General features: G+C 51.2%; 55 protein-coding genes and 1 tRNA gene. 35 read left to right on the top strand and 21 right to left on the bottom strand.

What is annotated here, in order from left to right:
* Nucleotides 1-20 precede the first annotated feature (20 nt).
* From LCS67_RS13840 to hpaR, 3 genes are all read right to left on the bottom strand, one after another.
* A complete protein-coding gene (locus LCS67_RS13840; RefSeq protein ID WP_001195556.1) occupies nucleotides 21-533 on the bottom strand; it encodes a 4-hydroxyphenylacetate 3-monooxygenase reductase subunit in 513 nt (170 codons plus the stop codon).
* A gap of 17 nt (nucleotides 534-550) precedes the next feature.
* Nucleotides 551-2113 carry a 4-hydroxyphenylacetate 3-monooxygenase, oxygenase component gene (gene hpaB / locus LCS67_RS13835; RefSeq protein ID WP_000801496.1) on the bottom strand — a complete coding sequence of 521 codons (1563 nt, stop codon included), beginning with the start codon at nucleotides 2111-2113 and terminating at the stop codon, nucleotides 551-553.
* Between the two features lie 217 nt (nucleotides 2114-2330).
* A complete protein-coding gene (gene hpaR, locus LCS67_RS13830) occupies nucleotides 2331-2771 on the bottom strand; it encodes a homoprotocatechuate degradation operon regulator HpaR (RefSeq protein WP_080183925.1) in 441 nt (146 codons plus the stop codon).
* 274 nt (nucleotides 2772-3045) lie between these two features.
* On the opposite strand from hpaR, the gene hpaG reads away from it, so the two are divergent.
* The 9 genes from hpaG (at nucleotide 3046) to LCS67_RS13785 (ending at nucleotide 12097) form a co-directional block, all read left to right on the top strand.
* Nucleotides 3046-4335: a 4-hydroxyphenylacetate degradation bifunctional isomerase/decarboxylase gene (hpaG, locus tag LCS67_RS13825; protein ID WP_000679210.1), complete on the top strand. Its 1290-nt coding sequence runs from the start codon at nucleotides 3046-3048 to the stop codon at nucleotides 4333-4335.
* Nucleotides 4332-5798: a 5-carboxymethyl-2-hydroxymuconate semialdehyde dehydrogenase gene (gene hpaE, locus LCS67_RS13820; RefSeq protein ID WP_000723524.1), complete on the top strand. Its 1467-nt coding sequence runs from the start codon at nucleotides 4332-4334 to the stop codon at nucleotides 5796-5798. The genes hpaG and hpaE overlap by 4 nt, the downstream gene beginning before the upstream one ends.
* A gap of 1 nt (nucleotide 5799) precedes the next feature.
* On the top strand, nucleotides 5800-6651 hold the full coding sequence (hpaD, locus tag LCS67_RS13815; protein WP_000516978.1) for a 3,4-dihydroxyphenylacetate 2,3-dioxygenase: 852 nt from the start codon (nucleotides 5800-5802) through the stop codon (nucleotides 6649-6651).
* A gap of 9 nt (nucleotides 6652-6660) precedes the next feature.
* Nucleotides 6661-7041: a 5-carboxymethyl-2-hydroxymuconate Delta-isomerase gene (locus LCS67_RS13810; RefSeq protein ID WP_001119849.1), complete on the top strand. Its 381-nt coding sequence runs from the start codon at nucleotides 6661-6663 to the stop codon at nucleotides 7039-7041.
* A gap of 143 nt (nucleotides 7042-7184) precedes the next feature.
* Entirely contained in the window at nucleotides 7185-7988 is an 804-nt protein-coding gene (gene hpaH, locus LCS67_RS13805) for a 2-oxo-hept-4-ene-1,7-dioate hydratase (RefSeq protein ID WP_000884795.1), read from the top strand.
* Between the two features lie 10 nt (nucleotides 7989-7998).
* Nucleotides 7999-8790, top strand: coding sequence for a 4-hydroxy-2-oxoheptanedioate aldolase (gene hpaI, locus LCS67_RS13800; RefSeq protein ID WP_000785062.1), 792 nt, complete (start codon nucleotides 7999-8001; stop codon nucleotides 8788-8790).
* A gap of 72 nt (nucleotides 8791-8862) precedes the next feature.
* Nucleotides 8863-10239 carry a 4-hydroxyphenylacetate permease gene (hpaX, locus tag LCS67_RS13795; RefSeq protein WP_001285795.1) on the top strand — a complete coding sequence of 459 codons (1377 nt, stop codon included), beginning with the start codon at nucleotides 8863-8865 and terminating at the stop codon, nucleotides 10237-10239.
* 9 nt (nucleotides 10240-10248) lie between these two features.
* Nucleotides 10249-11145 carry a 4-hydroxyphenylacetate catabolism regulatory protein HpaA gene (gene hpaA / locus LCS67_RS13790; protein WP_000336602.1) on the top strand — a complete coding sequence of 299 codons (897 nt, stop codon included), beginning with the start codon at nucleotides 10249-10251 and terminating at the stop codon, nucleotides 11143-11145.
* Nucleotides 11146-11158: 13 nt separating this feature from the next.
* The gene (locus LCS67_RS13785; protein ID WP_000976564.1) at nucleotides 11159-12097 is read left to right on the top strand and encodes an MBL fold metallo-hydrolase; all 939 of its coding nucleotides are present in this window, start codon (nucleotides 11159-11161) and stop codon (nucleotides 12095-12097) included.
* 407 nt (nucleotides 12098-12504) lie between these two features.
* On the opposite strand, the gene LCS67_RS13780 is transcribed toward LCS67_RS13785, so the two are convergent.
* The 3 genes from LCS67_RS13780 to cbpA form a co-directional block, all read right to left on the bottom strand.
* Nucleotides 12505-12867, bottom strand: a complete 363-nt coding sequence (locus tag LCS67_RS13780; protein WP_001537781.1) for an anti-adapter protein IraM — start codon at nucleotides 12865-12867, stop codon at nucleotides 12505-12507.
* Nucleotides 12868-13520: 653 nt separating this feature from the next.
* On the bottom strand, nucleotides 13521-13826 hold the full coding sequence (gene cbpM, locus LCS67_RS13775) for a chaperone modulator CbpM (RefSeq protein WP_001284251.1): 306 nt from the start codon (nucleotides 13824-13826) through the stop codon (nucleotides 13521-13523).
* The gene (cbpA, locus tag LCS67_RS13770) at nucleotides 13826-14746 is read right to left on the bottom strand and encodes a curved DNA-binding protein (protein WP_000420603.1); all 921 of its coding nucleotides are present in this window, start codon (nucleotides 14744-14746) and stop codon (nucleotides 13826-13828) included. Before cbpA ends, cbpM begins: the two co-directional genes overlap by 1 nt.
* 235 nt (nucleotides 14747-14981) lie before the next feature.
* Here cbpA and LCS67_RS13765 point away from each other — a divergent pair, with 235 nt between their 5' ends.
* The 5 genes from LCS67_RS13765 (at nucleotide 14982) to agp (ending at nucleotide 19769) form a co-directional block, all read left to right on the top strand.
* Nucleotides 14982-15344, top strand: coding sequence for a copper resistance protein (locus LCS67_RS13765; RefSeq protein WP_001118902.1), 363 nt, complete (start codon nucleotides 14982-14984; stop codon nucleotides 15342-15344).
* Between the two features lie 48 nt (nucleotides 15345-15392).
* Nucleotides 15393-17279 (top strand): protein-disulfide reductase DsbD family protein, encoded by a 1887-nt coding sequence (locus LCS67_RS13760; protein WP_023213186.1) that lies wholly within the window; start codon nucleotides 15393-15395, stop codon nucleotides 17277-17279.
* Nucleotides 17276-17899: a DsbA family protein gene (locus LCS67_RS13755; RefSeq protein ID WP_000876686.1), complete on the top strand. Its 624-nt coding sequence runs from the start codon at nucleotides 17276-17278 to the stop codon at nucleotides 17897-17899. The genes LCS67_RS13760 and LCS67_RS13755 overlap by 4 nt, the downstream gene beginning before the upstream one ends.
* Nucleotides 17889-18395 carry a protein disulfide oxidoreductase gene (locus tag LCS67_RS13750; protein ID WP_024797598.1) on the top strand — a complete coding sequence of 169 codons (507 nt, stop codon included), beginning with the start codon at nucleotides 17889-17891 and terminating at the stop codon, nucleotides 18393-18395. Before LCS67_RS13755 ends, LCS67_RS13750 begins: the two co-directional genes overlap by 11 nt.
* A 132-nt stretch (nucleotides 18396-18527) precedes the next feature.
* Entirely contained in the window at nucleotides 18528-19769 is a 1242-nt protein-coding gene (agp, locus tag LCS67_RS13745; protein ID WP_000749199.1) for a bifunctional glucose-1-phosphatase/inositol phosphatase, read from the top strand.
* Between the two features lie 33 nt (nucleotides 19770-19802).
* On the opposite strand, the gene LCS67_RS13740 is transcribed toward agp, so the two are convergent.
* Together LCS67_RS13740 and wrbA are read right to left on the bottom strand one after the other, a co-directional pair.
* Complete coding sequence (locus LCS67_RS13740; RefSeq protein WP_100521867.1) at nucleotides 19803-20030, bottom strand: YccJ family protein; 228 nt, start codon at nucleotides 20028-20030, stop codon at nucleotides 19803-19805.
* Nucleotides 20031-20050: 20 nt separating this feature from the next.
* Nucleotides 20051-20647 carry an NAD(P)H:quinone oxidoreductase gene (gene wrbA / locus LCS67_RS13735; RefSeq protein ID WP_001062898.1) on the bottom strand — a complete coding sequence of 199 codons (597 nt, stop codon included), beginning with the start codon at nucleotides 20645-20647 and terminating at the stop codon, nucleotides 20051-20053.
* A 384-nt stretch (nucleotides 20648-21031) separates the two neighbouring features.
* Between wrbA and LCS67_RS13730 the strand changes: the two genes are divergently transcribed.
* Nucleotides 21032-21199: a general stress protein gene (locus LCS67_RS13730; RefSeq protein WP_001273663.1), complete on the top strand. Its 168-nt coding sequence runs from the start codon at nucleotides 21032-21034 to the stop codon at nucleotides 21197-21199.
* Between the two features lie 136 nt (nucleotides 21200-21335).
* Entirely contained in the window at nucleotides 21336-21974 is a 639-nt protein-coding gene (gene rutR / locus LCS67_RS13725) for an HTH-type transcriptional regulator RutR (RefSeq protein WP_000083128.1), read from the top strand.
* Here rutR and LCS67_RS13720 read toward each other — a convergent pair.
* Nucleotides 21971-22366 (bottom strand): lysozyme inhibitor LprI family protein, encoded by a 396-nt coding sequence (locus LCS67_RS13720; RefSeq protein WP_000821064.1) that lies wholly within the window; start codon nucleotides 22364-22366, stop codon nucleotides 21971-21973. The two genes, rutR and LCS67_RS13720, sit on opposite strands and share 4 nt — an antisense overlap.
* Nucleotides 22367-22424: 58 nt before the next feature.
* Entirely contained in the window at nucleotides 22425-26387 is a 3963-nt protein-coding gene (putA, locus tag LCS67_RS13715; RefSeq protein ID WP_100521868.1) for a trifunctional transcriptional regulator/proline dehydrogenase/L-glutamate gamma-semialdehyde dehydrogenase, read from the bottom strand.
* 421 nt (nucleotides 26388-26808) lie between these two features.
* Here putA and putP point away from each other — a divergent pair, with 421 nt between their 5' ends.
* On the top strand, nucleotides 26809-28317 hold the full coding sequence (putP, locus tag LCS67_RS13710; protein ID WP_001018463.1) for a sodium/proline symporter PutP: 1509 nt from the start codon (nucleotides 26809-26811) through the stop codon (nucleotides 28315-28317).
* Between the two features lie 892 nt (nucleotides 28318-29209).
* Complete coding sequence (gene phoH, locus LCS67_RS13705) at nucleotides 29210-29998, top strand: phosphate starvation-inducible protein PhoH (protein ID WP_000533527.1); 789 nt, start codon at nucleotides 29210-29212, stop codon at nucleotides 29996-29998.
* 105 nt (nucleotides 29999-30103) lie between these two features.
* On the opposite strand, the gene LCS67_RS13700 is transcribed toward phoH, so the two are convergent.
* The 3 genes from LCS67_RS13700 to LCS67_RS13690 form a co-directional block, all read right to left on the bottom strand.
* A complete protein-coding gene (locus tag LCS67_RS13700) occupies nucleotides 30104-30985 on the bottom strand; it encodes a MurR/RpiR family transcriptional regulator (RefSeq protein WP_000433674.1) in 882 nt (293 codons plus the stop codon).
* A 285-nt stretch (nucleotides 30986-31270) separates the two neighbouring features.
* Nucleotides 31271-32767, bottom strand: coding sequence for a sodium:solute symporter (locus tag LCS67_RS13695; protein ID WP_000628085.1), 1497 nt, complete (start codon nucleotides 32765-32767; stop codon nucleotides 31271-31273).
* Nucleotides 32768-33103: 336 nt separating this feature from the next.
* Nucleotides 33104-33784, bottom strand: coding sequence for an N-acetylmannosamine-6-phosphate 2-epimerase (locus tag LCS67_RS13690; RefSeq protein ID WP_000054242.1), 681 nt, complete (start codon nucleotides 33782-33784; stop codon nucleotides 33104-33106).
* 505 nt (nucleotides 33785-34289) lie between these two features.
* Between LCS67_RS13690 and LCS67_RS13685 the strand changes: the two genes are divergently transcribed.
* The 4 genes from LCS67_RS13685 to LCS67_RS13670 all read left to right on the top strand — a co-directional run bounded on the left by LCS67_RS13685 (nucleotide 34290) and on the right by LCS67_RS13670 (nucleotide 38861).
* Nucleotides 34290-35444 carry an N-acetylneuraminate epimerase gene (locus LCS67_RS13685; protein ID WP_001643958.1) on the top strand — a complete coding sequence of 385 codons (1155 nt, stop codon included), beginning with the start codon at nucleotides 34290-34292 and terminating at the stop codon, nucleotides 35442-35444.
* Nucleotides 35445-35488: 44 nt separating this feature from the next.
* Nucleotides 35489-36181 (top strand): oligogalacturonate-specific porin KdgM family protein, encoded by a 693-nt coding sequence (locus LCS67_RS13680; protein WP_000700859.1) that lies wholly within the window; start codon nucleotides 35489-35491, stop codon nucleotides 36179-36181.
* A 282-nt stretch (nucleotides 36182-36463) separates the two neighbouring features.
* Nucleotides 36464-37744, top strand: coding sequence for an MFS transporter (locus LCS67_RS13675; RefSeq protein ID WP_000560755.1), 1281 nt, complete (start codon nucleotides 36464-36466; stop codon nucleotides 37742-37744).
* Nucleotides 37745-37754: 10 nt separating this feature from the next.
* Nucleotides 37755-38861: a Gfo/Idh/MocA family protein gene (locus tag LCS67_RS13670; protein ID WP_000988594.1), complete on the top strand. Its 1107-nt coding sequence runs from the start codon at nucleotides 37755-37757 to the stop codon at nucleotides 38859-38861.
* Nucleotides 38862-39268: 407 nt separating this feature from the next.
* Here LCS67_RS13670 and LCS67_RS13665 read toward each other — a convergent pair.
* A tRNA-Ser gene (locus LCS67_RS13665) sits at nucleotides 39269-39356 on the bottom strand.
* A 235-nt stretch (nucleotides 39357-39591) separates the two neighbouring features.
* Between LCS67_RS13665 and ghrA the strand changes: the two genes are divergently transcribed.
* The 4 genes from ghrA (at nucleotide 39592) to LCS67_RS13645 (ending at nucleotide 42513) form a co-directional block, all read left to right on the top strand.
* The gene (gene ghrA / locus LCS67_RS13660) at nucleotides 39592-40530 is read left to right on the top strand and encodes a glyoxylate/hydroxypyruvate reductase GhrA (RefSeq protein ID WP_000402553.1); all 939 of its coding nucleotides are present in this window, start codon (nucleotides 39592-39594) and stop codon (nucleotides 40528-40530) included.
* Nucleotides 40531-40614: 84 nt separating this feature from the next.
* Nucleotides 40615-41352 (top strand): phosphatase, encoded by a 738-nt coding sequence (locus tag LCS67_RS13655; RefSeq protein ID WP_100521869.1) that lies wholly within the window; start codon nucleotides 40615-40617, stop codon nucleotides 41350-41352.
* Between the two features lie 23 nt (nucleotides 41353-41375).
* Entirely contained in the window at nucleotides 41376-41930 is a 555-nt protein-coding gene (locus LCS67_RS13650; protein ID WP_001001890.1) for a molecular chaperone, read from the top strand.
* A 100-nt stretch (nucleotides 41931-42030) separates the two neighbouring features.
* Complete coding sequence (locus LCS67_RS13645; RefSeq protein ID WP_001546652.1) at nucleotides 42031-42513, top strand: DUF1097 domain-containing protein; 483 nt, start codon at nucleotides 42031-42033, stop codon at nucleotides 42511-42513.
* A gap of 38 nt (nucleotides 42514-42551) precedes the next feature.
* Here LCS67_RS13645 and csgG read toward each other — a convergent pair whose 3' ends face one another.
* The 4 genes from csgG to csgD are packed head-to-tail and all read right to left on the bottom strand — an operon-like array spanning nucleotide 42552 to nucleotide 44905.
* Nucleotides 42552-43385: a curli production assembly/transport protein CsgG gene (csgG, locus tag LCS67_RS13640; RefSeq protein WP_001137620.1), complete on the bottom strand. Its 834-nt coding sequence runs from the start codon at nucleotides 43383-43385 to the stop codon at nucleotides 42552-42554.
* A 26-nt stretch (nucleotides 43386-43411) separates the two neighbouring features.
* A complete protein-coding gene (csgF, locus tag LCS67_RS13635; RefSeq protein WP_001264072.1) occupies nucleotides 43412-43828 on the bottom strand; it encodes a curli production assembly/transport protein CsgF in 417 nt (138 codons plus the stop codon).
* Nucleotides 43829-43854: 26 nt separating this feature from the next.
* On the bottom strand, nucleotides 43855-44250 hold the full coding sequence (gene csgE, locus LCS67_RS13630) for a curli production assembly/transport protein CsgE (protein ID WP_000833305.1): 396 nt from the start codon (nucleotides 44248-44250) through the stop codon (nucleotides 43855-43857).
* A 4-nt stretch (nucleotides 44251-44254) separates the two neighbouring features.
* Complete coding sequence (gene csgD, locus LCS67_RS13625; protein WP_000481517.1) at nucleotides 44255-44905, bottom strand: biofilm master transcriptional regulator CsgD; 651 nt, start codon at nucleotides 44903-44905, stop codon at nucleotides 44255-44257.
* 754 nt (nucleotides 44906-45659) lie between these two features.
* Here csgD and csgB point away from each other — a divergent pair.
* The 6 genes from csgB (at nucleotide 45660) to LCS67_RS13595 (ending at nucleotide 49500) form a co-directional block, all read left to right on the top strand.
* Nucleotides 45660-46115 carry a curli minor subunit CsgB gene (csgB, locus tag LCS67_RS13620; RefSeq protein WP_000791656.1) on the top strand — a complete coding sequence of 152 codons (456 nt, stop codon included), beginning with the start codon at nucleotides 45660-45662 and terminating at the stop codon, nucleotides 46113-46115.
* 41 nt (nucleotides 46116-46156) lie between these two features.
* Nucleotides 46157-46612 carry a curli major subunit CsgA gene (gene csgA / locus LCS67_RS13615; protein WP_000771416.1) on the top strand — a complete coding sequence of 152 codons (456 nt, stop codon included), beginning with the start codon at nucleotides 46157-46159 and terminating at the stop codon, nucleotides 46610-46612.
* A 61-nt stretch (nucleotides 46613-46673) separates the two neighbouring features.
* Nucleotides 46674-47000: a curli assembly chaperone CsgC gene (gene csgC / locus LCS67_RS13610; protein WP_000557256.1), complete on the top strand. Its 327-nt coding sequence runs from the start codon at nucleotides 46674-46676 to the stop codon at nucleotides 46998-47000.
* Between the two features lie 130 nt (nucleotides 47001-47130).
* Nucleotides 47131-47451: a type 1 fimbrial protein gene (locus LCS67_RS13605; protein WP_000111254.1), complete on the top strand. Its 321-nt coding sequence runs from the start codon at nucleotides 47131-47133 to the stop codon at nucleotides 47449-47451.
* An 86-nt stretch (nucleotides 47452-47537) separates the two neighbouring features.
* Entirely contained in the window at nucleotides 47538-48077 is a 540-nt protein-coding gene (ymdB, locus tag LCS67_RS13600; protein ID WP_000203939.1) for an O-acetyl-ADP-ribose deacetylase, read from the top strand.
* The gene (locus LCS67_RS13595) at nucleotides 48013-49500 is read left to right on the top strand and encodes a phospholipase D family protein (RefSeq protein ID WP_000976323.1); all 1488 of its coding nucleotides are present in this window, start codon (nucleotides 48013-48015) and stop codon (nucleotides 49498-49500) included. Before ymdB ends, LCS67_RS13595 begins: the two co-directional genes overlap by 65 nt.
* 16 nt (nucleotides 49501-49516) lie before the next feature.
* Here the strand turns inward: LCS67_RS13595 and mdoC are convergent, their stop codons facing one another.
* Nucleotides 49517-50671: a glucans biosynthesis protein MdoC gene (mdoC, locus tag LCS67_RS13590; protein ID WP_000100058.1), complete on the bottom strand. Its 1155-nt coding sequence runs from the start codon at nucleotides 50669-50671 to the stop codon at nucleotides 49517-49519.
* Nucleotides 50672-50942: 271 nt separating this feature from the next.
* On the opposite strand from mdoC, the gene mdoG reads away from it, so the two are divergent.
* From mdoG to LCS67_RS13575, 3 genes are all read left to right on the top strand, one after another.
* Nucleotides 50943-52478, top strand: coding sequence for a glucans biosynthesis protein MdoG (mdoG, locus tag LCS67_RS13585; protein WP_001562609.1), 1536 nt, complete (start codon nucleotides 50943-50945; stop codon nucleotides 52476-52478).
* The gene (mdoH, locus tag LCS67_RS13580) at nucleotides 52471-55014 is read left to right on the top strand and encodes a glucans biosynthesis glucosyltransferase MdoH (RefSeq protein ID WP_001044608.1); all 2544 of its coding nucleotides are present in this window, start codon (nucleotides 52471-52473) and stop codon (nucleotides 55012-55014) included. The genes mdoG and mdoH overlap by 8 nt, the downstream gene beginning before the upstream one ends.
* Nucleotides 55015-55087: 73 nt before the next feature.
* On the top strand, nucleotides 55088-55315 hold the full coding sequence (locus LCS67_RS13575; RefSeq protein WP_001217832.1) for a YceK/YidQ family lipoprotein: 228 nt from the start codon (nucleotides 55088-55090) through the stop codon (nucleotides 55313-55315).
* On the opposite strand, the gene LCS67_RS13570 is transcribed toward LCS67_RS13575, so the two are convergent.
* Both LCS67_RS13570 and mdtG read right to left on the bottom strand, forming a co-directional pair.
* Nucleotides 55316-55690: a MysB family protein gene (locus tag LCS67_RS13570; protein ID WP_000180050.1), complete on the bottom strand. Its 375-nt coding sequence runs from the start codon at nucleotides 55688-55690 to the stop codon at nucleotides 55316-55318. It abuts the gene before it with no gap.
* 81 nt (nucleotides 55691-55771) lie between these two features.
* A complete protein-coding gene (mdtG, locus tag LCS67_RS13565) occupies nucleotides 55772-56986 on the bottom strand; it encodes a multidrug efflux MFS transporter MdtG (RefSeq protein WP_000075053.1) in 1215 nt (404 codons plus the stop codon).
* Nucleotides 56987-57032: the final 46 nt, after the last annotated feature.

Below are 57032 nucleotides of genomic sequence, written 5' to 3'. Positions count from 1 at the left end.
CTTGTGGGCATGAGTGACGGTTAAACAGGCGCTTCCATCTCAAGTCTGACCGGATGAAAACGGCGTTTGAAATAAATCAGGCCATGCCCATCCTGGCTAAGGATGATATTTTTGATCGCCACCAGATACACCAGATGCGTGCCAATGGTTTGTACCTCGCTGATCTCGCCTTCAAGACCGGCCAGCGCGCCGTTAAGTACCGGCTGGCCCAACGGTCCGTTTTGCCAACATGGCTGGTGAAAACGCTCCTCCATCGCCATCCCCGTCATACCGGCAAAGTGGCGCGCCATCAGCTCCTGCTCATGGTTAAGTACATTAATGCACAGCCTGCCGTTGCCCTGAAAGACGGGGTTCATGGCGCTATTGGCATTAATACATACCATCACGGAGGGCGGCGTATCGGTGACGGAACAGACCGCTGTTGCGGTGATACCGCAGCGTCCGGCGTGACCCGCCGTGGTTACGATATTGACCGCTGCCGCCAGACTTGCCATCGCATCGCGAAAACGCAGACGTTGTTCATCTACTTGCATGAGAACCTCCTGCCGCGTTATTTCAGCAGCTTATCCAGTTGATTGATGTCGTCGTTATTGTGCAAATGCGAAACCGTCCAGCCATTCTGATCGTATTCGGAGAGGCAGCGATCGACCATTGCCATCATCTTATCCATATTGCCGGAGCTCTGGGCCTGACGCAGGCACTGCAGACGAATTTCATCCTGGCTGCCCGAGTAGTTAATCTCGTACAGCTCATGGCGACCGCCAAACTCGCTGCCGATGGCATCCCACATCAATTTAAGAATTTTGATACGTTCAACATGGTCCATTCCGTTAGAGCCACGTACGTATTTCGCCAGGTACTGGTCGATTTGCGGATTATTCAGATCGCGGGCGCTGGAAGGCAGGTAAATCAGGCCGCTGGTAACGTTACGTTCAATAATATTTTTAATTTTCGCGTAGGCCATTGGGGCCATCACACGATAGGTTTGCAGCGCAGCGTGGTCCGGTAGCCAGGCGCCGTTTACCCACGGGGTTGCTTCAGAACACATAGAATCGCTCAATGCCCAGAACATATTGCGCCAGGCCACGACTTCGCCGAGATCGGCCTGCACGCCCCGGAACTCTACGGTACCCGTACATTCGAGCGATTTTTTCAGCAGCGCGGTAATGAAATCAAGTTTAACCGCCAGACGAACACAGGCTTGCAGTGGATACATACGGGCAAAGCCGCCTTCCATCGTCCAGCGACGGCAACGATCGAAATCACGGTAAATCAACACGTTTTCCCACGGGATCAGCACCTTATCCATCACCAGAATGGCATCGTTTTCATCAAAGCGGCTGGAGAGTGGATAATCAAACGGCGAGCCCGTCGCGCCCGCGACCATTTCATACGAGGCGCGCGAAATAAGTTTTACGCCTTCGGCATCCATTGGCGCGACAAACATCAGCGCAAAATCCGGGTTTTCGCCCATCACCTGGGCTGAGCCGAAACCAATCATGTTGTAGTGAGTCAGGGCGGAGTTAGTGGCGACGACTTTCGCCCCGCTGACAATAATCCCGGCGTCCGTCTCTTTCTCCAGCTTGATATAGACGTCTTTCACTTCGTCGGCAGGTTTGTGGCGGTCGATAGGCGGGTTGACGATAGCATGGTTAAAGTACAGGCCGGTCTCCTGAATACGGGTGTACCAGTTGCGGGCGTTCTGCTCAAACTGGCCGTAGAAGGCTGGGTTAGCGCCCAGAGCGCAGCCAAAGGCGGCTTTGTAATCCGGTGTGCGTCCCATCCAGCCGTAACTCAGGCGTGACCACTCGGCGATAGCATCACGCTGTTGGCGCAGATCGTCTGCGCTTTTCGCCACGCGGAAAAATTTATGCGTATAACCGCCGCTGCCGGTATCGGTATTCCAGCACAGGGTATCTTGCATCGACGGTTTATGTAATGCGTCATACAGTTGTGCGACAGAGGCTGCGGCATTGCGGAATGCCGGATGTGTCGTAACATCTTTAACGCGTTCGCCGTAAATATAAATTTCCCGCCCGTCCTGCAGGCTTTTTAAATACTCTTCGCCCGTTAACGGACGCTTGTTATCAGTACGAAAATCTTCAGGTTTCATTGCGGCCTCTTCCTCGTTAATCGGAATGTTTTGTTAATAATATGTTTCTTATTTGTTGTTTAATTGAATAGGCAGAAGCGTAAACTGTGAAGAGACTTTCAGGACAACGGCGGGTACTTTTCAGATGAACGTCGAAGAAGAAGAGTAAAATGCGATCGCCGTCAACGTTGTAAGCGGGAGGGGATTCCCGTGTCGGCGGCGTGGGAAGGTAATAATACTATGCTTCCGCTTCGCTATCAGGATGCTGGCGCCCCAGGGCAATAAGATCGTCCAGCAGCAGCATCAATTGCTGTGTTTTTTCGGACGTGAAATCGGCCTCAATTTTTCGATAAGCCTCTTCTACCTGGCTCCGGGCACGGGCGTACAACGTTTGTCCCTGCTCCGTCAACATGACATATAACTTACGCTGATCGTTAACCGGCTTGAGTCGCAACACCAGTCCGTCTCGCTCCATGCGCGTCAATATTCCGGTCAGACTTGGACGCAAAATGCAGGTACGAAAGGCCAGCTCGTGAAAATCCATAGAGGGGCTATCGGCCAGGATTCGCACAATGCGCCATTGCTGGTCGGTCAGATTGTGGCTTTTAACGATGGGGCGGAAATAGGTCATTGCCGCTTCGCGCGCCTGAAGCAATGCGATGGTTAATGAATCATGCATAAGCGTTTCTCTTTTGCAGAATTATTAATACCTGAATAATCGTGTTTACCGATGTGAGCTATGACATCTGTTTTATGTCCAAAGTTTAACAGAAACAAGGGGTTTTATTTAACTATTTGATATATTTGTATTTAATTATTATTTTGTGAAAATATTGTTAATCACATCACAAATACTTTACTTCAGCTTGCTAAATGTACAGCGAAAGCATAAATCTAATCATTAATATATTAATGAAATCACAGCCCGTTAAATCGGCCTGAGGAGTTTATGTATGAAGGGTACTGTTTTCGCCGTTGCGTTAAACCATCGCAGCCAGCTTGATGCCTGGCAAGAGGCTTTCTCTCAGCCTCCCTATAATGCGCCGCCTAAAACCGCAGTGTGGTTCATCAAGCCGCGTAATACGGTGATTCGTCACGGCGAACCCATTCCTTATCCGCAGGGAGAAAAGGTACTGAGCGGCGCGACAGTGGCGCTCATTGTGGGGAAAACCGCCAGCCGGATACGCCCTGAAGCGGCGGCGGACTATATCGCCGGGTATGCGTTGGCTAACGAGGTCAGCCTGCCGGAAGAGAGCTTTTATCGCCCGGCGATTAAAGCGAAATGTCGCGATGGCTTTTGCCCTCTGGGTGAAATGGCGCCGCTGAGTGATGTGGATAACCTCACCATTATCACTGAAATCAACGGACGAGAAGCGGACCACTGGAATACTGCCGATTTACAGCGTAGCGCCGCACAGCTGCTTAGCGCGTTAAGTGAGTTCGCTACGCTTAACCCTGGCGATGCGATCTTACTCGGTACGCCGCAGAATCGCGTTGCGCTGCGTCCCGGCGATCGGGTGCGTATTCTGGCGAAAGGTTTACCCGCTCTGGAAAATCCGGTTGTCGCAGAAGATGAATTCGCCCGCCACCAGACGTTTACGTGGCCGTTGTCAGCAACGGGAACGCTATTTGCGCTGGGGTTGAACTACGCCGATCATGCCAGCGAGCTGGCATTTACGCCGCCGAAAGAGCCGCTGGTATTTATCAAAGCGCCAAACACCTTTACCGAACATCATCAAACGTCGGTGCGCCCGAACAACGTCGAATATATGCACTATGAAGCCGAACTGGTCGTGGTAATTGGCAAAACGGCGCGTAAGGTGAGCGAAGCCGAAGCCATGGAGTATGTGGCCGGTTACACCGTCTGTAACGACTACGCGATCCGCGACTATCTGGAAAACTACTACCGTCCAAATCTGCGGGTAAAAAGCCGCGACGGCCTGACGCCGATAGGCCCGTGGATTGTGGATAAAGAGGCGGTTTCTGATCCGCATAACCTGACGTTACGCACCTTTGTCAACGGTGAGCTGCGGCAGGAAGGGACGACCGCCGATCTGATCTTCAGCATCCCGTTCCTGATTTCTTATCTGAGCGAATTTATGACGTTGCAACCGGGCGACATGATTGCCACCGGTACGCCGAAAGGGTTGTCTGATGTGGTGCCGGGGGATGAGGTTGTCGTGGAAGTAGAAGGCGTGGGTCGCCTGGTTAACCGAATCGTCAGTGAGGAGAGCGCAAAATGAAGAAAATAAATCATTGGATTAACGGCAAAAATGTTGCAGGTAACGACTACTTCCAAACCACTAACCCGGCGACTGGTGACGTGCTGGCGGAAGTGGCCTCCGGCGGTGAAGCAGAAGTGAACCAGGCTGTCGCGGCGGCCAAAGAGGCGTTCCCGAAATGGGCCAACCTGCCGATGAAAGAGCGTGCGCGCCTGATGCGCCGCCTTGGCGACCTGATTGACCAGCATGTGCCGGAAATCGCGGCGATGGAAACCGCCGACACAGGCCTGCCTATTCACCAGACTAAAAACGTGCTGATTCCGCGCGCCTCGCATAACTTCGAATTCTTCGCCGAAGTGTGCCAGCAGATGAACGGCAAGACCTATCCGGTTGACGATAAAATGCTCAATTATACGCTGGTGCAGCCCGTCGGCGTCTGCGCGCTGGTGTCGCCGTGGAACGTGCCGTTTATGACCGCGACCTGGAAAGTCGCGCCGTGCCTGGCGCTGGGTAACACCGCGGTGCTCAAAATGTCCGAGCTGTCGCCGTTGACTGCCGACAGGCTGGGCGAGCTGGCGCTGGAGGCAGGAATTCCGGCAGGCGTGCTGAACGTGGTGCAGGGCTATGGCGCGACGGCGGGCGATGCGCTGGTACGCCACCATGACGTGCGTGCGGTGTCGTTTACCGGCGGGACCGCCACCGGTCGCAATATCATGAAAAATGCTGGCCTGAAAAAATACTCGATGGAGCTGGGCGGCAAATCGCCGGTGCTGATTTTTGAAGATGCCGACATTGAGCGCGCGCTGGACGCCGCGCTGTTCACCATCTTCTCGATCAACGGCGAACGCTGCACCGCCGGGTCGCGCATCTTTATCCAGCAGAGCATTTACCCTGAGTTCGTGAAGCGCTTTGCCGAACGCGCGAATCGCCTGCGTGTCGGCGATCCGACCGACCCGAATACCCAGGTCGGCGCGCTGATTAGCCAACAGCACTGGGAAAAAGTCTCCGGTTATATTCGCCTCGGCATTGAAGAGGGCGCAACGCTGCTGGCGGGCGGTGCGGAAAAACCCACTGACCTGCCTGCGCATCTGAAAGGCGGTAACTTCCTGCGCCCAACCGTGCTGGCCGATGTCGACAACCGTATGCGCGTCGCGCAGGAAGAGATCTTTGGGCCGGTCGCCTGCCTGCTGCCATTCAAAGACGAAGCGGAAGGGTTACGTTTGGCGAACGACGTGGAATACGGTCTGGCCTCTTATATCTGGACCCAGGACGTGAGCAAAGTGTTGCGCCTGGCGCGTGGGATTGAAGCCGGCATGGTCTTCGTCAACACCCAGAACGTCCGCGACCTGCGCCAGCCGTTCGGCGGCGTGAAAGCCTCCGGTACCGGGCGCGAAGGCGGCGAATATAGCTTCGAAGTGTTTGCGGAAATGAAAAACGTCTGCATCTCAATGGGCGACCATCCTATCCCAAAATGGGGAGTTTGATATGGGCAAGTTAGCGTTAGCAGCAAAAATTACCCACGTGCCGTCTATGTATCTTTCTGAACTGCCGGGAAAAAATCACGGTTGTCGTCAGGCAGCCATTGATGGTCATATTGAAATTGGCAAGCGTTGCCGCGAAATGGGCGTTGACACCATTATCGTATTCGACACCCACTGGCTGGTGAATAGCGCTTACCACATTAATTGTGCCGACCATTTCCAGGGCGTCTATACCAGCAACGAATTGCCACACTTTATTCGCGACATGACCTATGACTATGACGGTAATCCGGAGCTCGGCCATCTGATCGCCGACGAGGCAGTCAAACTGGGCGTGCGCGCTAAAGCGCATAACATCCCGAGCCTGAAGCTGGAGTATGGCACGCTGGTGCCGATGCGCTACATGAACAGCGACAAGCACTTCAAAGTGGTCTCCATCTCGGCGTTCTGCACTGTGCATGATTTTGCCGACAGCCGCAGACTGGGTGAAGCCATTCTCAAGGCGATTGAGAAATATGACGGTACCGTAGCGGTATTCGCCAGTGGTTCTCTGTCGCACCGTTTTATTGACGACCAACGGGCGGAAGAGGGGATGAACAGCTACACCCGCGAGTTCGATCACCAGATGGACGAGCGCGTGGTCAAGCTGTGGCGCGAAGGCAAATTCAAGGAGTTTTGCACCATGTTGCCGGAGTACGCCGACTACTGCTACGGCGAAGGCAACATGCACGACACGGTCATGCTGCTGGGAATGCTGGGTTGGGACAAATACGACGGCAAGGTGGAGTTCATCACCGATCTGTTCGCCAGCTCCGGTACCGGCCAGGTGAACGCTGTTTTCCCGCTGCCTGCGTAAGGGGTGTTTATGCCGCACTTTATTGCTGAATGTACTGAAAATATTCGCGAGCAGGCTGATTTACCCGGCCTGTTCAGCAAGGTAAACGAGGCGCTGGCCGCCAGCGGGATTTTCCCCATCGGCGGTATCCGCAGTCGCGCCCACTGGCTGGATACCTGGCAGATGGCTGACGGTAAGCATGATTACGCGTTTGTGCATATGACGCTGAAAATCGGTGCCGGGCGCAGCCTGGAGAGCCGTCAGGAAGTCGGCGAAATGCTGTTTGGGCTGATTAAAGCCCACTTCGCCGACCTGATGGAGAACCGCTATCTGGCGCTGTCGTTTGAGATTGCCGAGCTACATCCGACGCTCAATTACAAACAAAACAACGTACACGCGTTATTTAAATAGCACACTGTTTCGCCCGGTGGCGCTGCGCTGACCGGGCCTACAAAAAAACGATGCGCGAAGCAATACCGAACCGTAGGCCGGGTAAGACGCACCCGCGTCGCCACCCGGCGCAGCAGCACCGCATGACGTAACAGGAAGCAACTATGCTCGATAAACAGACCCATACCCTGATCGCCCAGCGACTTAATCAGGCTGAAAAACAGCGTGAACAGATTCGCGCAGTGTCGCTGGATTATCCCAACATCACTATTGAAGATGCCTATGCCGTACAGCGTGAATGGGTCAATATCAAAATTGCCGAAGGGCGCACGCTCAAAGGCCACAAAATCGGCCTGACCTCAAAAGCGATGCAGGCCAGCTCGCAAATCAGCGAACCGGATTACGGCGCGCTGCTTGACGATATGTTCTTCCATGACGGCGGCGATATCCCCACCGACCGTTTTATCGTCCCGCGTATTGAAGTGGAGCTGGCGTTCGTGCTGGCGAAACCGCTGCGCGGCCCTCACTGCACGCTGTTCGACGTCTACAATGCCACGGATTATGTGATTCCGGCGCTGGAACTGATTGACGCCCGCAGCCACAACATCGACCCGGAAACCCAGCGCCCGCGCAAAGTGTTCGACACCATTTCCGACAACGCCGCCAACGCCGGGGTGATCCTCGGTGGTCGTCCCATCAAACCAGACGAGCTGGATCTGCGCTGGATCTCCGCGCTGCTCTATCGCAACGGCGTGATCGAAGAAACCGGCGTCGCCGCAGGCGTGCTGAATCATCCGGCCAACGGCGTGGCGTGGCTGGCGAACAAGCTTGCCCCCTACGATGTCCAGCTTGAAGCCGGGCAGATCATCCTCGGCGGCTCGTTCACCCGCCCGGTGCCGGCGCGCAAGGGCGACACCTTCCATGTCGATTACGGCAACATGGGCGCGATCAGTTGCCGGTTTGTGTAAGGAAAAAACGATGAAAAATGCTTTCAAAGACGCGTTAAAAGCGGGGCGCCCGCAAATCGGTTTGTGGCTGGGGCTTGCCAACAGTTACAGCGCTGAACTGTTAGCGGGCGCCGGCTTCGACTGGCTACTGATTGACGGTGAACACGCGCCAAACAACGTGCAGACGGTGTTGACCCAGTTGCAGGCGATTGCGCCTTATCCCAGCCAGCCGGTGGTGCGTCCGTCATGGAACGATCCGGTACAGATTAAGCAACTGCTCGACGTCGGCGCGCAAACGCTGCTGATACCGATGGTGCAGAATGCCGATGAAGCGCGAAACGCCGTGGCGGCTACGCGTTATCCGCCTGCCGGTATTCGCGGCGTGGGCAGCGCGTTGGCGCGGGCATCGCGCTGGAACCGCATTCCGGACTATCTCCACCAGGCCAACGACGCCATGTGCGTACTGGTGCAGATTGAAACGCGTGAGGCGATGAGCAATCTGGCGTCAATTCTCGACGTGGATGGCATTGACGGCGTGTTTATCGGCCCGGCGGACCTCAGCGCCGATATGGGCTTTGCCGGCAATCCGCAGCACCCGGAAGTGCAGGCGGCGATTGAGAACGCCATCGTGCAGATACGCGCGGCGGGGAAAGCGCCGGGGATTCTGATGGCCAATGAAGCACTGGCGAAACGTTATCTGGAACTGGGGGCGCTATTTGTCGCCGTCGGCGTTGACACCACGCTGCTGGCGCGCGGAGCGGAGGCGCTGGCGGCGCGCTTTGGCGCAGAAAAAAACCTGTCCGGTGCGTCCGGCGTCTATTAAGCCTGGCCCGGTAAGCGTAGCGCTACCGGGCAACCGTAGTACCCTACAAAAATTCCCATCAGAGGAAAAAAAATGAGCGACACATCATCTGCACTTCCGGAAAGCCCCGAGTCTGTCCGTTCGCACAACGCGCTCAGCACGGGTCAACAAACCGTCATAAATAAACTGTTCCGCCGACTGATCGTATTTTTATTCGTGTTGTTTATCTTCTCGTTTTTAGACCGTATCAACATCGGTTTTGCCGGGTTGACGATGGGGCAGGATCTGGGGTTAAGCGCCACCATGTTTGGCCTTGCCACGACGCTGTTTTACGCCACCTACGTCATTTTCGGCATTCCCAGCAACGTGATGTTGAGCATCGTCGGCGCCCGCCGCTGGATTGCGACCATTATGGTGCTATGGGGCATTGCATCTACCGCCACGATGTTCGCGGTGGGACCGAAAAGCCTGTATGTGCTGCGAATGCTGGTGGGCATTACCGAAGCGGGCTTTTTGCCAGGAATATTGCTCTATTTAACCTACTGGTTCCCGGCATTTTTCCGCGCCCGCGCCAATGCATTATTTATGATTGCCATGCCAGCCACTACCGCGTTGGGGTCGATTGTCTCCGGCTATATTTTATCGCTGGACGGCATATTCAATCTGCATGGATGGCAGTGGTTATTCCTGCTGGAGGGATTTCCGTCAGTTTTGTTAGGCATTATGGTCTGGTTTTACCTGGATGATACCCCGGCAAAAGCCAAATGGCTGACGGCAGAGGATAAAAAATGTTTGCAGGAGATGATGGATAATGACCGCCTGACGCTGGTTCAGCCGGAGGGGGCCATCAGCCATAACGCCATGCAGCAGCGTAGTCTGTGGCGCGAAGTATTCACGCCAATTGTACTGATGTATACGCTGGCCTATTTTTGCCTTACCAATACGCTTAGCGCCATTAGTATCTGGACGCCGCAAATCCTGAAAAGTTTTAATGAAGGCAGTAGCAATATCACCATCGGCCTGCTGGCGGCGATCCCGCAGATTTGTACTATTCTGGGCATGATTTACTGGAGCCGCCATTCAGACAAACATCAGGAACGTAAACATCACACGGCGTTGCCATTCCTGTTTGCCGCCGCGGGCTGGCTGCTGGCGTCGGCGACCGACCATAACCTGATCCAGCTCCTGGGGATCGTGATGGCGTCCACGGGTTCCTTTAGCGCGATGGCGATCTTCTGGACCACGCCGGATCAGTCGATCAGTTTACGCGCCAGGGCGATAGGCATTGCGGTCATCAATGCCACCGGCAATATTGGCTCCGCGCTTAGCCCGTTTATGATTGGCTGGCTAAAAGATATCACCGGTAGCTTCAATAGCGGACTCTGGTTTGTCGCTTCTCTGTTAGTCGTCGGCGCCGCCATTATCTGGCTCATTCCCATGAAAGCATCGCGTCCGCGCGCCACCCCTTGAGGAGAAACTATGTGCCAACGTGCGATCGCCAATATTGATATCAGCAAAGAGTATGACGAAAGCATGGGCAGTAACGATGTGCATTATCAGTCGTTTGCTCGTATGGCGGATTTCTTTGGTCGTGATATGCAGGCGCATCGCCACGACCAGTTTTTTCAAATGCACTTTCTTGATACCGGGCAGATTGAGCTACAGCTCGACGATCATCGCTATTCGGTGCAGGCGCCGCTATTTGTGCTTACGCCGCCCTCGGTGCCGCATGCTTTTATTACCGAATCGGATAGCGATGGCCATGTTCTGACGGTACGCGAAGAGCTGGTTTGGCCGCTGCTGGAAGTGCTTTATCCCGGCACCAGAGAGGCCTTCGGCTTGCCGGGGATCTGTCTGTCGCTGGCGGATAAACCCAACGAGCTGGCGGCGCTCAAACATTACTGGCAGCTAATTGAGCGGGAGTCCACGGAACAACTGGCTGGCTGCGAACATACCCTGGTGCTACTGGCGCAGGCGGTATTTACCTTGCTGTTGCGTAATGCGAAGCTGGACGATCACGCCGCAACCGGGATGCGCGGTGAACTGAAACTTTTTCAGCGCTTTACCCTGTTAATTGACAACCACTTCCATCAGCACTGGACGGTGCCCGATTATGCCTGCGAGTTGCATATTACCGAATCTCGTTTGACCGATATTTGCCGACGTTTTGCTAATCGCCCGCCTAAACGCCTGATTTTTGATCGGCAATTACGCGAGGCGAAACGACTGCTGCTTTTTTCCGACAATGCTGTCAACGAGATCGCCTGGCAATTAGGTTTTAAAGATCCGGCTTATTTCGCCCGTTTCTTTAATCGCCTTGCTGGCTGTTCTCCTTCGCAGTTTCGCCAACGTGAAGTTCCCTCTTTTCTCAACTAAGAAGAGTAAAAACATGATGAAAAAAAGCGTCGCTATGCTGGCGGTTTGTATGCTGGCGCAAAGCCACCTTGCCATTGCTGCCGGTACTCCTGCGCCTCAAGAGATCAACATTGTTTTACTGGGCACCAAAGGCGGGCCTTCTTTGCTCAATACAGCCAGACTACCGCAAGCGACGGCGCTCACTATCGGCGATAAAATATGGCTGATAGATGCCGGCTACGGCGCCAGTCTGCAACTGGTGAAAAACGGCATTCCACTGCGCAACATCAATACTATTTTGCTCACCCATCTGCACAGCGACCACATACTGGATTATCCTTCCTTGCTGATGAATGCCTGGGCAAGTGGTCTGAAAGACCATACCATACAGGTGTATGGCCCGCCGGGAACCCAGGCGATGACGAAGGCTAGCTGGAAGGTCTTTGACAGGGATATCACGCTACGCATGGAAGAAGAGGGGAAACCCGATCCGCGCAACCTGGTTAAGGCGACCGATATTAGCCAGGGCGTCATCTATAAAGATGAACTGGTTACAATAAGCGCGCTGAAAGTGCCTCATTCCCCTTTCCCGGACGGTGAAGCGTTTGCTTACCGTTTTGATACCCAGGGTAAGCGAATCGTCTTCTCTGGCGATACGTCCTGGTTTCCGCCGCTTGCAACGTTTGCCCAAGGGGCGGATATCCTGGTACATGAGGCGGTACATGTCCCTTCGGTAGCAAAACTGGCTAATAGTATTGGCAACGGAAAAACGCTGGCTGAAGCGATTGCGTCGCATCACACCACGATTGAAGATGTCGGTAAGATTGCTCGCGAGGCCCACGTGAAAAAACTGGTGTTAAGTCATCTGGTGCCTGCGACGGTTGCGGATGACGTCTGGCAACAGGAAGCCATGAAAAATTACCCGGGCCCTGTCATTGTCGGTCATGACAATATGACGATAAGCGTACCGTAAGTATCAGGGCAGGGGTAAACCCACGGGCTGACATGATGTCAGCCCGTTATGCTTTTGGCGATCAGCATGACGCGCAGAGCTTTTGTCTAAAACATTATTTTTTCTAAACACTACTTGCTGATTTTTATGCACAATAAAGGTAAGATGATTGCTCTGGTGAAATATTACTAAATAAGAATGTCACGGATGGAATTTATACAGTGTTAAAAGCAATGCGTTTCTTTGTCTGCCGGCCATCAGTAATATCCTCTGTACCGGCTCCTCGTTACCAAAGTGAAGGTTAGATTAAACGAATCAAAAAATATCCGAACTGTACAATTTTTATATCAAACATATTTAACTGCAAAATACTGCAAACGTGCGCGAATACACTTAATCAGTAGTATGGCTAATGCATACTTTATTTCCTAAACTTTCTTATTATCTATTTGAATATTTCTGGTTAAACCAAATGGACAAACGGATACCAGACACTCGAAAGGATAACTGCAGGCTTCTGGTTTAGGATTGCAGTTACCAGGACAGTGGCTATTTTCTTTAAGCGATTTCCATAGAACAGGATTAAACCTGGTAACGTTGTAAACAGTAACGGGATAAAGTTTATCGTTTATTAAGACCCCCTTATTAAAGGGGATGATAATGCTACCTGGAGGCATGTAAACATCTGCCTGATACCATAAGGTCAATCTAAGATTTTTTAGGCTATGTATGCATGAGAACGATACTCCGGTAGAGGGACTTATAACTGTATCAACGACCTTCCATTCCATTACAGAAACCTTTTAAGTGAAATAGTCAATGGTGTAAATTACATTTTCCGCAAGCCTATTCAGGATAGATGAAAATCTGAGAAACATAACTCGTTGAAAACGATCGTTTTTTATTGACCACTCTATTTATATTGATTTTTTAATAAGTTATTTATTTTATGCTCTTATTTTGTTTACATTCTATTACATTTTTGTATTTTATACGTGGTGTAAATATTGGGCGGCAGTGGATGTTATAACGCTCAATTATTAAACTGTAAGTGACTGTTGTATTTCTTATTTATAAATACTGCAACCTGTAAGCGCAGCGGTACATTTTACCCGGCATTGACAGGGAGAAGGTACGTATCAACCAGAGAGTACAAAACAGTGAAAGAATATATTCTTCAGGCAATAAATGATCGCTAACGTGTAAAAATAACCGACGTATCTAAAAAATGTGAACTTGTGGCTGGTCTTTATTTAAACGATGATCTTCGCAATGGCGCATTAATGGCTGACATTGGCGGTTCGTTGATCGGGTTGTGCGCGGTGAAAGGCTATATTTCTTCCGTTGGGGGAAGTATGTCAGAGGCATTCTGGTATTATACCGGGTGCATGTAAATCCGGGGTGGGCAGAAAGCCCACCCTCGGTTTATTGCCTTTATCGTAGATTAGGGATGCGAGATAAAGCGAGAAAGGCGTTGCAGCAGTAACCGGTTTTCTTCGCGCAGCCGTGAATTCTCTTCCAGCAGCGTTAACGCGACCGCGATCCCAGGCCAGTCGAGCGCCAGCTCCTCGCGTAAGCGTAGCGCGCGTTGTACCACGCTCGCTGCGCGATCGTCGAATTGCCAGTCGGCGTTATCGTCTTCGTAAGGCTCAATTACGCCAAGTCCGACGATTTCGTTTAGCTCTTCTTCCGTCACTCCGGTGTGCAAACAAAATTCGGTGATGGTAAAGGTGACAGTGATATTAGCCATTATGCTTTCCCCCATTGCTGGCGTGGGTCAAAGGACGACTGCGCGTCCGCCAGTTGTTGCCACAGGGCAGCTGTTTTCTCGTCAGGTTTCGGCGGCATAACGATTTTGATGATGGCATAGAGATCGCCAGTGTGCTTTTTACTGGCTAATCCTTTTCCTTTGATACGCAGCCGCTGACCTGCCTGGCTGCCGGGGGGAATGGTCAGCAAAATACGCTCTTTAAGCGTTGGCACAGACACCTTAGCGCCGAGCGCCGCCTCCCATGGGGCAAGCGGAAGGACGACTTCCAGATCCTGATTGACGATATCAAAGAGCGGATGCGGGGCAATATGGATAACGAGCCATAAATCGCCATTAGGTCCGCCGTTTTCCCCCGGCGTGCCCTGGCCTTTCAGTCTGATTCGTTGCCCGTTGCTGACGCCAGCCGGGATTTTCACATTCAATGTTTTGGGAATTTCCCGCTCCACCAGACCGAACGCGTTATAAACGGGGACGGAATAGCTAATCGTACGCTGGTGCTCTTCCAGCGTTTCTTCCAGGAATACCGCCACTTCAATTTCGATATCATGACCGCGTGCGGCGTGGCGGTGGTGCGAATGGCGACCGTGCTGACCAAAAATAGACGAGAAAATATCATCAAAATCTTCGGCGTTATACGGTTGGCCTTCGTGTTGCTGGAACTGGCGATTAAATTGTGGATCGTTACGGTGTTGCCATAACTGGTCATACTCGGCGCGCCGTTGCTCATCACTCAGCACTTCCCATGCTTCAGCAACCTCTTTGAAACGGGCTTCGGCATCGGGTTCTTTGCTGACATCTGGATGGTACTTGCGGGCCAGTCGGCGATAGGCGGTCTTAATCGTCTTGAGATCGTCCGTCGGTTTCACGCCCATAATGGCGTAATAATCCTTAAGTTCCATAGCATCATCTCGCTAAATCAATACATACAGAAGGGACCCCAAAAAGGTTTCTCCACTAAGTGTAGGGTAAACCTGAAAAGTGCGTATGAAAACACCAGTTATATCATTAGTAAGAATAAATTACGTTGTTCGACTATCAGAAGGTTGCGCAGCGCGCCGACATAACTTTACAGGGGAAAGGTTGCCAAAACCGCGCCAGTGGCTAAGATAACTCGCGTTAAACAGTGAGGGCGCAATGGCGAAACAACAACGGATGGGCTGGTGGTTTCTTTGCCTTGCATGTGTCGTGGTAATGGTTTGTACCGCGCAACGCATGGCGGGCCTGCACGCCTTGCAGATGCAGGCGACGGCCTCTGCTGCGGTGGTCAGCGCTCCCTCTTCGACAGATGACGGCTCGCCGGTCACTCCCTGTGAATTAAGCGCCAAGTCGCTGCTGGCGGCGCCTCCGGTACTCTTTGAAGGCGCTATCCTTGCGCTTTGTCTACTGCTTTCCTTACTGGCGCCTGTCCGGGTCATGCGCCTGCCGTTTTCGCCTCCACGGGCTATTTCGCCGCCCACATTACGGGTACATCTACGATTTTGTGTCTTCCGTGAATGACAGACCGGTTATTGCTAACGGTTACTTACTCATTCACGGAGAAAAAATATGATGATTTTGTTCAGGCGGATACTGTTCTGCCTGTTATGGCTTTGGCTGCCCGTCTCCTGGGCGGCGGAAAGCGGCTGGCTGCGTTCGCCCGATAACGACCATGCCAGCATACGGCTACGTGCCGATACGTCCGCTAACGGTGAGACCCGGCTGTTGCTGGATGTCAAACTGGAAAACGGCTGGAAAACCTACTGGCGCGCGCCGGGGGAAGGGGGCGTGGCGCCCTCTATCGCCTGGAAAGCCGACATGCCTGAGGTAAGCTGGTTCTGGCCAACCCCCTCGCGCTTTGATGTGGCGAATATCACCACCCAGGGATATCACGACGAGGTGACCTTTCCGATGATCGTGCGCGGTACGCCGCCGGCGACCTTGAGCGGCGTGTTGACGTTATCAACCTGCAGCAATGTTTGTCTGTTGACCGATTACCCCTTTTCCGTGACGCCCACTGTGCAGAATGCCGATTTTGCCCATGACTATGCGCGGGCGATGGGTAAAGTTCCACTCCGCAGTGGGCTAACGGACTCGCTTGAAGTCGGCTATCGCCCGGGAGAACTGGTGGTCACTGCTACGCGAGCGGCGGGCTGGTCATCGCCCGGGCTCTATCTTGACACCATAGATGACGTCGATTTTGCGAAGCCTCGCCTGCGCGTAGAGGGCGACAGGTTACAGGCGACGGTGCCGGTGACGGACAGTTGGGGCGAAAAGGCGCCCGATTTGCGCAACAAATCGCTGACCCTCGTGTTAGCCGATGGCGCTATCGCCCAGGAGAGCACGCAAACCATTGGCGCTGCGCCAGCGCAAACGCCGGACAATGCGGCGCTACCTTTCTGGCAAGTTGTAATGATGGCGCTGATCGGCGGACTGATTCTTAATTTAATGCCCTGCGTGCTGCCGGTTCTGGGCATGAAACTTGGCTCTATTTTATTGGTAGAGGAAAAAAGCCGCTCTCACATCAGGCGACAATTTTTGGCTTCGGTCGCCGGTATCATTGCGTCATTTATGGCGCTGGCGGCGTTTATGACCCTCCTTCGCCTGTCAAACCATGCGCTGGCCTGGGGAGTCCAGTTCCAGAATGCATGGTTTATTGGTTTTATGGCTCTGGTGATGTTGTTGTTTAGCGCCAGCCTGTTCGGGCTTTTTGAGTTCAGGCTTCCCTCATCTATAACCACGAAACTGGCCACTTACGGCGGTAACGGTATGTCGGGACATTTCTGGCAGGGGGCGTTCGCCACGCTGCTGGCGACGCCTTGTAGCGCGCCGTTTCTGGGCACGGCGGTGGCAGTGGCGCTCACGGCGTCGCTGCCGACGCTGTGGGGGCTGTTCCTTGCGCTTGGCCTGGGAATGAGCGCGCCGTGGCTACTGGTCGCGCTACGACCAGGGCTTGCGCTACGTTTACCGCGCCCCGGGCGTTGGATGAATGTCCTGCGCAGGATCCTCGGTCTGATGATGCTGGGATCGGCTATCTGGCTGGCGACGTTACTCCTGCCGCATTTCGGCTTCACTGCGTCAAAGAGCGCGCAAGACACGGTTCAGTGGCAACCGTTGAGTGAACAGGCAATCCAGTCGGCGCTGGCGCAGCATAAGCGGGTATTTGTCGATGTCACTGCGGACTGGTGTATTACCTGTAAAGTGAATAAATACAACGTTCTGCAAAAAGAGGATGTGCAGGCCGCCTTGCAACAGCCGGATGTTGTGGCGCTGCGGGGAGACTGGACGCTGCCGTCCGATGCCATTACAGATTTTCTGAAAACGCGCGGCCAGGTCGCCGTGCCGTTTAATCAGGTATATGGCCCCGGCTTGCCGGAAGGGGAGGCATTGCCCACTTTGCTGACCCGCGATGCGGTATTACAAACGTTGAAAAAAGCGAAAGGAATAACCCAATGAAATACATGATTGTTTTACTGCTGGCGCTGTTTTCGACGCTGAGCATCGCGCAAGAAACCGCTCCTTTTACGCCGGATCAGGAAAAGCAGATTGAAAATCTGATCCATGCGGCGTTGTTTAACGATCCTGCCAGCCCGCGGATAGGCGCTAAACACCCTAAGCTGACGCTGGTGAACTTTACGGATTACAACTGCCCGTACTGCAAACAGCTCGATCCGATGCTGGAAAAGATTGTGCAGAAATATCCTGACGTTGCGGTCATTATTAAACCGCTGCCATTCAAAGGCGAGAGTTCCATACTGGCGGCGCGTATTGTGCTGACCACCTGGCGCGAGCATCCGCAACAGTTCCTCGCGCTACATGAAAAACTCATGCAAAAGCGCGGTTACCATACGGATGACAGTATTAAACAGGCCCAGCAGAAAGCAGGGGCTACGCCAGTGACGCTGGATGAAAAAAGCATGGAAACGATACGCACTAATTTGCAGTTGGCAAGGCTGGTCGGCGTGCAAGGAACGCCAGCGACGATCATTGGCGACGAGCTGATTCCGGGCGCAGTGCCCTGGGATACGCTGGAAGCGGTGGTGAAAGAAAAACTGGCGGCTGCCAATGGCGGGTAAACTGCGGCGTTGGCTGCGTGAAGCCGCGGTTTTTCTGGCGCTCCTCATCGCGATAATGGTGGTCACGGACGTCTGGCGCGCGCCGCAGGCGCCTCCGGCGTTTGCCACGACACCGTTACGTACGCTGACGGGAGAGTCGACAACTCTGGCGACATTGAGCGAAGAACGCCCCGTACTGCTCTATTTTTGGGCCAGCTGGTGCGGGGTATGCCGCTTTACTACGCCTGCGGTCGCTCGCCTGGCGGCGGAAGGGGAAAACGTCATGACCGTTGCGCTCCGCTCCGGCGATGACGCTGAGGTTGCCCGCTGGCTGGCGCGCAAGGGCGTTGACTTCCCGGTCATCAATGATGCTAACGGCGCCTTATCCGCTGGATGGGAAATCAGCGTGACGCCAACGCTGGTGGTGGTTTCACAAGGTCGGGTTGTGTTCACCACCAGCGGCTGGACCAGCTATTGGGGCATGAAGCTTCGGCTGTGGTGGGCAAAAACGTTCTGAATATGCGCCGGGGTTTCCCGGCGCTAACGCGTTTACTGTAAGAAAAACCCCCGTTTTGCGAAATCGTTCCCGGAAAAATGATCCATTTCTGTCACACTCAGAACGATTTGATAACAACAAGAGGTCATAGGGATGAAAAAATCATTACTCGCTGTTGCTGTGGCAGGGGCTGTTTTGTTGTCATCCGCCGTACAGGCGCAGACAACGCCGGAGGGTTATCAATTACAACAGGTGCTGATGATGAGCCGCCATAATCTGCGGGCGCCGCTGGCGAATAATGGCAGCGTACTGGCGCAGTCGACGCCGAACGCCTGGCCGGCGTGGGACGTTCCCGGTGGGCAACTGACGACGAAAGGCGGCGTGCTGGAAGTCTATATGGGACACTACACACGTGAATGGCTGGTCGCGCAGGGGCTGATACCGTCGGGAGAATGTCCGGCGCCCGACACGGTATATGCCTATGCGAATAGTTTGCAGCGCACCGTCGCCACCGCGCAATTTTTCATTACCGGCGCTTTCCCCGGCTGTGATATTCCTGTTCATCATCAGGAAAAAATGGGCACTATGGACCCTACCTTCAATCCAGTAATTACCGATGATTCCGCCGCGTTCCGGCAACAGGCCGTACAGGCGATGGAAAAGGCGCGTAGTCAGCTACATCTTGATGAGAGTTATAAACTGCTTGAGCAGATAACGCATTATCAGGACTCGCCGTCCTGCAAAGAGAAGCATCAGTGTTCGCTAATCGACGCGAAAGATATCTTCAGCGCGAACTATCAGCAAGAGCCTGGCGTGCAGGGGCCGCTGAAAGTAGGGAACTCGCTGGTGGATGCGTTTACCCTGCAATATTACGAAGGGTTTCCGATGGATCAGGTCGCCTGGGGCGGGATCCACACCGAGCGGCAGTGGAAGGTGCTGTCAAAACTGAAAAACGGCTATCAGGACAGCCTGTTTACCTCACCCACGGTGGCGCGCAATGTCGCTGCGCCGCTGGTGAAATATATCGATAAGGTGCTGGTTGCCGATCGCGTTAGCGCGCCGAAGGTGACCGTGCTGGTGGGGCATGATTCCAATATCGCGTCGCTGCTGACGGCGCTGGATTTTAAACCCTATCAGCTCCATGACCAGTATGAGAGAACGCCGATTGGCGGCCAGCTTGTCTTCCAACGCTGGCATGACGGCAACGCTAACCGGGATTTGATGAAAATCGAGTATGTCTACCAGAGCGCCCGGCAGTTACGTAACGCGGAAGCATTAACGCTCAAATCGCCCGCGCAAAGGGTAACGCTGGAACTGAAAGGATGTCCGGTGGATGCGAACGGCTTCTGTCCGCTGGATAAGTTCGATAACGTCATGAACACTGCCGCAAAATAGCCGTATGCCCCCGCGCAGGCGGGGGCGTTTGTGTTATACGTTCTTACGTTCGATGATTTGTTCGCCCCAGAAGAGCGAGTCTTTGTCCGTTTTCTCAAAGGCTTTGCTCAGCACCTCATCGCTACCTTCTTCCCATATTTTTTCTGCCAGTTTCTCGTCATAGTGAGCGACTTCAAAAATGGCTTCGGCAATTTCCGGCGACGTATTACGCAGGCTTGCCCATTCGCCGACGCGGTGCGCTTTTGCTTCTTGAGTTGGCATTCGAATCCTCCTGTTGAAGATTAGCCGTTGAGTTTGACTGCCAGACCGGCGACGTATTCCCCCTGATAGCGAGCGATAGAGAGTTCCTCCTGGCTTGGTTGACGTGAACCGTCGCCTCCGGCGATAGTCGTTGCGCCGTAAGGCGTGCCGCCGCGAACCTGGGAGACGTCAAACAGTTCCTGTGCGGCATAGCCTATCGGGACAATCACCATCCCATGATGGGCAAGCGTAGTCCAGGTCGAGGTGATGGTCTGCTCCTGGCCGCCGCCCGTTCCGGTAGAACTAAACACGCTGCCGAGCTTGCCGTATAGCGCGCCGGATGCCCACAGTCCGCCGGTTTGGTCCAGGAAGGTACGCATCTGGCCTGACATATTGCCAAACCGGGTTGGCGTACCAAAAATAATGGCATCGTAATCCGCCAGCTCCTGTGGGGTGGCAACCGGTGCGTTTTGCGTTTTACCGCCAGCTTTTGCGAAGATTTCAGGCGGCATTGTTTCTGGCACACGCTTTATAATGACCTCTGCGCCGTCGACTTTCTTTGCCCCTTCCGCCACCGCGTGCGCCATGGTTTCAATGTGTCCGTACATGGAATAATAGAGCACCAGGATCTTTGCCATTTGTACTACTCCTCAGATTAATCAGGTGTGTAGCGATTCGCTACGTCTATTTAAAGATATGCCCTCCTGTGAAGAGTGCAAATTTCAGCGCCATTTCTTTGATTTATAACAATAATTAATTTGGCGACCTTTGTTGCAAAATGATACATTTTTAAGCGCTTTGATTTTCCCAAATATAAGAATAACTTATTTATTTCTTATTGTTATTATTCTGCGTATTCGGCTTCCGATGTTGCAGAATATTTCGGTAAGCGGCCTACCACGGCGTTTTTCACTATGCTTAATGTTACGCGGCGTTACTGATGATATCGTTCATACGCTGCGCGAGGAGATACTCCTCATTACCTATGCAATATGATGTCTAATCTATGACGGAGGTCAGTAATGGCAAACCATCGTGGCGGTTCCGGTAATTTTGCGGAAGACCGCGAAAGAGCATCAGAAGCAGGTCGTAAAGGTGGTCAGCACAGCGGGGGCAATTTTAAGAATGACCCGCAGCGTGCATCCGAAGCAGGCAAAAAAGGGGGCAAAAGCAGTAACCGTAATAGCTAGCCTGCGTCACAACAGCAAGACGCTGAGCGTTTCGCGCTAAAAAGCGTCATGCGCCACCGCCGCCGGATTTCCGGCGGTTTTTTTGTTTATAAGCCGGATTTGGTATGCTTGCGTCCTGACGAAAAGGAGAGGGCGCATGTCGCAACGCACAGAGAAAAAAATCGGGAAACGCTCGCAGGCCACCGGTGCAAAACGGCAGCTTATCTTAACCGCCGCGCTTGCTGTTTTTTCCCAGTATGGCATTCATGGCGCGCGTCTTGAGCAGGTCGCCGAGCGGGCTGGCGTCTCCAAAACCAATCTGCTTTATTATTATCCCTCGAAAGAGGCGCTGTATGTCGCGGTAATGCGACAGATCCTGGATGTCTGGCTGGCGCCGCTCAAGGCGTTTCGCGCAGAATTTTCCCCTCTGGAGGCCATCAAAGAGTATATCCGTCTCAAGCTGGAAGTTTCGCGTGATTATCCGCAGGCGTCGCGGCTCTTCTGCATGGAGATGCTGGCGGGCGCGCCGCTCTTAATGGAGGAACTGACCGGCGATCTAAAAGCGTTGATAGATGAAAAATCCGCGCTGATTGCCGGATGGGTGCACAGCGGGAAACTGGCGCCCGTCTCCCCGCACCATTTGATCTTCATGATTTGGGCCGCCACGCAACATTACGCCGATTTTGCCCCTCAGGTTGAGGCGGTAACCGGCGCGACGCTTCGCGATGAAGCCTTTTTCAACCAAACGGTCGAAAGCGTTCAGCGCATTATTATTGAAGGGATTCGCGTGCGTTAACCGGCTGGCGGCAGTGGGCAGCTCAAATCCCCCTCTTCACATTGCAGCAGCGAGGCTAAAAACGCTTCGCGTTCGTTCGTTTTATCGGTCAGGCACTGGCTGGCGATCATGGGTTGCACGCTGCCGCCCTCCGTACCTGAACGAATCAGAGCGCAATCGGCGTCGCGCAGGGCAATCCATGCCACCTGCGCTTTTTGCAACAGCTCGCGCTGCGGCGGTTGCGCACGCTTAAGCGCGCTTTGATAGGTTTCGTTCAGCTTTTTATCTGCCGCCTGGTATTGCGCGGCGGCGCAGCGATTCATTTCCAGCTGCGTACTGGCGCTGGCACACTCATCAGCCAACGCCTGACTGCTGAACAACAACGCCGCGCAGGTAAGGAAAATTCGTTTCATACGCTCCTCTGACGCGAGTAAAAAGGCTCCATTGACGGAGCCTTAATTAACCACAGTATTAGCCAATTGTCATCAGGCTGGCATTACCGCCAGCGGCGGCAGTGTTTACGCTCAGCGAACGTTCAATATAGAGCCGTTCCAGCAGTATATTGCTTTCGCCGCGGGCGAACCCCTGTACCGACACTATCGCGCCTTCGCGGGCGGCGACGGCTTCGCACACGGTTCGCAGCTTGTCGGAGTCGCCGTGGAAAATCACCGCGTCAAACGGCTGCGCCATCAGCGTTTCCGCTTTCGCAAACTGGACACGCGCCGCGACGGCGGCGGGGAGACGTTTCGCCAGATCGCGGTGGAAGGCGTCGTCTGACCATAGCGCCTGACTGCCGACGGCGAGAACGGCGGCAAGCTGTGTCAGCGCATCCTGTTCATCATCAGCCAGGCATAACACCCGTTCACGCGGCAATAGCGTCCAGGTATTACGCTCGCCGGTCGGTCCCGGTAGCAGGCGCTGCGTGCCGGCCTGCGCCAGATCGGCGAATTGTCGGCAGAGCGTCTGTAGCGCCGGGCGATCCGCCGCCCATTGCGTCAGGGCGGTCAACGGCGCGAGTAGCGTGGTTTTAAGCTGCGCATCCACCGGGTAGCGCGCATCCTGACGAGTCAGCGTCGTATTGAGAGCATTGGGCGGGCGGTGTGCCAGCAGGCGGTAGAGATAGAGTGGCCCCCCCGCTTTTGGCCCGGTACCGGACAGGCCTTCGCCGCCAAACGGCTGGACGCCGACAACCGCGCCCACCATATTACGGTTAACGTACAGGTTGCCGACATGGGCGGAACCGGTGACTTGCGCAATGGTTTCATCAATACGGGTATGTACGCCCAGCGTTAGCCCGTAGCCGGAAGCGTTAATCTGTTCGATAAGCTCCGCCAGTTGGTTACGGTTATAACGCACGACATGCAGCACGGGCCCGAAGACCTCTTTTTCCAGTTCTGCGAGGTTTTCCAGCTCAATAAGCGTGGGCATAACAAACGTACCGGTCTGCCATTCTTGCGCATCATCGCTGTTTTCACGCGCGGCCTGGAAAACCGGGCGGCCTTTGGCGCGCATCGTCTGGATGTGACGCTCGATGTTGGCTTTGGCCTCGCTATCAATCACCGGCCCGATATCGGTCGTCAGACGGCCTGGATTCCCCATCCGACACTCCGCCATCGCGCCGCGTAACATTTTCAGCGTATGTTCGGCGATATCGTCCTGCAAACACAGCACGCGGAGCGCGGAACAGCGTTGTCCGGCGCTGTCGAAAGCGGAAGCCAGCACATCCACGACCACCTGCTCGGTGAGCGCGGAAGAGTCGACAATCATAGCGTTCATACCGCCGGTTTCCGCAATCAACGGAATAGGGCGGCCCTGGGCGTCAAGACGCGTGGCGATGTTGCGCTGCAACAACGTCGCGACCTCCGTGGAACCGGTAAACATCACGCCGCGTACACGCGCATCGGCGGTAAGCTGGGCGCCGACGGTTTCTCCCCGTCCCGGCAACAGTTGCACGACGCCCGGTGGTACGCCCGCTTCCAGCAAAATGGCAATGCCCTGGGCGGCAATCAGCGATGTCTGCTCTGCCGGTTTCGCCAGAACGCTGTTACCTGCCGCCAGCGCGGCGGCGATTTGGCCGGTGAAAATGGCCAGCGGGAAGTTCCACGGACTGATACAGACCACCGGCCCTAACGGGCGATGCGTTTCGTTATCGAAATCGTCACGCACTTGACCGGCATAATAATGGAGGAAGTCTACCGCTTCGCGCACTTCGGCAATGGCGTTGCTGAACGTTTTCCCCGCTTCGCGCACCAACAGGCCAATCAACTGCTGCATTTGGTCTTCCATCAATACCGCCGCCCGCTGCAAAATGGCGGCGCGTTCTTGCGGCGGCGTCGCAAACCAAACCGGCGCCTGATTGACCGCGTTTTGCAATGCCTGTTCAACCTCGCTTTCTGTCGCTTCGCGTCCCCAGCCGACAATATCTTTCGGTTCCGCCGGGTTGATAACCGGCGTCATCTCACCGTCGGCCACCGGTTGTTCCAGCACAGGTTTGGCCTGCCATTTCTGCATGGCGTTGCTTAACAGGGCAGAAGAAAGCGAGGCGAGGCGATGTTCATTCGCTAAATCAAGTCCGGCGGAGTTTATCCGACCTTCGCCGTACAGATCGCGCGGCAGCGGAATTTTCGGATGCGGTATGCCAGCCTGACCTTCCTGCTGCGCCAGTTTTTCCACGGCCTCGACCGGGTCGGCCACCAGTTCATCGAGCGGTAGGGTGGCATCGGCGATGCGGTTGACAAAAGAGGTGTTGGCGCCGTTTTCCAGCAGGCGTCGTACCAGATAGGCCAGCAGGGTTTCGTGCGTTCCCACCGGCGCGTAAATACGGCAGGGACGGTTAAGTTTTCCGTCCGCCACTTTACCGGTGACCTGTTCATACAGCGGTTCGCCCATGCCGTGTAGGCACTGGAATTCGTACTGACCCGGATAGTAATTTTGCCCGGCCAGATGATAAATCGCCGCCAGTGTGTGTGCGTTATGGGTCGCGAACTGCGGGTAGATCAGATTAGGGACGGCGAGCAGTTTTTTCGCGCAGGCCAGATAAGAGACATCGGTATACACTTTGCGGGTATAAACCGGATAGCCCTCCAGCCCTTCCATTTGCGCGCGTTTGATCTCGCTATCCCAGTAGGCGCCTTTCACCAGACGAATCATCAGCCGACGGCGGCTACGGGAGGCCAGATCGACTAAATAATCAATGACCAGCGGGCAGCGTTTCTGGTAAGCCTGGATCACAAAGCCAATGCCGTTCCAGCCCGCCAGTTCGGGTTCGAAGTAGAGTTTTTCCAGCAGATCGAGCGAGATCTCCAGACGATCCGCCTCTTCGGCGTCGATATTGAGACCGATATCATACTGGCGCGCCAGCAGCGTCAGGGATTTCAGGCGCGGATAAAGCTCCTCCATTACCCGATCGTATTGCGCGCGACTATAGCGTGGATGCAGGGCGGACAGCTTAATCGAGATGCCTGGCCCTTCGTAAATACCGCGACCGTTAGACGCTTTGCCGATGGCATGAATCGCTTGCTGGTAAGAAACCATATAGGCCTGCGCATCGGCGGCGGTTAACGCGGCTTCGCCCAGCATATCGTAAGAATAGCGGAACCCTTTCTCTTCCAGTTTTCGGGCATTCGCCAGCGCCTGAGCAATGGTTTCGCCAGTCACAAACTGCTCGCCCATTAAACGCATCGCCATGTCGACGCCTTTGCGGATTAACGGTTCGCCGCTCTTGCCGATAATGCGGTTCAGCGAGCGCGAAAGATTGGCTTCGTTATGCGTTGAGACCAGGCGACCGGTAAAGAGCAGCCCCCAGGTGGCGGCGTTTACAAACAGCGACGGGCTACGGCCAATATGCGACTGCCAGTTGCCATTACTGATTTTGTCGCGAATTAACGCATCGCGCGTAGCTTTGTCGGGAATACGCAGCAGCGCTTCCGCCAGACACATCAGCGCAACGCCTTCTTGCGAAGAGAGGGAAAACTCCTGCAACAGGCCTTGTACCATACCCGCGCGACCGCTGGCGGATTTTTGATTGCGCAATTTCTCCGCCAGTTGATACGCCAGTTTATGCGCCTGCTCAGCGACAGGCGGCGACAGGCGCGCCTGTTCCACTAGCATTGACACCGCATCGGTTTCCGGGCGGCGCCAGGCGGCAGTGATGGCGGCGCGAGAGACGGATTGGGGAAGAATCTGTTCGGCAAACTCCAGAAAGGGCTGATGCGGCTCATCCTGCGGCGCGACCGGCTCCTCGCTTTCATTTGCCGCGCCGGCAAACAGCGCAGGTAGCTCCGGTAGCGTATCGCTATTTTCCAGCTTGTCCAGATAGCTAAAGATTGCCTGTTTTATTAACCAGTGCGGCGTGCGATCGATACGCGAGGCGGCCATTTTGATCCGTTCGCGCGTGGCGTCGTCCAGCTTAACCCCCATCGTGGTGGTTCCCATACCCTCTACTCCTGTTATTCGCTCTATCTGCTAACCAATAGTTAGCGGAAAATATCCACCATGTTGCAACTTTGTGCAACCGCGTTAAATGTGACCTGCGTTGCAAGCTTAAAAATGAATAAATTGTTAAAAAAAGAAAGTGGGAGTCTGACGGGGAAAACCATCTGGATTTATTTTCTCTGCGGTAGTTAACACTTTTAAAAGGTGCAACCGCAAAAAATGTGAGAGAGTGCAACCTGGAGAAAAATAGTATCCCTCTGCAATCAAATTTGATGTAAATGGTGTGTTAAATCGATTGTGAATAACCACCGCTTCCGGCAGGATACGGTCGCCCTGGTAAACATAACACCCTTGCCACGTTCCGGCAGGGTACAAAACGGCACGCTACGGTAGTGCCAATAAATAAATTTGGAGAACCTTGATGGCTATTAGCACACCGATGTTGGTGACATTCTGTGTCTATATTTTTGGCATGATATTGATTGGGTTTATCGCCTGGCGCTCAACCAAAAACTTTGATGACTATATTCTTGGCGGTCGCAGCCTGGGGCCGTTTGTTACGGCTTTATCAGCCGGCGCGTCGGATATGAGCGGCTGGCTGTTAATGGGGCTGCCTGGCGCTATCTTTCTGTCGGGGATCTCTGAAAGCTGGATCGCCATTGGCCTGACGTTAGGCGCATGGATTAACTGGAAGCTGGTGGCCGGGCGCCTGCGCGTGCATACCGAATTTAACAATAACGCGCTCACGTTGCCGGACTATTTTACCGGTCGGTTTGAGGATAAGAGCCGAGTCCTGCGTATTATTTCCGCGCTGGTCATTCTGCTGTTTTTCACTATCTATTGCGCGTCAGGTATTGTCGCTGGAGCACGACTGTTCGAAAGCACCTTCGGTATGAGCTATGAAACCGCACTGTGGGCGGGGGCCGCGGCAACCATTATTTATACCTTTATCGGCGGGTTTCTTGCCGTTAGCTGGACGGATACCGTTCAGGCCAGCCTGATGATTTTTGCGTTAATCCTGACGCCGGTGATGGTTATTGTCGGCGTAGGCGGTTTTAGCGAGTCGCTGGAGGTGATCAAGCAAAAGAGCATCGAGAATGTCGACATGCTAAAGGGGCTGAATTTTGTTGCCATTATTTCCCTGATGGGCTGGGGACTGGGTTACTTCGGTCAGCCGCATATCCTGGCGCGCTTTATGGCGGCGGATTCCCATCACAGCATTGTTCATGCGCGTCGTATCAGTATGACCTGGATGATTCTATGTCTGGCGGGCGCGGTGGCGGTGGGCTTCTTTGGCATTGCGTATTTTAACAACAACCCCGCGCTGGCCGGGGCGGTGAACCAAAACTCAGAACGCGTATTTATTGAACTGGCGCAGATCCTGTTTAACCCGTGGATTGCCGGTATTTTGCTGTCTGCTATCCTGGCGGCGGTAATGTCGACGTTGAGCTGTCAGTTGCTGGTATGCTCCAGCGCGATTACAGAAGATTTATATAAGGCTTTTCTGCGTAAAAGCGCCAGCCAGCAAGAGCTGGTATGGGTAGGGCGAGTGATGGTGCTGGTGGTAGCGCTGATCGCCATTGCGCTGGCGGCGAACCCCGATAACCGTGTGCTGGGGCTGGTGAGCTACGCCTGGGCTGGATTCGGCGCGGCATTTGGACCTGTTGTCCTGTTTTCTGTGATGTGGTCGCGTATGACACGTAACGGCGCGCTGGCGGGAATGATTATTGGCGCGGTGACGGTTATCGTCTGGAAACAATATGGCTGGCTGGATCTGTATGAGATTATCCCTGGCTTCATTTTCGGCAGCCTGGGGATCGTAATCTTTAGCCTGCTTGGCAAAGCGCCGACAGCAGCGATGCAGGAACGCTTTGCAAAAGCGGACGCGCATTATCATTCCGCGCCGCCGTCGAAGCTACAGGCGGAATAACCGACATGTCCGATAGCATTATTGCCATCGGACATATTTTACCAGGCGGCGTTATACGCCCGCCTGGTCCTCTGATAAGTCCCGGACCGATTGACTGAAGATGTTCAGGTAAATGAGGACGCACTCTCAAACTATTTTTAGCCCTTGAGCGCCGTTAACGCGGGCGTAATACATCTCGAGTAATCACTAACTAGCCATATATGAAATCGCCTGTTAATGGTACCAATAGCCTTGACGCAATAGAGTAATGACAAAAATTAAAACAAGTCAGCGTTACTGGCGTAAGTATGCCGCATAAAATTTTGCATAAATAATGCCGTTTTAGCGATGGGAGAGAGGGCACGTTAATTATTCCATTTTAACCTTATATATGTTCAATATTCAATGGGTTATGGATGTTTTCAGCATTAATACCCGCAGTAGCTAATGATTATCTTTTTTAGTCTCCTGCCGATGAAATAATCGTGTAATCTTTCTGTAAGAGACTGACAATGACGCAATAATGTTTGGTTAATGCTTGGTGAATATATTGTTGCATTATTGATGTTTTGTGTTGTACTTAGTAGTAATAGCGGTAGTTCCCCGGCAGTGATGGTCACTCACTATGGAGATCGCGAATGGTAATGTCCGCACCAGGACACATTGTTTACAGTAGTTACAACACCCTGTACGGACATTCTCTCTCCGGTGGTGGTCTTGTCATCTTAAAAGCTCTCATCATTTCCCTTACTGACCATACCCATGACGTCATATGTGGTGCGCGTAGCCGTGTGTGGCGTCGTTTCAAAAAGCAAGCTAAGGCTTACAAGGAAGCCAACCCTCAGATGTGTGTGCGCATAATCGCGTTTAAGAGAACGCGGGTGATGTATACCTACAACTCAAGGTGCTATCCATGGGAAGACAAAAAGCAGTGATCAAAGCTCGTCGTGAAGCAAAGCGTGTGTTGAGACGAGATTCGCGTAGTCATAAGCAACGTGAAGAAGAATCGGTCACGTCACTGGTACAGATGGGCGGAGTAGAAGCCATTGGCATGGCGCGCGATAGTCGCGATACCTCGCCTGTTAAGGCACGAAATGAAGCACAGGCGCATTATCTGAACGCTATCGACAGTAAACAGCTTATTTTTGCGACCGGCGAAGCCGGCTGCGGGAAAACATGGATCAGTGCGGCAAAGGCGGCAGAAGCATTGATTCATAAGGACGTCGAGAGGATCATTGTGACGCGTCCGGTATTGCAAGCTGATGAAGATCTTGGTTTTTTGCCCGGTGATATCGCTGAAAAATTCGCGCCTTATTTTCGGCCCGTCTACGATGTCCTGCTTAAACGGTTAGGCGCGTCCTTTATGCAATATTGCTTGCGCCCGGAAATCGGTAAGGTAGAAATTGCCCCGTTCGCCTATATGCGTGGGCGTACTTTTGAAAATGCGGTCGTGATCCTCGATGAGGCGCAAAATGTGACTGCGGCGCAAATGAAAATGTTTTTGACGCGATTAGGCGAAAATGTCACGGTCATTGTCAATGGCGATATTACGCAATGCGACCTGCCGCGCGGCGTGCGTTCCGGATTGAGCGATGCGTTGGAACGCTTTGAAGAAGATGAAATGGTAGGGATTGTGCATTTCAACAAAGACGACTGCGTGCGCTCGGCGCTTTGTCAGCGAACGCTCCACGCATACAGCTAATATAGCATTGACTTTCAGAGCCCGGGAGACCGGGCTTTGTTGTCTATAAAGCGTCCAGCAGACTCATGGACAAAAAAGGAAAATGACGCCTGTACGTGAAGGGAATTATTTTGTCATGTCCAGGGCATTCATTGTCCGTAATTTGCTTTCTCGGGCCTGTTCCGGCGAGGACTGTACAAGAAGGGTATAGAGCAGGTCAAAGACGAAAAGCTGCGCGGCTTTCGTACCGATCGAGTCACCCTGCAACATTCCTTGCCGATTACCATTGATCAGGCAAAAATCGGCCTCTTCACATAATGGAGAACCCAGATTATGGGTAATGGCGACTGTGGTGGCGCCAGCCTGTCGGGCCAATCGGAGTGAATGCACTGTTTCTGGCGATGTGCCCGAGTGACTGACACCCATCGCGACATCGCCTGCTTTTAATAGCGTAGCCTGCATGTACATAAAATGGTTATTGCTTACCGCATCGCCCCGTAAACCAATACGCATTAGCTTGTGTTTCATATCCAGCGCCGTGATCCCCGATGAGCCCACACCAAAGATATAAACTGAGTGACAGTGACGTAGGGCGTCCACGACACCGAGAACCTGTTGCATATCAAGCAGATTTAGCGTTTCAGATAATACATTACTAATGGTGTTCTGCAATTTTAAACCAATGGCGTGGGCATCGTCGGATTCGCTAACTTCGGCATCCAGTAGAGGACTACTGTCATCAGACTCGGTAGTGGCAAGTTCAATGGCCAGGTCCATTTTAAAATCCTGAAAACCTTTATAGCCCAGGGTGCGACAAAAGCGAATAACCGTGGCTTCTCCGGCCTGTGTTTCGCGTGACAAATCGGCAATAGATGACTGTGTCACCTGTCTGGGGAAGGCTAAAATATATTGCGCAATACGCTGGGAGGCACGTGTCAGGCTTTTTTGCATAGCACCCAGAGTGTCAAGGATTTTTCCGGGTTTAAGACGTGGGGGTTGAGGCTCCATATAGTTCCTGCTCTTGAGGGCTGATTGCGGCACAAAGCCTGCAATATCGAACAGAGCAGAGCCTATCAAGTCTGCGGCATGAAAAAAAGCGCGATGTAAGTAAAGGAGGGGGAATATTTACATCGCGTTGCCAACTTATGACAGAACATCACTGGAGAGTAATCTGTTTGCTCTTACGGTGTTTATAGCGCGCCATTTGACGGATGGTTTATACCTGGCCCGGTATTGTCGCCCCGGGCGTTGGCGTCACCGTGTGCTGTGTCGGTATAGCGTGGTATCATGAAATCATAATGTCACCTTTGGTTCAGGTTTTTCATCCAGCGTCAATGGCGGTGCCGGGGCAAATAACGGGGCGAAAATAACGCCGCTGATCACCACGCTTAGCGAGCCAATGACCCCATAAAAGAAGAAGTTAAGGTCAGTGGCATAGCGTGCGCCCAGCACGGTAATGACGCTGATAATAATTCCTAAAACCGCACTCCCGGCATTTGCTCGTTTAAAGAAAATGCCCAGCATGAACAGACCGGTCATTGGCCCTCCCATCAGACCTATCAGACTATTAAATGCATCCCAGATTTCTGATTCATCGGCCATGACCAGCCATACCGAGGCCGCGCTACTTATCAGGCCCGCGACCAGAATAACTAACTTAGCTATTTTCATACGGTTTTCTGGCGTTCTTTTTTTATGACTCAAACGCTGATAGATATCGGAATTAAAACAACTGGAAATGCTGTTTAAGCTGCTGGAGATGCTGGACTGCGCGGCAGCGAAAATAGCGGCGATTATCAACCCTGCAATGCCGACTGGCATTTCGGTGACCACGAATAAGGGTAAAATGCCGCCAGTGTTGAATCCCGCCGGTAATAATTGTGGATGTTGCTGATAGTAGACAAACAATGCCGAGCCGATAGCAAAAAAGAAAACAGGGATCACAGCAACCAGTTTGGCATTTGTAAGTAATGTTTTCTTCGTTTCCTCTATGGAGTCAGTCACGATATAGCGTTGGACCACATCCTGACTGGCAGTAAATTGCTGAATATTGGCAAACAGAAAACCAATCATCAATACAGGTACTGTGCTTTCCGTCCAGCTCCAGTGGAACTGCGTAGCCGGAAAGAATTTATCCGCCTGCTGCGTCACCGTAAAAATTTCACCAATGCCGCCCTGGACTTTGAGACATATCACTATAAAAATCAGTATCGCGCTGCCAGAAAGTAAGAGGCCTTGAATAACATCAGTCCATATTACTCCTTCAATTCCACCCATCCAGGTATAAATGATACACATCACGCTAATCAACAGTACCAAAATCACCGGGTCTATAGCGATGAAGGGGCGCAAGGCCAGCACGGTGAGGAAAGTGATAATGGCGATACGTCCGATATGAAACAACATAAATGACATGCTGGCGAATAGACGGCAGCGCACATCGAACCGTGCTTCGAGATATTCATAGGCTGATGTGACTTTCAATTTCCGAAAAAACGGAATATAGAAATAAAAAACCAGCGGTAAAATTGCGATAGCCAGATACTGACCAATGATAAACGTCCAGTCGGAAGTAAACGCTTTGGCAGGAATTGACATAAATGTAATTGAGCTTAACGTAGTAGCAAATACACTGACCCCAGCCGCCCAACCAGGAACCCGGCCACCACCGCGAAAATAATCGTCTGCTGTTTTTTGCCGTCTGGAAAAATAGACACCGACTAACATCATGGCCAGGAGGTAGCCAAATAATACAAGATAATTAACGATGCCGAAAGAATGTGTAATCATAGTTCTTTCCTGCTTATGGTTTTGAGTAGAGTTGCGGTCATCGTCTGTGTATTTTTATCTTCCCATCATTCAGACGATACGATATTCAGATCAAGTAATAGTTTTTGTTAATCTCAATGACGGTAATCATGAGATGTAAAAGGCAGAACATTTATGCTCTACCAATGGTGATGCCCAGACGTATGTCCTGCCGGATACCTGAAATAGCAGATATCCGATATTGCGTTCAAACAGGCTTCAGGCCTGGGTATCGTATTTGCCGATAGCATTATTAACGTCGGATTATTCTCTGAGACATAAATATCAATAGTAAGCGTGTTCATTTTCTTTTCCTGTTCAGCGTTTTACTGCGTGACTGAACCACTGACAGATATGCTCGATACGGGTGATAGCGGAACCAACGGTAACTGCCCAGGCACCATGCTCAATAGCATTGGCCGCCAGTGCAGGCGTGTTATAGCGCCCCTCGGCAATAACACGACAACCTGCATGGCTCAGTTGCGTCACCATTGCCAAATCTGGCTCAACCGGCGTGATGGGGCCGGTATAGCCAGACAATGTTGTACCAATGAATTCGATTCCTTTCTGATGGCAACTTATGCCTTCATTCACGGTTGAACAGTCTGCCATCGCCAGTAATCCATGCAGGCGAATACGTGTCAGTAAATTATCAATATCAACCGGGCGAGAGCGGAATGAGGCATCAAAAGCGATAATATCGGCACCTGCCTGCGCCAGGGCGTCAACATCCTGTAAATAGGGAGTGATACGGACTGGCGACCCTGTAAGGTCACGTTTAATTATCCCAATAATTGGAACAGAAAGATGGGGACGAACAGTCCGCAGATTCTCAATGCCTTCAATGCGCACAGCGACCGCACCCGCCGAAGCCGCTGCCTGTGCCATTGCAGCCACAATTTCAGGTTTATCCATAGGGCTGCCTGGTACCGGTTGGCATGAGACAATCAGCCCACCGTTTTCGTGTACACTTTGTTCCAGCCTGGCTAATAGTGACATCCAGTTCCGCCTTATATATTTGAAGTTTTGCTCCGTTTTATGTTATGTCTTGGAGTGTTGCTACATCAAGCAAAAAGATAGAAAAATGTGAACACAGTCATAAGGTATGTTTGTTATTCAATTACTGCGCCAGCGGATTTGAGGCTATAACCTGAAGCTACAAGACAAATACAATTCATTCTGACGGCAGCATGCTGTATTTTATTAACTGCTTCCGGCATAAAGATAAAATGCTCAGAAGGAGCTTATACGCCACGGGATAGCCAGTATGAAATGCATCACATAATTCTTGTTGTATTTATTCAGAATGCTATCACTAATGAGTTTGGCCATAACAGATCACCCATAATCACTTCTAACATCACCATGGGGTGCTTTTACCTCGCACATGATAACTCCATGTAATTATTTTTAGCGCTTGGTCACATTTTGTCATTGTCATTGTTGAAATTGTGCACCATAAGATCACTAATGATGAAGCTTTACTCCAATTGTATTTCTTCGCATGGGGATGCAGATGAAAAATTTTAAGAAAATGATGACGCTAATGGCGCTATGTTTCTCAGTTGCTATCACCACATCAGGATATGCAACGACGCTTCCTGATATACCAGAACCACTGAAAAATGGTACTGGCGCTATTGATAATAATGGCGTGATTTATGTCGGCTTAGGTACCGCAGGGACATCCTGGTATAAAATTGATCTTAAAAAGCAACATAAAGACTGGGAGCGTATAAAGTCGTTTCCTGGTGGAGCTCGTGAGCAATCCGTGTCGGTATTTTTAAATGATGAGCTTTATGTTTTTGGTGGCGTAGGGAAAAAAAACAGTGAATCACCGTTGCAGGTTTATAGCGATGTGTACAAATACTCACCGGTGAAAAATACATGGCAAAAAGTTGACACTATATCTCCAGTTGGATTAACAGGGCATACGGGAGTAAAATTAAACGAAACGATGGTACTTATTACCGGAGGGGTTAATGAGCATATCTTTGATAAGTATTTTATTGATATAGCGGCTGCGGATGAAAGTGAAAAAAATAAAGTCATCTATAATTATTTTAATAAACCTGCCAAAGATTATTTTTTTAATAAAATCGTATTTATCTACAATGCTAAAGAGAACACATGGAAGAATGCCGGTGAGCTGCCAGGCGCGGGGACGGCAGGATCGTCATCGGTAATGGAAAATAATTTCCTGATGCTGATTAATGGTGAGCTCAAACCGGGTTTACGTACCGATGTGATTTACCGCGCCATGTGGGATAACGATAAGCTAACATGGTTGAAGAACAGCCAGTTACCGCCATCGCCTGGAGAACAACAGCAGGAAGGGTTGGCCGGAGCATTTTCGGGCTATAGTCACGGTGTCCTGCTTGTCGGTGGTGGCGCGAATTTTCCGGGAGCAAAACAAAATTATACCAATGGAAAGTTTTATTCCCACGAAGGAATAAATAAAAAATGGCGAGATGAAGTCTATGGTTTGGTTAATGGCCATTGGCAATATATGGGTAAAATGAAACAACCTCTCGGCTATGGTGTATCAGTAAGTTATGGTGATGAAGTTTTCCTTATCGGTGGTGAAAATGCTAAAGGGAAACCTGTTTCGTCTGTAACCTCCTTTACCATGCGTGATGGTAATTTATTAATAAAATAATTTTTAAATACAAAAATAAAGTTAATTGATAAGCGGAGTATTTTATGAAAATCAACAGATATCTTCTGGGTATGGTTTCGTTTATAGCATTTTCATCATATCTACAAGCGGCAACCCTTGATTATCGGCATGAATATGCTGATAGAACCAGAATTAATAAAGACCGTATTGCTATAATTGAAAAACTTCCTAACGGCATTGGTTTTTATGTCGATGCCAGCGTTAAATCGGGAGGAGTAGATGGTGAGCAGGATAAGCATTTAAGCGATCTCGTCGCAAACGCTATAGAACTGGGCGTAAGTTATAATTATAAAGTTACGGACCATTTTGTTTTGCAGCCTGGATTTATATTTGAAAGCGGTCCAGACACTTCAATTTATAAGCCTTATTTAAGGGTGCAATATAATTTTGATTCTGGTATTTATATGGCTGGTCGTTACCGCTATGACTATGCAAGAAAGACAGCTAACTACAATGATGATGAGAAAACGAATAGATTTGATACTTATATAGGTTATGTTTTTGATGAGTTGAAATTAGAATATAACTTTACCTGGATGGATAGCGATCAAATTAAATTTGATAACAAAAAAACAAACTATGAGCATAATGTGGCTTTAGCCTGGAAACTGAATAAGTCATTTACACCATACGTTGAGGTCGGAAATGTAGCGGTGAGAAATAATACCGATGAGAGACAGACCCGTTATCGCGTTGGATTACAATACCACTTTTGAGAAAGGTTAAAGAGTTACTGTACTAATCTTTGCTTAGTATTCATATCGATAATCTTATAGCCCGTGGCTACGTTACAGAACGTTAGACTTTGTCTTGAGTATTCACGTCCTTAACGTAGCTACGAATAAGGATGATAAACAATGAATATACGCTTTACATAGCTACGATCTCAGGCGGTTGTCGGAAAGTGCCGGTTGATAGTGTCTTATTCGGCAATTGATATGACTTAAAAATTAATTCCGTAAGCATTTCAGACGGTAACAGCAAATAAGGGTTTTATTGTGATAGCAAAATTCTTCCCGTGGTATAGCGAGATAACTCGTCCACAAAAAAATGCTTTATTTTCAGCATGGCTGGGTTACGTTTTTGATGGCTTCGACTTTATGCTGATTTTCTACATTATGTATCTGATCAAGGCTGACTTAGGATTGACAGATATGGAGGGCGCATTCCTTGCCACAGCGGCCTTTATTGGGCGACCATTTGGCGGGGCGCTATTTGGTCTGCTGGCAGATAAATTTGGCCGTAAGCCGTTAATGATGTGGTCGATAGTTGCCTATTCTGTAGGTACAGGGTTAAGTGGCCTGGCTTCCGGTGTAATTATGCTGACGCTTAGTCGTTTCATTGTCGGTATGGGGATGGCGGGGGAGTATGCTTGCGCTTCTACTTATGCCGTGGAAAGTTGGCCAAAGCATTTAAAATCTAAAGCGAGCGCATTTCTGGTTTCAGGTTTCGGTATTGGTAACATCATAGCAGCCTACTTTATGCCTTCATTTGCCGAAGCGTATGGTTGGCGTGCTGCTTTTTTTGTCGGTTTGCTACCCGTTCTTTTAGTAATCTACATCCGGGCCAGGGCTCCTGAATCTAAAGAGTGGGAAGAAGCCAAACTCAGTGGTCTCGGAAAGCTCTCACAAAGTGCCTGGTCAGTTTTCTCTTTGTCAATGAAAGGGCTATTTAATCGAGCTCAATTTCCACTGACATTATGTGTATTTATTGTTCTGTTCTCTATTTTCGGCGCAAACTGGCCAATCTTTGGTCTACTGCCTACATATTTAGCGGGCGAGGGCTTTGATACGGGCGTGGTCTCTAATTTAATGACGGCGGCAGCATTCGGCACTGTATTGGGAAATATCGTTTGGGGTCTGTGCGCAGATAGAATTGGTTTGAAGAAAACGTTCAGCATTGGTCTTCTCATGTCCTTTTTATTCATTTTCCCGTTATTCAGAATTCCGCAAGATAATTATTTACTGCTGGGCGCATGTTTATTCGGTTTAATGGCGACTAACGTAGGTGTTGGCGGGCTGGTTCCCAAATTCCTCTACGACTACTTTCCTCTTGAGGTTCGTGGTTTGGGTACCGGACTGATTTATAATCTTGCTGCGACATCAGGCACATTCAATTCAATGGCGGCGACCTGGCTTGGAATAACAATGGGGCTAGGCGCTGCGCTAACGTTCATTGTTGCTTTCTGGACCGCAACAATTCTACTTATTATTGGTTTATCCATACCGGATAGACTAAAAGCACGTCGTGAAAGCTTTCAGTCAACAAAAGAATTTTAATAGAGGATAAATGATGACGAAATACGGTGTTGTAGGTACGGGTTATTTTGGCGCTGAACTGGCGCGATTTATGTCTAAGGTTGAAGGAGCGAAAATCACTGCGATTTACGATCCGGTAAATGCGGATCCGATAGCGAAAGAGCTGAACTGTGTCGCCACTGCAACGATGGAGGCGCTTTGTACCCATCCTGATGTGGATTGCGTAATTATTGCTTCACCAAATTACTTACATAAAGCGCCGGTCATTGCGGCGGCTAAAGCGGGTAAACACGTGTTTTGTGAAAAACCTATCGCCTTAAATTACCAGGATTGTAAGGATATGGTTGATGCCTGCAAAGAAGCTGGTGTTACCTTTATGGCGGGTCACGTTATGAACTTTTTTCACGGGGTTCGCCACGCTAAAGCGCTCATCAAAGCCGGTGAAATCGGTGAAGTTACACAAGTTCACACTAAACGTAATGGTTTTGAAGACGTGCAGGATGAGATCTCATGGAAGAAGATTCGCGCAAAGTCAGGCGGGCATCTGTACCATCACATTCACGAGCTAGATTGTACACTGTTCATCATGGATGAAACCCCATCCCTGGTTTCAATGGCGGCGGGGAATGTTGCGCACAAAGGTGAAAAATTTGGTGATGAAGATGATGTTGTCCTAATCACTCTTGAGTTCGAAAGCGGTCGTTTCGCGACACTTCAGTGGGGATCATCGTTCCACTACCCTGAGCACTATGTATTAATTGAGGGCACGACAGGTGCAATTCTCATTGATATGCAAAATACGGCTGGTTATCTAATAAAAGCGGGCAAAAAAACACACTTTCTTGTGCATGAAAGCCAGGCGGAGGATGACGATCGTCGCAACGGTAACATATCCAGCGAGATGGATGGCGCAATCGCTTATGGTAAACCCGGTAAACGTACGCCGATGTGGCTCTCATCAATTATGAAACTGGAGATGCAGTACTTGCATGATGTGATAAACGGTCTGGAGCCAGGCGAGGAGTTTGCTAAATTGCTAACAGGAGAAGCGGCGACAAATGCCATTGCTACCGCTGATGCTGCGACGCTTTCCTCAAACGAGGGGCGCAAAGTAAAACTCACTGAAATTCTTGGCTAAAATTGAAAGCCGGATGGTGGTGTTATTACCCGGTGGCGCTGCGCTTATGTAGACCGGATAAGGCACCTGTGAACTATGCGCCATCCGGCAATGGACGGGGGCTTAATGCGAAAAAAGCCCGTACTTTCGTACGAGCTCTTTCTTGAATATGGCGGTGAGGGGGGGATTGACTCGCTGCGCTCGCCCTTCGGGCAGTCTCCTCGCAGGCTCGTCGTCTGTCCAACTGGCTGCGCCGCTACTCAGCCCATCCCTGGGCCTCGCCCCTTCGGGGCCAGAGCAAGCTCTGTTCAAAAACGCTCCCGGCGTTTTTGTGTCGAACCCCGGTCGGTGGTTCTCATCCCCCCTTGGTTTGGGGGATACATATAAGCAAAAAGCCCGTACTTCTGTACAGGCTCTCAACTTAAATATGGCGGTGAGGGGGGGATTCGAACCCCCGATACGTTGCCGTATACACACTTTCCAGGCGTGCTCCTTCAGCCACTCGGACACCTCACCAAATTGTCGCTCCAGCATTACTGGAACGGGCGCTAATGTAGGGAAATATCCTTTCTACGTCAATCAACTTTTTCAAAAAAAAGCGCGTTTATACAAACTTCCACCAATCTGTGGCTTTAATAAGCGAAAACTGCTTTTTTTGCCCGCGCCGGGAAATTTGCTATGCTGCACATCCCGTTGAAAACGCTGATAACAGGCGCAATCACATTCCGCACCATACTGCTCAGGAGATAACATGGAGATAATTTTTTATCACCCGACATTTAACGCCGCCTGGTGGGTAAATGCGCTGGAGAAGGCTCTCCCACATGCGCGCGTTCGTGAATGGAAGGTCGGTGATAACAACCCCGCAGACTATGCGCTTGTATGGCAGCCCCCGGTTGAAATGCTGGCCGGAAGACGCTTAAAAGCCGTCTTTGCGCTGGGCGCGGGGGTGGATGCAATTCTGAGTAAATTAAATGCGCATCCGGAAATGCTGGACGCCTCCATTCCTCTATTCCGTCTGGAAGATACCGGAATGGGCCTGCAAATGCAGGAGTATGCCGTCAGCCAGGTATTACACTGGTTCCGTCGTTTCGATGATTATCAGGCGCTGAAGAATCAGGCGCTATGGAAACCGTTGCCGGAATATACCCGCGAAGAATTTAGCGTCGGTATCATGGGCGCAGGGGTGCTGGGCGCAAAAGTGGCAGAAAGTCTACAGGCGTGGGGGTTCCCGTTACGTTGCTGGAGTCGTAGCCGCAAATCCTGGCCTGGCGTGGAAAGTTATGTGGGGCGTGAAGAGCTGCGCGCTTTCCTGAGCCAGACGCGGGTGCTGATTAATCTGCTGCCGAATACGGCCCAAACGGTAGGAATTATTAATAGCGAATTGTTGGATCAATTGCCGGATGGCGCCTACGTGCTGAATCTCGCGCGCGGCGTTCATGTTCAGGAGGCTGATCTGCTGGCTGCGCTTGATAGCTGTAAGCTAAAAGGCGCGATGTTGGATGTCTTTAGCCAGGAACCGTTACCGCAGGAAAGTCCATTATGGCGCCATCCGCGAGTCGCCATGACGCCGCACATTGCGGCAGTCACCCGTCCGGCGGAAGCCATCGATTATATTAGCCGCACAATTACCCAGCTGGAGAAGGGAGAGCCGGTGACGGGGCAGGTGGATCGGGCGAGAGGATATTGACATCAACCCGGCGCGGGCCGGGTTTCGCTAAAAAACGCTGGCGATACCTGCTATCCTTGTCGGAAATGACTACAGGAGAGAGCAATGTATCCCGTTGACCTGCATATGCATACCGTCGCCAGCACTCATGCCTACAGTACTTTGAGCGATTATATCGCGGAAGCCAAACGCAAAGGCATTAAACTTTTTGCGATTACCGACCATGGTCCGGACATGGAAGATGCGCCGCATCACTGGCATTTTATTAACATGCGCATCTGGCCGCGTCTGGTTGACGGCGTGGGGATACTGCGTGGCATTGAGGCGAATATCAAGAACATTAACGGTGAAATTGATTGCTCCGGAAAGATGTTAGACTCGCTGGATCTGATTATCGCAGGCTTTCATGAGCCCGTTTTTGCGCCGCATGATAAAGAAACCAATACTCAGGCGATGATCGCGACCATCGCCAGCGGCAAGGTGCATATAATTAGTCACCCCGGAAATCCAAAGTATCCAGTGGAGGTTAACGCCATCGCGCAGGCGGCGGCGAAACACCATGTAGCGCTGGAAATCAACAACTCTTCTTTTCTGCATTCGCGTAAAGGAAGCGAAGATAATTGCCGCGCGGTCGCTGCCGCCGTACGCGATGCGGGAGGCTGGGTAGCGTTAGGCTCTGATTCCCATACGGCCTTTACGCTTGGCGATTTCACCGAATGCCGGAAAATTCTGGATGCGGTGAATTTTCCGGAAGATCGAATCCTGAACGTCTCGCCGCAGCGCTTACTGGCCTTTCTCGAATCACGCGGTATGGCGCCTGTACCGGAATTTGCCGAACTTTAATCGTTATTTACGGGAAGATATCAATGAATGAGTTTTCAATCCTGTGCCGTGTGCTGGGATCGTTGTATTACCGCCAACCGCAAGATCCTTTACTGGTTCCGCTGTTTACGTTAATCCGTGAAGGTAAACTGGCGGCAAACTGGCCGCTGGAGCAGGATGATATGCTGGCGCGTTTACAGAAAAGCTGCGATATCACGCAGATTTCCACTGATTACAATGCGTTATTTGTTGGGGAAGAGTGCGCGGTAGCGCCATACCGCAGTGCGTGGGTCGAAGGCGCGGAAGAGTCTGAGGTGCGCGCTTTTTTAACGTCGCGAGGGATGCCGCTGGCCGATACGCCTGCCGATCACATTGGTACTTTATTGCTCGCGGCCTCCTGGCTGGAAGATCAGTCTGCCGAAGATGAAAGTGAAGCGCTGGAAACCTTATTTGCCGATTATCTGCTTCCCTGGTGCAATACCTTCCTCGGTAAAGTTGAAGCCCATGCCGTTACGCCATTCTGGCGCACTTTGGCGCCGCTAACGCGTGATGCGATAGGGGCCATGTGGGATGAACTTCAGGAAGAAGATGAAGAATAATGTGATGTAAATCACCCTTAACTGCAACGGGTTTTACTTCATTGCATAAAATGTGTGCGTGATCTCATTAATGTGCCGCTTTTCTGCTATGATGCGCGCCATGAACATACTTCTTTCTATTGCTATCACGACGGGCATCCTTTCTGGAATATGGGGATGGGTGGCCGTCTCCCTGGGGTTACTAAGCTGGGCCGGTTTTTTAGGCTGTACGGCTTATTTCGCCTGTCCGCAGGGAGGCTTTAAGGGATTGTTGATTTCCGCCTGTACGCTGTTAAGCGGTATGGTGTGGGCGCTGGTCATTATTCACGGTAGCGCGCTGGCGCCGCATCTGGAAATTGTCAGTTACGTGTTGACGGGGATCGTGGCATTCCTGATGTGTATCCAGGCAAAGCAGCTATTGCTTTCTTTTGTTCCGGGAACATTTATCGGTGCCTGCGCGACATTTGCAGGGCAGGGTGACTGGCGGTTGGTATTACCGTCGCTGGCGCTGGGGCTAATTTTTGGCTATGCCATGAAAAATAGTGGTCTATGGCTGGCATCACGCCGCGAGCAACATTCAGCGAATACGGCGGTCACAAAATAAAAAAAGCGTGGGGTCTTCCCCACGCTTTGTCGTATTCATCAGGATTCTGGCGGTACTGACAGCTCACGGTATTTCACCAGAATATCATTTTGCCTGTCCGCTTTATTCTGCAAATCCCACAGTCCACGATCGATACCATCATTAATAAGGAAGATAACGCCGGTTTCAATGGCTGACATCAGACACAGCATCACCGGTTCGTTCGAGGTATAGCCGATTTCGCCTTCCAGTAAGCGCTGGTAATCAATAAAACGGAACACGCCTGCCTGTACTTCATAGGAAAGGATCGTTTTACTGGTGTTCACCGAAGAAAGGATCTCGCCCGTACTGACGTTAACCACGCGCAGGTTGACAGCAATCTGATCCAGCTGATACTGAGTATCGGCGCCAATACCGAAATATCTTGCGCCGACCCCGCCGGATTTGACATTACTTTCATAACCAATAATAGAACCTTCCACCATAATATTTGCCGCCGTCAGCGACTGAAGCGGGATACGGTTATTCATCGCCACGGTGCCGTTTTCCTGGGCTGCGCGAATAATTTTCCGTTCATTCAAAAGATTCTGTAAGCCTTGTCGTTCCAGCGGGATAAACCAGCGCGAATCTTTCAGCGCAGTGACCAACATAGCGGTGGCGCTCTGCGGCACAGCCGTGGAAAAGTTACTTGCCGGGTAAGGTTTAAATTGGCCCGTTTCATCCTGAATGTTATATACCGAAACAAAGATCTTACCGGTGGGAGCAGGTAAGTGCGTCAAATCTTTGTAACTTTGTGCGCGGGGCATTAATGTCGGTTTCGCAGCTTGTTTCGGCGGGGCAGTTAAGCATCCGCTCAACAATAAAACGGCAACCAAAATAAGTAAGCGCGGCATGATTTATATCCTTTAGTGACTGTAGCTTAAAAATCGGTTGACTGAGTTTGTAAACCTGACACTTCGATGGTCGAGGTTCTTCCCGTTTTTCTGTCCGTGACGTTGAGCTGGAGCTGTCCGTCGCGATTAGCGATATCGATAATAAAATCGTTGGTCACCATACGTCCTGGTTTCCCGGTATTAATATTGGTCAACAAGCCGCCCAGAATTTGCGATTGAATAGCCTGCGTAAAGTTATCCAACGCTGAGGGGGGTTCGATACCAAAATCGTTATCATAAGCGGGGTCTTTATATGAATTTTGCGCCTGGGCGCTATTCAATAAAAAGGAACCGTTATTGGGGTTTCCACCAAAGTTAGGATTACGGAACTGGAACGTCATATTTCCAGCCCAGGTTAATGGCGAAAAAAGCATGAGCAGCACTACTGCATGTTTAACACGCATGACAGCCTCCGGATAAAAATCATGTTTTAGAATTCATCACGCGCTAAATCACTCGTACTTAATAGCGTTTGATCTATTTGTCGGCGATTTAATGCTTCCTCTGTTTGCGCTAATGCGAAGACGACGGTTTTCTCGAAGTCTCTTTTCATTGGAAATAAAAAAGTCTGGAAAATAACGTCCTGATTTACCGTTATGGTGATCCAGCTTCCCCAACGCGCACTGGGTCTTTCATTAATGGTCAGATTGCCGGTGTAGTCGCTTTCCCATTTGTCGCTGAATGCACGATAGAATTCATGTCCTATCGAAGAGACGGTATGGTCGGTTAACAATCCGGGAACCTCGACTTCAACTTCATTGGCATGCAGGTTTCCGGTAGCGAACAGTAACTCTGCTGCTACAATCCAGGTCAGATAGCGTTTCATGGCCTTACCGCCTGAGATTATCGTTTGCCCATGAAACTGCCTGGGTGCGATTTTTGACAGCTATCTTTTTGAAAAGATTATAAAGATGTGTCTTAACCGTATTCTCGCTGATAAATAGCGACCTGGCGATTTCATTATTAGAGGCACCAATACGTAACTTATTGAGGATCTCTTTTTCGCGATGAGTGAGTAATGCGGACTCGGTGCTGTTGTAGCGGTAATTTCCTGAGTGTGTAATCAGGTAACTGGCTAATTTTTGTGAAAAATAGCATTCGCCGCGCAGAATACCCTGTAATCCGCTGACCACGTGTTCCTGGTCTTCAGTGGCGTAAAACACGCCGTTAATATGAGGCCAGTTTTCAATTTCACGGTAGGGATAATCGTCAGGGGTATTTAACAATAATGTTTTTATATTATTGTTTTTGCGGCTTAAATTATCCTGCCAATAGTGGATAAGCTTCTTATCCGCTTCCATCATATCCATTAAAACAATGCAACCGGCTGAGATATCTTCCAGAGAACGTTGAATATTATGCAGTTTTCCGGTTATGGCCAGCGATTGCTTTAAATGTTGCAATAATGCCGTAGCTTGCAGAGATGGCTTTGTGATCAACAATAGTGTGTGACCATGACTACTATGGACTTCATTAAACATGATGAAACTCCACTTTTTTTAATCGCACATCTGACAGCTGCCCCCATAAAATAAAGGCACCAGAAGTACTGACAGATGTTGCACTGCTGTGGGTTGAAATAGCCCATTATCCAGAAAGAGAAAAATATTTACGAAAATACTTTTAACTGTTTTCAATCTAGCCATTACAAATCTTAAAGCAAGTGTTAAACTTGTAACAAGATGTAAAAATATATATTAAAATGTTGTTTTTGGGTTTTTTTGAAGTTTAGATTTGATAGTAAAGTTGTACATTTAGCTGTTATTGCATAGATTTAAAAAATCATACAAATTATAATAATCCATTGATTTTTAATCATTTTAATTATTGTAAGTCATGTTTTGATTTTATTTTTTCTTAAAATTTGAGACGTGGCATTAACCTGGACAGCACAAAGACAAAAAAAACGAAGTGTGTCACGTCTTGTGCGTATTGCCCCCCATGGGAAGCATAAGAACATCCCCATGGTGGCATAACACACACCAACACTTCATTTTTTGGGTGCGCGATACACTCTCTTCTGTGGCCAAAAATCAATTATAAAAAATCACATGGCTATCGTTTTATTAGCACTTTGGTATGAGCTTAAATAACAAAATACCACGCGTGGGTGAGTTATTAAAAATGTTTCCACGGACATACTCTTCATCGTAACGACGCGTTAACAAAAAACGCATGTCGCTAACAAAACAATAGATAGTTTTCGCTATGTACGACCAGGTCCAGGGTGACAGCATGAAAAACAAATTGTTATTTATGATGTTGACAATACTGGGTGCGCCTGGGATTGCAACCGCGACAAATTATGATCTGGCTCGTTCAGAATATAATTTTGCGGTAAATGAATTAAGCAAGTCTTCATTTAATCAGGCGGCCATTATTGGTCAAGTCGGCACGGATAATAGTGCCAGAGTACGCCAGGAAGGATCAAAACTATTGTCCGTTATTTCACAAGAAGGAGGAAATAATCGGGCGAAAGTCGACCAGGCAGGGAATTATAACTTTGCGTATATTGAGCAAACGGGCAATGCCAACGATGCCAGTATATCGCAAAGCGCTTACGGTAATAGTGCGGCTATTATCCAGAAAGGCTCTGGAAATAAGGCCAATATTACCCAGTACGGTACGCAGAAAACAGCAGTTGTAGTGCAGAAACAGTCGCAGATGGCTATTCGCGTCACCCAACGCTAATACCGTTACGACTTTTAAATCAATCCGATGGGGGTTTTACCATGAAACTTTTAAAAGTGGCAGCATTCGCAGCAATCGTAGTTTCTGGCAGTGCTCTGGCAGGCGTCGTTCCACAATGGGGCGGCGGCGGTAATCATAACGGCGGCGGCAATAGTTCCGGCCCGGACTCAACGTTGAGCATTTATCAGTACGGTTCCGCTAACGCTGCGCTTGCTCTGCAAAGCGATGCCCGTAAATCTGAAACGACCATTACCCAGAGCGGTTATGGTAACGGCGCCGATGTAGGCCAGGGTGCGGATAATAGTACTATTGAACTGACTCAGAATGGTTTCAGAAACAATGCCACCATCGACCAGTGGAACGCTAAAAACTCCGATATTACTGTCGGCCAATACGGCGGTAATAACGCCGCGCTGGTTAATCAGACCGCATCTGATTCCAGCGTAATGGTGCGTCAGGTTGGTTTTGGCAACAACGCCACGGCTAACCAGTATTAATTTAGCGTCTGCGCTAATAAAAAAACAGGGCGTAAGCCCTGTTTTTTTTCGGGAGGAAATTATGCATACTTTATTGCTCCTTGCCGCACTTTCAAATCAGATTACGTTTACCACAACTCAGCAAGGCGATATTTACACGGTGATCCCTCAGGTCACATTAAACGAACCCTGCGTCTGTCAGGTGCAAATTCTCTCTGTGCGCGACGGCGTCGGGGGACAAAGCCATACACAGCAAAAACAAACGCTATCTTTACCTGCTAATCAACCGATTGAGTTGTCTCGTCTTAGTGTAAATATATCTTCAGAGGACTCGGTTAAAATTATTGTTACTGTTTCGGACGGACAATCACTGCATTTATCACAACAATGGCCGCCTTCTGCACAGTAGTTTTTGATGGTGGCGGAAATGGATTGGCTGACCTGGGTATAAAGAGGCGATAAAAGCGTCTCATCGTCTCGGCATGTCGCTAAAAGGTAACGCCGAACCCTCGAGGATGACTAATCATTGAGGAGTTAACATGTCCGTAATCAAGAAAAATATCCCTGCCATAGGTCTGTGTATCTGCGCTTTTTTTATCCATTCTGCGGTAGGGCAACAAACGGTACAGGGCGGCGTTATCCATTTTCGCGGCGCGATTGTTGAGCCACTGTGCGATATTTCTACTCACGCCGAAAATATTGATTTAACCTGCCTACGTGAAGGTAAAAAGCAAATGCACCGGATTGACCTTCGGCAGGCATCTGGATTACCGCAGGATATTCAGTCCATTGCGACGGTGCGGCTGCATTATCTCGATGCGCAAAAAAGCCTGGCGGTGATGAATATTGAGTACCGTTAACGGCGGTGTCATAGATATAAAAAGAGCGACTCTGTTGAAAGCCCTGCTGTACACTTTGCAGATAAGGTGAGACAAAGGGGGGGGTTATGACATCACGTCTTCAGGTCATACAGGGTGATATCACTCAACTTAGCGTCGATGCGATTGTGAATGCCGCTAACGCATCATTAATGGGCGGCGGCGGCGTAGACGGCGCGATTCATCGCGCGGCGGGGCCGGCATTGCTGGACGCCTGTAAACTCATCCGCCAGCAACAGGGCGAATGTCAGACGGGACATGCGGTTATCACGCCTGCTGGCAAGCTTTCGGCAAAGGCGGTTATTCACACAGTGGGGCCCGTCTGGCGAGGCGGCGAACACCAGGAAGCTGAGCTACTCGAAGCGGCATACCGGAATTGTTTACTGCTTGCCGAGGCGAATCACTTTCGTTCCATCGCTTTTCCGGCAATCAGTACCGGCGTTTATGGCTATCCACGCGCCCAGGCCGCTGAAGTCGCCGTCAGGACGGTTTCAGATTTTATTACCCGTTACGCTCTGCCTGAACAGGTATACTTTGTCTGTTATGATGAAGAAACTGCCCGGCTTTACGCAAGATTACTTACTCAGCAAGGCGACGACCCTGCCTGATAAAACACGCCTGGAGCGTGCCGTTGAACCGCTATGCGCGCGCCATCCCGGAGAGTGCGGCATTCTGGCGCTGGATAACAGTCTGGACGCTTTTGCCGCCCGCTACCGCCTGACCGAAATGGCGGCGCGGACGCTGGATGTGCAGTATTATATTTGGGAAGACGATATGTCCGGGCGGCTGCTCTTTTCGGTACTGCTGTCGGCGGCGAAGCGTGGCGTTCATGTTCGTCTGCTGCTGGATGATAACAATACGCCTGGTCTGGATGATACGTTGCGCTTGCTGGATAGCCATCCTAATATCGAAGTTCGTCTGTTTAATCCTTTCTCTTTTCGTACGCTACGCGCGCTGGGATATTTGACGGATTTTGCGCGGCTGAATCGGCGGATGCACAATAAAAGTTACACTGCCGACGGCGTAGTGACGCTGGTCGGTGGGCGCAACATCGGCGATGCCTATTTCGGCGCTGGCGAGGAGCCGCTATTTTCCGATCTGGACGTGATGGCCATTGGCCCGGTGGTCAATGATGTCGCCAATGATTTTGAACGTTACTGGCGCTGTAGTTCAGTGTCGACATTGCAGCAAGTATTATCCCTTTCTGAGCAGGAACTGACGCAGCGTATCGAACTTCCCGAATCCTGGTATAACGATGAGATCACCCGCCGCTATCTGCATAAGCTGGAAACCAGTCAGTTTATGGCGGATCTCGATCGCGGAACATTGCCGCTGATTTGGGCAAAAACACGCTTACTTAGCGATGACCCTTCTAAAGGCGAGGGGAAGGCGCAGCGCCATTCGCTTCTTCCGCAGCGATTATTTGACGTGATGGGCTCGCCGACTGAGCGTATCGACATTATTTCCGCTTACTTTGTCCCTACGCGCGCAGGCGTGGCGCAGTTGCTTAATCTGGTCAGGAAGGGCGTGAAGATCGCCATCTTAACTAACTCTCTGGCGGCCAACGATGTGGCGGTCGTTCACGCAGGGTACGCGCGCTGGCGAAAGAAATTACTGCGCTATGGCGTGGAGCTCTACGAACTGAAACCGACCCGCGAACATGAAACCGCCGTACATGATCGCGGACTCACCGGGAACTCAGGTTCCAGCTTACATGCTAAAACGTTCAGTATTGATGGTAGTAAGGTGTTTATCGGGTCGCTTAATTTTGATCCCCGTTCAACGCTTTTAAATACCGAAATGGGCTTTGTCATTGAAAGTGAAACGCTGGCGACGCTTATTCATAAGCGTTTTACGCAGAGCCAACGCGATGCGGCCTGGCAACTGCGGCTGGATCGCTGGGGACGAATTAACTGGATCGATCGTCAGCAAGAAGAGGAAAAGGTGTTAAAGAAAGAACCCGCTACGCGTTTCTGGCAGCGAGTTCTGGTACGGTTGGCGGCAATTTTACCTGTGGAATGGTTGCTGTGAACCCGCGCGCGGAAAACTACCCGATCGCGGCGCGGCTTTCTTGTTTTACCGGCGGTTTACCTGAAAAGAGAAATTTCAGGAGCGGGATGCGTAAATGAATTTCATACAGAATTAACGCAATACCCATAACAAATATCAGCCCGCACAAGAACCCGATCAGGTTGGAGGTGATATGCGGTGTAATATACGCGCCAAAGAAAAGCGTTAAGGGATGATGCACCAGATAGATAAACAGCGAAGCATTCACGAAATAGGTGACACGCGCGGACTGGAAGTTTAACAAGCGATGCCCCAGTGAGAATACCACGTTCACCATCCACAGCCCCATGACCATCGTAATCACGGATTCGGTTTCGTACATCCAGGCGTCGCCGCTCCCATAACGTTGATTCAGCAGATACGCGATAAAAGCAACGGCAGCGCCTAAAGTGCATCCGCGTGAGGGCGTGGTGAAGCGCGCTTTCAGATCGGGGTGAATGAAGGCCAACGCGCCGAGAATAAAAAATGGCACATAAAATAGCGTTTGCATCACAATAAAATTGAACATGCCGTCACTGAGGATTGCTGGATATACGATGAAAATAATGCGCCTGATAGCGGCGTAAGCGATCCCCAGCAGGAAAAAAATAAGCGAAAGTTTGGCCAGTGAAATAGCGGCGGGACGAGGCTTGCTTGTTTCCTGCCTTTTTTGGAACCAGGTAAAAATCCCGATGCTGACTGTGGTTAATATCACCAGCACCAGTAAAAACCACAGATGTGAAATGAGTTCCCACGCTAACGTATTATATTTTTCATAGGCAGAGAGTGTAGGCCAGTTCTCTGTTTTCTCTTTGACATATTGCAACAGGATAAATTGCGGCAAGGTAAGCAAAGGGATTGCGGTAAGCATGGGAATACCCACACGTTCTACCCGTACTTTCCACCAGCGTTTTAACGGATAACGTAAAAACAACATGTACGAAAAATAACCAGAAATAACAAAAAACACCTGCATACGAAAAGCGTGGATAAAATCGTTAAACAGGGTTAGCCACCACGATGGCGCGGCGCTATTGACATGCCAACTGTGAGTGGAATAGATCAACGAGATATGAAAGGGAATCCCTAACAACATCAGCCATGCGCGGATAGAGTCAAGAAAATATTCGCGCGGCGCGGGTACAGAGCTCATATAAGGTCACGTATTCTCAGATTTTTCACCTTATCCATAAGGCGAATTATAGTTACATTCGGTAGCAACCCTACACCAACTCCGACAACCTGTCTCCAGGATAAGCACGCAAAGTGAAAACAGGCGCGGGAGGTGCTTAATCCATGAGCCAGCGCGCTGAACAAAGCCTGGATTCAGTTGTCGTAATGCCTGATTATCCATTAAAATGGATCGGATCGATATAAGCACACAAAGGGGGAAGTGCTTACTTATTATGAAACATAAACGACAAATGATGAAAATGCGTTGGTTGGGCGCAGCTATTATGTTAACGCTCTACGCATCATCGAGCTGGGCGTTCAGTATTGATGACGTGGCAAAACAAGCTCAATCTTTAGCCGGGAAAGGCTATGAGGCGCCTAAAAGCAACTTGCCCTCCGTTTTCCGCGACATGAAATATGCGGATTATCAGCAGATCCAGTTTAACAGCGATAAAGCCTACTGGAACAACTTAAAGACCCCTTTTAAGCTCGAATTTTACCATCAGGGGATGTACTTCGATACGCCGGTCAAGATTAACGAAGTGACGGCGACGACGGTCAAAAGAATCAAATACAGCCCGGATTACTTCAATTTTGGCAATGTTCAGCATGATAAAGACACGGTAAAAGATTTAGGCTTCGCCGGGTTCAAAGTCCTGTACCCCATCAACAGTAAAGATAAGAACGACGAAATCGTCAGTATGCTTGGCGCCAGCTATTTCCGCGTGATCGGCGCAGGCCAGGTATATGGCTTATCTGCGCGCGGCCTGGCGATTGATACCGCCTTACCATCTGGTGAAGAGTTTCCCCGCTTTCGCGAGTTCTGGATTGAGCGTCCAAAACCCACCGATAAGCGTTTGACCGTCTATGCATTACTCGATTCTCCGCGCGCGACCGGCGCTTACCGTTTTGTGATCATTCCTGGCCGCGATACCGTGGTGGACGTGCAGTCAAAAGTCTATCTGCGCGATAAAGTAGGCAAGCTGGGCGTTGCGCCATTAACCAGTATGTTCCTGTTTGGGCCAAACCAGCCGTCGCCGACGACCAACTATCGTCCGGAACTGCATGACTCGAACGGCTTATCCATTCATGCGGGTAATGGCGAGTGGATTTGGCGTCCGCTGAACAATCCAAAACACCTCGCGGTGAGCAGCTATGCGATGGAAAACCCTCAGGGATTCGGCCTGTTGCAGCGCGGCCGCGAGTTCTCGCGCTTTGAAGATTTAGACGATCGCTACGACCTGCGTCCAAGCGCCTGGATTACCCCGAAAGGCGACTGGGGCAAAGGTAAGGTTGAACTGGTTGAAATTCCGACCAATGATGAAACCAACGATAACATCGTCGCTTACTGGACTCCGGATCAATTGCCGGAACCGGGTAAAGAGATGAACTTCAAGTACACTCTGACCTTCAGCCGCGATGAAGATAAACTTCATGCGCCGGATAATGCCTGGGTGCTGCAAACACGCCGCTCAACGGGCGACGTTAAACAGTCGAATCTGATTCGCCAGCCCGACGGCACTATTGCCTTTGTGGTGGATTTCGTTGGTGCCGACATGAAAAAACTGCCGCCGGATACGCCTGTCGCTGCGCAAACCAGCATTGGCGATAACGGTGAAATCGTTGACAGTAATGTACGCTATAACCCAGTCACTAAAGGCTGGCGTTTAATGCTGCGCGTGAAAGTCAAAGACGCGAAGAAAACCACGGAAATGCGTGCCGCATTGGTGAATGCCGATCAGACGCTAAGTGAAACCTGGAGCTACCAGTTACCTGCCAATGAATAAAACAACTGAGTATATTGACGCACTGCTGCTTTCTGAACGTGAGAAAGCGGCATTGCCGAAAACTGACATCCGCGCCGTACATCAGGCGCTGGATGCCGAGCATCGGACTTACTCGCGAGAAGACGATTCACCGCAGGGTTCCGTAAAAGCCCGCCTTGAACACGCCTGGCCGGATTCATTGGCGAAGGGGCAGTTAATTAAAGATGATGAAGGGCGCGATCAGTTGCAGGCTATGCCAAAAGCGACGCGCTCTTCGATGTTTCCCGATCCCTGGCGAACCAACCCGGTTGGCCGTTTCTGGGATCGCCTGCGTGGGCGGGATGTAACGCCGCGCTATGTTTCTCGTCTGACAAAAGAAGAGCAGGCGAGCGAGCAAAAATGGCGTACCGTCGGCACTATACGCCGCTATATTTTGTTAATTTTGACTCTGGCGCAAACCGTTGTCGCGACCTGGTATATGAAGACCATTCTGCCTTATCAGGGATGGGCGCTCATCAATCCTATGGATATGGTGGGGCAGGATATTTGGGTCTCCTTTATGCAGCTCCTGCCCTACATGCTGCAAACCGGTATCCTGATTTTGTTTGCCGTGCTGTTCTGCTGGGTGTCAGCCGGATTCTGGACGGCGCTGATGGGCTTCCTGCAACTGCTTATCGGGCGCGATAAGTACAGCATCTCCGCGTCTACGGTTGGCGATGAGCCCCTCAATCCGGAACACCGGACGGCGCTGATCATGCCTATCTGTAATGAAGACGTTAGCCGCGTTTTCGCCGGTCTGCGCGCGACCTGGGAGTCCGTTAAAGCCACAGGCAACGCCGCGCATTTTGACGTCTATATCCTTAGCGACAGTTATAACCCGGATATCTGCGTGGCGGAGCAAAAGGCGTGGATGGAGCTTATCGCGGAAGTGCAGGGCGAAGGCCAAATTTTTTACCGCCGCCGCCGCCGCCGTATGAAACGCAAAAGCGGCAATATTGACGATTTTTGCCGCCGCTGGGGCAATCAGTACAGCTATATGGTGGTGCTGGACGCGGACTCAGTGATGAGTGGCGAGTGTCTGAGCGGGCTGGTGCGCCTGATGGAAGCGAATCCAAACGCCGGGATTATCCAGTCTTCGCCGAAAGCGTCGGGGATGGATACTCTGTATGCCCGCTGCCAACAGTTCGCGACCCGTGTTTATGGGCCGCTGTTTACCGCCGGGCTGCACTTCTGGCAGTTGGGAGAGTCGCACTACTGGGGGCACAATGCCATTATCCGCGTGAAACCGTTTATCGAGCACTGCGCTCTGGCGCCGCTGCCGGGAGAAGGTTCGTTCGCCGGATCGATTCTTTCCCACGACTTTGTGGAGGCGGCGCTAATGCGTCGGGCAGGGTGGGGCGTCTGGATTGCCTACGATCTCCCCGGCTCCTATGAAGAGCTGCCGCCAAACCTGCTGGATGAGCTTAAACGCGACCGCCGCTGGTGTCACGGCAACCTAATGAACTTTCGTCTGTTCCTGGTGAAAGGAATGCACCCGGTGCATCGCGCCGTGTTCCTGACGGGGGTAATGTCATATCTGTCCGCGCCGTTATGGTTTATGTTCCTCGCGCTTTCTACCGCGCTGCAGGTCGTTCATGCGTTAACAGAGCCGCAATATTTCCTTCAGCCGCGCCAGCTTTTTCCGGTCTGGCCGCAGTGGCGTCCGGAACTGGCAATCGCGCTGTTTGCGTCAACGATGGTGCTGCTGTTCCTGCCGAAGCTGCTCAGTATTATGCTGATCTGGTGTAAAGGCACCAAAGAGTATGGCGGTTTCTGGCGCGTTACGCTGTCGCTGTTGCTGGAAGTGCTGTTCTCCGTGTTGCTGGCGCCGGTGCGTATGCTGTTTCATACCGTGTTTGTGGTCAGCGCGTTTCTCGGCTGGGAAGTGGTCTGGAACTCACCGCAACGCGACGATGATTCTACGCCGTGGGGAGAAGCCTTTATGCGTCACGGTTCTCAACTGCTGCTGGGGCTGGTCTGGGCGGTGGGTATGGCGTGGCTGGATTTACGCTTTCTGTTCTGGCTGGCGCCGATTGTCTTTTCGCTGATTCTGTCGCCATTTGTTTCGGTGATCTCCAGTCGTTCAACGGTAGGATTACGCACCAAACGCTGGAAGCTGTTCCTGATCCCGGAAGAGTATTCGCCGCCTCAGGTATTGGTCGATACCGATAAATATCTGGAGATGAATCGCCGCCGTATTCTGGACGATGGCTTTATGCATGCGGTATTTAACCCGTCGCTTAATGCGCTGGCGACCGCGATGGCCACCGCGCGTCACCGCGCCAGTAAGGTGCTGGAAATAGCCCGCGATCGTCATGTGGAGCAGGCGCTAAACGAAACGCCGGAGAAACTGAACCGCGATCGGCGTCTGGTTTTGCTCAGCGATCCGGTGACGATGGCGCGTTTACACTATCGGGTCTGGAATGCGCCAGAGAGATACTCTTCCTGGGTAAACCATTATCAGTCTCTCGTCCTGAATCCGCAGGCGTTGCAGGGACGAGCATCGTCAGTGGGATAAGGTCTTCAGGTCTGGAGTGAGGTGAAAAATACCGGCGTGATGCCGGTATTTTTATAGTGAAATGAGGTATCAGGTGCGTATATTCGCGGTGAGCATAATGGTGATTACCCTGAGCGGCTGCGGCAGTATTATCAGCAGAACGATCCCCGGACAAGGACACGGCAACCAGTATTACCCTGGCGTGCAGTGGGATATGCGTGATTCCGCATGGCGCTATATCACTATCCTCGATCTGCCTTTCTCACTGATCTTCGATACATTGCTGCTGCCGCTCGATATTCACCACGGGCCTTATGAGTAATTAACGCTCATCCCATTCGTCTGCCGCAGTACGGCCTTCCTCGGTATCAAGCGGGGGTTCAAGCTGGAATTCCCCTTCATCCCATTCATGCAAGGTATTCTCTTCCTGCCACTCCTGGCGGATCTCTATCTCATCATAATCGCCGTCAAACACGCTCTGCGCGGCTTCACCACTCAGCATCGGCAGACATTCGCCATCTTCACCTTCATCGGCGAAAAATTCGACCTGCCACATGATGTCCCCATCCTGCAGTACATATTTCTGAACGTTGAACTGCTGCACATTCGCTTCATCTTGTTCGAGGCCTGGATGGTCAGCCAGAAATTCTTCCCGGGCTGCATCTATAGCTTCTTCCAGCGTGGCATACATGGTCATCAGTGTCTCCCTTTGACTTGACGAGGTATTTAGGGAAAGAATAGCTGATTCTGTGATATTGCAAGTATGAAAGCGCAAAAATCATTCTATTGCCAGTCTGCGCCGTCGTAAGCTGTTCCATGAATAGATAGCATTGAACAACACCACGCCTGCCGTGACGCAGAATACGGCGCGGAAGCCATAGCTCGCGGAAATTGCGGCGCCCATGAGAGGGCCGGTGACGTTGCCGATATCGCGGAAAGATTGGTTGTAACTGAATATGCGCCCGGCTATCTGGTTGGTAGAGTTGTAAACCAGCAGAGTTTGAACGGCTGGCAGCAGCGCGCCATCCGCCGCGCCAAGCAGAAACCGCAATAGCGCGAGCTGCCACGGCGTTTGCACAAAAGACATTGGAATCAGCAGCAGTACGGAAATAATCAGCGCGACGATAAGGATCTTTTCCGGGCCAATTCTGTCGCCGAGCTTGCCGAGCCGGGGGGCGCTAAGTAATGCCGCCACGCCGGGAACGGACGCTATCATCCCGCTAATGAACGCAATATTACTGACATTTCCCGCGAGTTCGCGCACATAGAGTGTCAGGATGGGCGCAATAGACCCCGTCGCCACCTGAATAATCAGCGTGGTGACAAACAGGCTTAACACCAGGCGGGGATTTTTTAACGAGGCGACCACTTCCCGAACGTGAAGCATCTCTTTTTTGCTCACCGGCAGGAAATTCTCGCGAATAAAAAAGAAGGTGAGCAGAAAACAGATAAACAAAACGCTGGCGGTAATAAAAAAGACCGGGCGAAGACCGTAATGGTCGGCGAGCAGACCACCCGCAAGTGGGCCAAGCAGAGCGCCGCTGACGCCGCCAGTAGAGAGCGTCCCTAGCGCCCAGCCGCTTTTGTGGCGCGGCACCTGAGTGGCGATGAGCGCATTGGCGTTGGGAATAAATCCGCCCAACAGGCCTAATAACGCGCGGAGGATCAGAAATTGCCAGATATTTTGCGCCATGCCCATTAACAGCATGACAATGGCCATGCCGAGAGCAGAACGCAACAGCATGATCTTACGCCCTTTACGATCCGCCAGACCGCCCCAAAAAGGGGAAGCGATAGCTGAAAAGAGGAACGTAATACTAAAGACCAGCCCGGACCACATGTTGAGCGCGCTATGGCCTGTTACGCCGAGTTGCTCAACGTAGAGAGGGAGAAAAGGCATGACCAGACTGAATGCCGCGCCGGTTAAAAAACAGCCCAGCCAGGTAACGGTTAGATTGCGTTTCCAGTTTATGGGGACATCAGAGGGTGACATAGCGTTCCACAGTATGATGCGCGGTTTGCGCTATCATCAATTTAAT

Origin of the sequence: Salmonella sp. A7 (assembly GCF_020181675.1) — a bacterium.
Taxonomy (GTDB): domain Bacteria; phylum Pseudomonadota; class Gammaproteobacteria; order Enterobacterales; family Enterobacteriaceae; genus Salmonella; species Salmonella enterica.
The sequence above is the reverse complement of the archived record's forward strand: the minus strand, read 5'-3'. Positions and strand labels throughout refer to the sequence as shown.

Excerpts from the sequence above, each read along its gene's own strand:
- LCS67_RS13840 (WP_001195556.1), bottom strand. The coding sequence starts at position 533 with ATGCAAGTAGATGAACAACGTCTGCGTTTTCGCGATGCGATGGCAAGT.
- hpaB (WP_000801496.1), bottom strand. The coding sequence starts at position 2,113 with ATGAAACCTGAAGATTTTCGTACTGATAACAAGCGTCCGTTAACGGGC.
- hpaR (WP_080183925.1), bottom strand. The coding sequence starts at position 2,771 with ATGCATGATTCATTAACCATCGCATTGCTTCAGGCGCGCGAAGCGGCA.
- hpaG (WP_000679210.1), top strand. The coding sequence starts at position 3,046 with ATGAAGGGTACTGTTTTCGCCGTTGCGTTAAACCATCGCAGCCAGCTT.
- hpaE (WP_000723524.1), top strand. The coding sequence starts at position 4,332 with ATGAAGAAAATAAATCATTGGATTAACGGCAAAAATGTTGCAGGTAAC.
- hpaD (WP_000516978.1), top strand. The coding sequence starts at position 5,800 with ATGGGCAAGTTAGCGTTAGCAGCAAAAATTACCCACGTGCCGTCTATG.
- LCS67_RS13810 (WP_001119849.1), top strand. The coding sequence starts at position 6,661 with ATGCCGCACTTTATTGCTGAATGTACTGAAAATATTCGCGAGCAGGCT.
- hpaH (WP_000884795.1), top strand. The coding sequence starts at position 7,185 with ATGCTCGATAAACAGACCCATACCCTGATCGCCCAGCGACTTAATCAG.
- hpaI (WP_000785062.1), top strand. The coding sequence starts at position 7,999 with ATGAAAAATGCTTTCAAAGACGCGTTAAAAGCGGGGCGCCCGCAAATC.
- hpaX (WP_001285795.1), top strand. The coding sequence starts at position 8,863 with ATGAGCGACACATCATCTGCACTTCCGGAAAGCCCCGAGTCTGTCCGT.
- hpaA (WP_000336602.1), top strand. The coding sequence starts at position 10,249 with ATGTGCCAACGTGCGATCGCCAATATTGATATCAGCAAAGAGTATGAC.
- LCS67_RS13785 (WP_000976564.1), top strand. The coding sequence starts at position 11,159 with ATGATGAAAAAAAGCGTCGCTATGCTGGCGGTTTGTATGCTGGCGCAA.
- LCS67_RS13780 (WP_001537781.1), bottom strand. The coding sequence starts at position 12,867 with ATGGAATGGAAGGTCGTTGATACAGTTATAAGTCCCTCTACCGGAGTA.
- cbpM (WP_001284251.1), bottom strand. The coding sequence starts at position 13,826 with ATGGCTAATATCACTGTCACCTTTACCATCACCGAATTTTGTTTGCAC.
- cbpA (WP_000420603.1), bottom strand. The coding sequence starts at position 14,746 with ATGGAACTTAAGGATTATTACGCCATTATGGGCGTGAAACCGACGGAC.
- LCS67_RS13765 (WP_001118902.1), top strand. The coding sequence starts at position 14,982 with ATGGCGAAACAACAACGGATGGGCTGGTGGTTTCTTTGCCTTGCATGT.
- LCS67_RS13760 (WP_023213186.1), top strand. The coding sequence starts at position 15,393 with ATGATGATTTTGTTCAGGCGGATACTGTTCTGCCTGTTATGGCTTTGG.
- LCS67_RS13755 (WP_000876686.1), top strand. The coding sequence starts at position 17,276 with ATGAAATACATGATTGTTTTACTGCTGGCGCTGTTTTCGACGCTGAGC.
- LCS67_RS13750 (WP_024797598.1), top strand. The coding sequence starts at position 17,889 with ATGGCGGGTAAACTGCGGCGTTGGCTGCGTGAAGCCGCGGTTTTTCTG.
- agp (WP_000749199.1), top strand. The coding sequence starts at position 18,528 with ATGAAAAAATCATTACTCGCTGTTGCTGTGGCAGGGGCTGTTTTGTTG.
- LCS67_RS13740 (WP_100521867.1), bottom strand. The coding sequence starts at position 20,030 with ATGCCAACTCAAGAAGCAAAAGCGCACCGCGTCGGCGAATGGGCAAGC.
- wrbA (WP_001062898.1), bottom strand. The coding sequence starts at position 20,647 with ATGGCAAAGATCCTGGTGCTCTATTATTCCATGTACGGACACATTGAA.
- LCS67_RS13730 (WP_001273663.1), top strand. The coding sequence starts at position 21,032 with ATGGCAAACCATCGTGGCGGTTCCGGTAATTTTGCGGAAGACCGCGAA.
- rutR (WP_000083128.1), top strand. The coding sequence starts at position 21,336 with ATGTCGCAACGCACAGAGAAAAAAATCGGGAAACGCTCGCAGGCCACC.
- LCS67_RS13720 (WP_000821064.1), bottom strand. The coding sequence starts at position 22,366 with ATGAAACGAATTTTCCTTACCTGCGCGGCGTTGTTGTTCAGCAGTCAG.
- putA (WP_100521868.1), bottom strand. The coding sequence starts at position 26,387 with ATGGGAACCACCACGATGGGGGTTAAGCTGGACGACGCCACGCGCGAA.
- putP (WP_001018463.1), top strand. The coding sequence starts at position 26,809 with ATGGCTATTAGCACACCGATGTTGGTGACATTCTGTGTCTATATTTTT.
- phoH (WP_000533527.1), top strand. The coding sequence starts at position 29,210 with ATGGGAAGACAAAAAGCAGTGATCAAAGCTCGTCGTGAAGCAAAGCGT.
- LCS67_RS13700 (WP_000433674.1), bottom strand. The coding sequence starts at position 30,985 with ATGGAGCCTCAACCCCCACGTCTTAAACCCGGAAAAATCCTTGACACT.
- LCS67_RS13695 (WP_000628085.1), bottom strand. The coding sequence starts at position 32,767 with ATGATTACACATTCTTTCGGCATCGTTAATTATCTTGTATTATTTGGC.
- LCS67_RS13690 (WP_000054242.1), bottom strand. The coding sequence starts at position 33,784 with ATGTCACTATTAGCCAGGCTGGAACAAAGTGTACACGAAAACGGTGGG.
- LCS67_RS13685 (WP_001643958.1), top strand. The coding sequence starts at position 34,290 with ATGGGGATGCAGATGAAAAATTTTAAGAAAATGATGACGCTAATGGCG.
- LCS67_RS13680 (WP_000700859.1), top strand. The coding sequence starts at position 35,489 with ATGAAAATCAACAGATATCTTCTGGGTATGGTTTCGTTTATAGCATTT.
- LCS67_RS13670 (WP_000988594.1), top strand. The coding sequence starts at position 37,755 with ATGATGACGAAATACGGTGTTGTAGGTACGGGTTATTTTGGCGCTGAA.
- ghrA (WP_000402553.1), top strand. The coding sequence starts at position 39,592 with ATGGAGATAATTTTTTATCACCCGACATTTAACGCCGCCTGGTGGGTA.
- LCS67_RS13655 (WP_100521869.1), top strand. The coding sequence starts at position 40,615 with ATGTATCCCGTTGACCTGCATATGCATACCGTCGCCAGCACTCATGCC.
- LCS67_RS13650 (WP_001001890.1), top strand. The coding sequence starts at position 41,376 with ATGAATGAGTTTTCAATCCTGTGCCGTGTGCTGGGATCGTTGTATTAC.
- LCS67_RS13645 (WP_001546652.1), top strand. The coding sequence starts at position 42,031 with ATGAACATACTTCTTTCTATTGCTATCACGACGGGCATCCTTTCTGGA.
- csgG (WP_001137620.1), bottom strand. The coding sequence starts at position 43,385 with ATGCCGCGCTTACTTATTTTGGTTGCCGTTTTATTGTTGAGCGGATGC.
- csgF (WP_001264072.1), bottom strand. The coding sequence starts at position 43,828 with ATGCGTGTTAAACATGCAGTAGTGCTGCTCATGCTTTTTTCGCCATTA.
- csgE (WP_000833305.1), bottom strand. The coding sequence starts at position 44,250 with ATGAAACGCTATCTGACCTGGATTGTAGCAGCAGAGTTACTGTTCGCT.
- csgD (WP_000481517.1), bottom strand. The coding sequence starts at position 44,905 with ATGTTTAATGAAGTCCATAGTAGTCATGGTCACACACTATTGTTGATC.
- csgB (WP_000791656.1), top strand. The coding sequence starts at position 45,660 with ATGAAAAACAAATTGTTATTTATGATGTTGACAATACTGGGTGCGCCT.
- csgA (WP_000771416.1), top strand. The coding sequence starts at position 46,157 with ATGAAACTTTTAAAAGTGGCAGCATTCGCAGCAATCGTAGTTTCTGGC.
- csgC (WP_000557256.1), top strand. The coding sequence starts at position 46,674 with ATGCATACTTTATTGCTCCTTGCCGCACTTTCAAATCAGATTACGTTT.
- LCS67_RS13605 (WP_000111254.1), top strand. The coding sequence starts at position 47,131 with ATGTCCGTAATCAAGAAAAATATCCCTGCCATAGGTCTGTGTATCTGC.
- ymdB (WP_000203939.1), top strand. The coding sequence starts at position 47,538 with ATGACATCACGTCTTCAGGTCATACAGGGTGATATCACTCAACTTAGC.
- LCS67_RS13595 (WP_000976323.1), top strand. The coding sequence starts at position 48,013 with ATGATGAAGAAACTGCCCGGCTTTACGCAAGATTACTTACTCAGCAAG.
- mdoC (WP_000100058.1), bottom strand. The coding sequence starts at position 50,671 with ATGAGCTCTGTACCCGCGCCGCGCGAATATTTTCTTGACTCTATCCGC.
- mdoG (WP_001562609.1), top strand. The coding sequence starts at position 50,943 with ATGATGAAAATGCGTTGGTTGGGCGCAGCTATTATGTTAACGCTCTAC.
- mdoH (WP_001044608.1), top strand. The coding sequence starts at position 52,471 with ATGAATAAAACAACTGAGTATATTGACGCACTGCTGCTTTCTGAACGT.
- LCS67_RS13570 (WP_000180050.1), bottom strand. The coding sequence starts at position 55,690 with ATGACCATGTATGCCACGCTGGAAGAAGCTATAGATGCAGCCCGGGAA.
- mdtG (WP_000075053.1), bottom strand. The coding sequence starts at position 56,986 with ATGTCACCCTCTGATGTCCCCATAAACTGGAAACGCAATCTAACCGTT.